The 57,671-nt window shown below is 72.9% G+C and carries 43 protein-coding genes and 3 pseudogenes (1 of these 46 running past the window's edge); 17 read left to right on the top strand and 29 right to left on the bottom strand.

Annotation, left to right across the window (positions count from 1 at the left end; all coding sequences use genetic code 11):
• Positions 1-1,600, top strand: partial view of a CocE/NonD family hydrolase gene (locus tag ACFVFS_RS14265; RefSeq protein ID WP_380623755.1) — the 3' portion only. It extends 305 nt beyond the left edge of the window; only the last 1,600 of its 1,905 coding nucleotides appear in the window; its start codon lies beyond the left edge, outside the window; its stop codon occupies positions 1,598-1,600.
• Positions 1,601-1,883: 283 nt separating this feature from the next.
• Here the strand turns inward: ACFVFS_RS14265 and ACFVFS_RS14260 are convergent, their stop codons facing one another.
• Positions 1,884-2,990 carry a hypothetical protein gene (locus ACFVFS_RS14260; RefSeq protein WP_380623753.1) on the bottom strand — a complete coding sequence of 369 codons (1,107 nt, stop codon included), beginning with the start codon at positions 2,988-2,990 and terminating at the stop codon, positions 1,884-1,886.
• Positions 2,991-3,276: 286 nt separating this feature from the next.
• Positions 3,277-3,888 (bottom strand): hypothetical protein, encoded by a 612-nt coding sequence (locus tag ACFVFS_RS14255; RefSeq protein ID WP_380623751.1) that lies wholly within the window; start codon positions 3,886-3,888, stop codon positions 3,277-3,279.
• Positions 3,889-4,412: 524 nt separating this feature from the next.
• Here ACFVFS_RS14255 and ACFVFS_RS14250 point away from each other — a divergent pair.
• On the top strand, positions 4,413-7,670 hold the full coding sequence (locus ACFVFS_RS14250) for a BTAD domain-containing putative transcriptional regulator (protein ID WP_380623749.1): 3,258 nt from the start codon (positions 4,413-4,415) through the stop codon (positions 7,668-7,670).
• 65 nt (positions 7,671-7,735) lie between these two features.
• On the opposite strand, the gene ACFVFS_RS14245 is transcribed toward ACFVFS_RS14250, so the two are convergent.
• Both ACFVFS_RS14245 and ACFVFS_RS14240 read right to left on the bottom strand, forming a co-directional pair.
• Positions 7,736-9,364, bottom strand: a complete 1,629-nt coding sequence (locus tag ACFVFS_RS14245; RefSeq protein WP_380623747.1) for an alpha/beta hydrolase — start codon at positions 9,362-9,364, stop codon at positions 7,736-7,738.
• A gap of 503 nt (positions 9,365-9,867) precedes the next feature.
• On the bottom strand, positions 9,868-10,353 hold the full coding sequence (locus ACFVFS_RS14240; RefSeq protein WP_380623745.1) for a hypothetical protein: 486 nt from the start codon (positions 10,351-10,353) through the stop codon (positions 9,868-9,870).
• An 894-nt stretch (positions 10,354-11,247) separates the two neighbouring features.
• On the opposite strand from ACFVFS_RS14240, the gene ACFVFS_RS14235 reads away from it, so the two are divergent.
• Positions 11,248-11,655 (top strand): hypothetical protein, encoded by a 408-nt coding sequence (locus ACFVFS_RS14235; protein WP_380623743.1) that lies wholly within the window; start codon positions 11,248-11,250, stop codon positions 11,653-11,655.
• Positions 11,656-12,298: 643 nt separating this feature from the next.
• On the top strand, positions 12,299-12,898 hold the full coding sequence (locus ACFVFS_RS14230) for a hypothetical protein (RefSeq protein WP_380623741.1): 600 nt from the start codon (positions 12,299-12,301) through the stop codon (positions 12,896-12,898).
• Between the two features lie 183 nt (positions 12,899-13,081).
• On the opposite strand, the gene ACFVFS_RS14225 is transcribed toward ACFVFS_RS14230, so the two are convergent.
• The 3 genes from ACFVFS_RS14225 to ACFVFS_RS14215 form a co-directional block, all read right to left on the bottom strand.
• Entirely contained in the window at positions 13,082-13,237 is a 156-nt protein-coding gene (locus ACFVFS_RS14225) for a hypothetical protein (RefSeq protein WP_380623739.1), read from the bottom strand.
• Between the two features lie 4 nt (positions 13,238-13,241).
• Positions 13,242-13,493, bottom strand: coding sequence for a hypothetical protein (locus ACFVFS_RS14220; RefSeq protein WP_380623737.1), 252 nt, complete (start codon positions 13,491-13,493; stop codon positions 13,242-13,244).
• A gap of 296 nt (positions 13,494-13,789) precedes the next feature.
• A complete protein-coding gene (locus ACFVFS_RS14215) occupies positions 13,790-16,771 on the bottom strand; it encodes a tetratricopeptide repeat protein (protein WP_380623735.1) in 2,982 nt (993 codons plus the stop codon).
• Between the two features lie 612 nt (positions 16,772-17,383).
• Between ACFVFS_RS14215 and ACFVFS_RS14210 the strand changes: the two genes are divergently transcribed.
• Positions 17,384-20,566 (top strand): tetratricopeptide repeat protein, encoded by a 3,183-nt coding sequence (locus ACFVFS_RS14210; RefSeq protein WP_380623733.1) that lies wholly within the window; start codon positions 17,384-17,386, stop codon positions 20,564-20,566.
• A gap of 172 nt (positions 20,567-20,738) precedes the next feature.
• Here the strand turns inward: ACFVFS_RS14210 and ACFVFS_RS14205 are convergent, their stop codons facing one another.
• The 6 genes from ACFVFS_RS14205 to ACFVFS_RS14180 all read right to left on the bottom strand — a co-directional run bounded on the left by ACFVFS_RS14205 (position 20,739) and on the right by ACFVFS_RS14180 (position 28,816).
• Positions 20,739-21,008: a transposase gene (locus ACFVFS_RS14205; protein WP_380623731.1), complete on the bottom strand. Its 270-nt coding sequence runs from the start codon at positions 21,006-21,008 to the stop codon at positions 20,739-20,741.
• A 338-nt stretch (positions 21,009-21,346) separates the two neighbouring features.
• The gene (locus ACFVFS_RS14200; protein WP_380623730.1) at positions 21,347-21,850 is read right to left on the bottom strand and encodes an N-acetyltransferase; all 504 of its coding nucleotides are present in this window, start codon (positions 21,848-21,850) and stop codon (positions 21,347-21,349) included.
• Positions 21,851-22,448: 598 nt separating this feature from the next.
• Positions 22,449-25,727, bottom strand: coding sequence for a lantibiotic dehydratase (locus ACFVFS_RS14195; protein ID WP_380623728.1), 3,279 nt, complete (start codon positions 25,725-25,727; stop codon positions 22,449-22,451).
• Positions 25,724-27,064: a lanthionine synthetase C family protein gene (locus tag ACFVFS_RS14190; protein ID WP_380623726.1), complete on the bottom strand. Its 1,341-nt coding sequence runs from the start codon at positions 27,062-27,064 to the stop codon at positions 25,724-25,726. The genes ACFVFS_RS14195 and ACFVFS_RS14190 overlap by 4 nt, the downstream gene beginning before the upstream one ends.
• Before the next feature lie 47 nt (positions 27,065-27,111).
• Positions 27,112-27,873: a hypothetical protein gene (locus ACFVFS_RS14185; protein WP_380623724.1), complete on the bottom strand. Its 762-nt coding sequence runs from the start codon at positions 27,871-27,873 to the stop codon at positions 27,112-27,114.
• A gap of 622 nt (positions 27,874-28,495) precedes the next feature.
• Positions 28,496-28,816, bottom strand: coding sequence for a hypothetical protein (locus ACFVFS_RS14180; protein ID WP_380623722.1), 321 nt, complete (start codon positions 28,814-28,816; stop codon positions 28,496-28,498).
• Here ACFVFS_RS14180 and ACFVFS_RS14175 point away from each other — a divergent pair.
• Positions 28,803-29,867 (top strand): hypothetical protein, encoded by a 1,065-nt coding sequence (locus tag ACFVFS_RS14175; protein WP_380623721.1) that lies wholly within the window; start codon positions 28,803-28,805, stop codon positions 29,865-29,867. The two genes, ACFVFS_RS14180 and ACFVFS_RS14175, sit on opposite strands and share 14 nt — an antisense overlap.
• Entirely contained in the window at positions 29,846-30,094 is a 249-nt protein-coding gene (locus ACFVFS_RS14170; RefSeq protein ID WP_380623719.1) for a hypothetical protein, read from the top strand. Before ACFVFS_RS14175 ends, ACFVFS_RS14170 begins: the two co-directional genes overlap by 22 nt.
• A 288-nt stretch (positions 30,095-30,382) precedes the next feature.
• Here the strand turns inward: ACFVFS_RS14170 and ACFVFS_RS14165 are convergent.
• The 4 genes and pseudogenes from ACFVFS_RS14165 to ACFVFS_RS14150 all read right to left on the bottom strand — a co-directional run.
• Positions 30,383-31,066: pseudogene (locus tag ACFVFS_RS14165) on the bottom strand (SDR family NAD(P)-dependent oxidoreductase); the annotation flags it as partial.
• Between the two features lie 29 nt (positions 31,067-31,095).
• Positions 31,096-32,240 (bottom strand): annotated as a pseudogene (locus tag ACFVFS_RS14160) (MFS transporter).
• Positions 32,241-32,344: 104 nt separating this feature from the next.
• Positions 32,345-32,857 carry a cyclophilin-like fold protein gene (locus ACFVFS_RS14155; RefSeq protein WP_380623717.1) on the bottom strand — a complete coding sequence of 171 codons (513 nt, stop codon included), beginning with the start codon at positions 32,855-32,857 and terminating at the stop codon, positions 32,345-32,347.
• 78 nt (positions 32,858-32,935) lie between these two features.
• Positions 32,936-33,952, bottom strand: a complete 1,017-nt coding sequence (locus tag ACFVFS_RS14150; RefSeq protein ID WP_380623715.1) for a zinc-dependent alcohol dehydrogenase family protein — start codon at positions 33,950-33,952, stop codon at positions 32,936-32,938.
• Between the two features lie 209 nt (positions 33,953-34,161).
• On the opposite strand from ACFVFS_RS14150, the gene ACFVFS_RS14145 reads away from it, so the two are divergent.
• Complete coding sequence (locus ACFVFS_RS14145; RefSeq protein ID WP_380623713.1) at positions 34,162-35,073, top strand: helix-turn-helix transcriptional regulator; 912 nt, start codon at positions 34,162-34,164, stop codon at positions 35,071-35,073.
• Between the two features lie 49 nt (positions 35,074-35,122).
• On the opposite strand, the gene ACFVFS_RS14140 is transcribed toward ACFVFS_RS14145, so the two are convergent.
• Positions 35,123-35,539: a hypothetical protein gene (locus ACFVFS_RS14140; RefSeq protein WP_380623711.1), complete on the bottom strand. Its 417-nt coding sequence runs from the start codon at positions 35,537-35,539 to the stop codon at positions 35,123-35,125.
• 386 nt (positions 35,540-35,925) lie between these two features.
• On the bottom strand, positions 35,926-36,498 hold the full coding sequence (locus ACFVFS_RS14135) for an IS3 family transposase (RefSeq protein WP_380623709.1): 573 nt from the start codon (positions 36,496-36,498) through the stop codon (positions 35,926-35,928).
• A 740-nt stretch (positions 36,499-37,238) separates the two neighbouring features.
• On the opposite strand from ACFVFS_RS14135, the gene ACFVFS_RS14130 reads away from it, so the two are divergent.
• From ACFVFS_RS14130 to ACFVFS_RS14120, 3 genes are all read left to right on the top strand, one after another.
• Positions 37,239-37,580, top strand: a complete 342-nt coding sequence (locus tag ACFVFS_RS14130) for a hypothetical protein (RefSeq protein WP_380623707.1) — start codon at positions 37,239-37,241, stop codon at positions 37,578-37,580.
• Between the two features lie 711 nt (positions 37,581-38,291).
• Positions 38,292-39,812, top strand: coding sequence for a hypothetical protein (locus ACFVFS_RS14125; RefSeq protein WP_380623705.1), 1,521 nt, complete (start codon positions 38,292-38,294; stop codon positions 39,810-39,812).
• A gap of 52 nt (positions 39,813-39,864) precedes the next feature.
• Positions 39,865-41,205, top strand: a complete 1,341-nt coding sequence (locus ACFVFS_RS14120) for a cytochrome P450 (RefSeq protein WP_380623703.1) — start codon at positions 39,865-39,867, stop codon at positions 41,203-41,205.
• A gap of 28 nt (positions 41,206-41,233) precedes the next feature.
• Here ACFVFS_RS14120 and ACFVFS_RS14115 read toward each other — a convergent pair whose 3' ends face one another.
• Complete coding sequence (locus ACFVFS_RS14115; protein WP_380623701.1) at positions 41,234-42,205, bottom strand: pentalenene synthase; 972 nt, start codon at positions 42,203-42,205, stop codon at positions 41,234-41,236.
• 417 nt (positions 42,206-42,622) lie between these two features.
• Between ACFVFS_RS14115 and ACFVFS_RS14110 the strand changes: the two genes are divergently transcribed.
• A complete protein-coding gene (locus tag ACFVFS_RS14110; protein WP_380623699.1) occupies positions 42,623-43,633 on the top strand; it encodes a hypothetical protein in 1,011 nt (336 codons plus the stop codon).
• A gap of 313 nt (positions 43,634-43,946) precedes the next feature.
• On the opposite strand, the pseudogene ACFVFS_RS14105 reads toward ACFVFS_RS14110, so the two are convergent.
• The 3 genes and pseudogenes from ACFVFS_RS14105 to mvaD form a co-directional block, all read right to left on the bottom strand.
• A pseudogene (locus ACFVFS_RS14105) lies at positions 43,947-44,402 on the bottom strand (hypothetical protein); the annotation flags it as partial.
• A 252-nt stretch (positions 44,403-44,654) separates the two neighbouring features.
• Complete coding sequence (locus tag ACFVFS_RS14100) at positions 44,655-45,275, bottom strand: hypothetical protein (protein ID WP_380623697.1); 621 nt, start codon at positions 45,273-45,275, stop codon at positions 44,655-44,657.
• Positions 45,276-45,515: 240 nt separating this feature from the next.
• Entirely contained in the window at positions 45,516-46,577 is a 1,062-nt protein-coding gene (gene mvaD, locus ACFVFS_RS14095) for a diphosphomevalonate decarboxylase (protein WP_380623695.1), read from the bottom strand.
• Positions 46,578-46,825: 248 nt separating this feature from the next.
• Here mvaD and ACFVFS_RS14090 point away from each other — a divergent pair, with 248 nt between their 5' ends.
• The 4 genes from ACFVFS_RS14090 to ACFVFS_RS14075 all read left to right on the top strand — a co-directional run bounded on the left by ACFVFS_RS14090 (position 46,826) and on the right by ACFVFS_RS14075 (position 49,825).
• Positions 46,826-48,016 (top strand): hydroxymethylglutaryl-CoA reductase, degradative, encoded by a 1,191-nt coding sequence (locus tag ACFVFS_RS14090; protein WP_380623693.1) that lies wholly within the window; start codon positions 46,826-46,828, stop codon positions 48,014-48,016.
• Positions 48,013-48,975 carry a mevalonate kinase gene (gene mvk / locus ACFVFS_RS14085; protein ID WP_380623691.1) on the top strand — a complete coding sequence of 321 codons (963 nt, stop codon included), beginning with the start codon at positions 48,013-48,015 and terminating at the stop codon, positions 48,973-48,975. Before ACFVFS_RS14090 ends, mvk begins: the two co-directional genes overlap by 4 nt.
• A gap of 296 nt (positions 48,976-49,271) precedes the next feature.
• On the top strand, positions 49,272-49,523 hold the full coding sequence (locus tag ACFVFS_RS14080; protein ID WP_380623689.1) for a hypothetical protein: 252 nt from the start codon (positions 49,272-49,274) through the stop codon (positions 49,521-49,523).
• Positions 49,523-49,825: a hypothetical protein gene (locus ACFVFS_RS14075; protein ID WP_380623687.1), complete on the top strand. Its 303-nt coding sequence runs from the start codon at positions 49,523-49,525 to the stop codon at positions 49,823-49,825. Before ACFVFS_RS14080 ends, ACFVFS_RS14075 begins: the two co-directional genes overlap by 1 nt.
• A 58-nt stretch (positions 49,826-49,883) precedes the next feature.
• On the opposite strand, the gene ACFVFS_RS14070 is transcribed toward ACFVFS_RS14075, so the two are convergent.
• From ACFVFS_RS14070 to ACFVFS_RS14045, 6 genes are all read right to left on the bottom strand, one after another.
• A complete protein-coding gene (locus ACFVFS_RS14070) occupies positions 49,884-50,936 on the bottom strand; it encodes a polyprenyl synthetase family protein (RefSeq protein WP_380623685.1) in 1,053 nt (350 codons plus the stop codon).
• A 419-nt stretch (positions 50,937-51,355) separates the two neighbouring features.
• Entirely contained in the window at positions 51,356-52,351 is a 996-nt protein-coding gene (locus ACFVFS_RS14065; protein ID WP_380623683.1) for a terpene synthase family protein, read from the bottom strand.
• A 1,297-nt stretch (positions 52,352-53,648) separates the two neighbouring features.
• Positions 53,649-54,956, bottom strand: a complete 1,308-nt coding sequence (locus ACFVFS_RS14060; RefSeq protein WP_380623681.1) for a cytochrome P450 — start codon at positions 54,954-54,956, stop codon at positions 53,649-53,651.
• A gap of 49 nt (positions 54,957-55,005) precedes the next feature.
• Positions 55,006-56,004: a pentalenene synthase gene (locus ACFVFS_RS14055; protein WP_380623679.1), complete on the bottom strand. Its 999-nt coding sequence runs from the start codon at positions 56,002-56,004 to the stop codon at positions 55,006-55,008.
• A gap of 23 nt (positions 56,005-56,027) precedes the next feature.
• On the bottom strand, positions 56,028-56,357 hold the full coding sequence (locus tag ACFVFS_RS14050) for a hypothetical protein (protein ID WP_380623677.1): 330 nt from the start codon (positions 56,355-56,357) through the stop codon (positions 56,028-56,030).
• Between the two features lie 214 nt (positions 56,358-56,571).
• Positions 56,572-56,856, bottom strand: coding sequence for a hypothetical protein (locus ACFVFS_RS14045; protein ID WP_380623675.1), 285 nt, complete (start codon positions 56,854-56,856; stop codon positions 56,572-56,574).
• 471 nt (positions 56,857-57,327) lie between these two features.
• On the opposite strand from ACFVFS_RS14045, the gene ACFVFS_RS14040 reads away from it, so the two are divergent.
• On the top strand, positions 57,328-57,579 hold the full coding sequence (locus ACFVFS_RS14040; RefSeq protein WP_380623673.1) for a hypothetical protein: 252 nt from the start codon (positions 57,328-57,330) through the stop codon (positions 57,577-57,579).
• Positions 57,580-57,671 lie beyond the last annotated feature (92 nt).

The following is a 57,671-nucleotide window of genomic DNA, read 5'->3' as shown; positions in this document are numbered from 1 at the left end:
CGGCGGCATCACCGAAGCCGCCCGCCGCTGGACCGCCCGCGGCTACGCCTACGTCACCGCCGACCTGCGCGGCACCGGTGCCTCCTTCGGCACCCTGACCTCCGAGCCCAGCGACGAGGCCGCCGCCGACGCGGGTCCGCTCAGCGACTGGATCGCCGCCCAGCCCTGGTCCAACGGCCGGGTCGGCACCACCGGCGATTCCTACGGCGGGGACACCGCCATGCTCGCGGCCTCCCTCGGCAACCACCACATCGCCGCCGTCGCGCCGATCTCCTACGACTTCGACGCCTACGAGGACCTGGCGCGCCCCGGTGGCGTGCTCATCGAACCCCGGCTCGCCCCGTACGCGATGCTGCTGCGCATCCTCGACGGCACCGGCGGCACCACCTGCGAGACCGACGAGGAGACCCGCAAGCTCTGCGACCTCGTAGGACTGCGCGGCGTCACCCCCCGTCCGGTGGACGGTGCGGACGGCCCCGCGCTGCTGGCCGCCGCCCGGGCCGAGCACGTCGACAACGTCAACCAGACCGAGATGGCGCGCGCCGGTACCCACCGCGACTACCGGGACGGGCCCAAGGCCTGGAAGGCCGGCAGCGTCGCCGAGCGCACCGAGGCCATCGAGGCGGGCGGCGTGCCGGTGTTCACCAGGGCGGGCTGGCTCGACGCGGGCACCGCCAACGGCGTGCTCTCCCAGTTCAGCGCCCTGTCCAACACCCAGGACGACTGGATCGGCCCCTGGAACCACAGCGCCACCTGGTTCGCCGACCCGTTCCGCCCGGCGCGCCCGGTCACCGCCGCCGAACGCGAGGAGAACGATCAGCGCGTCGTCGCCTTCTTCGACCACTACGTGCGCGACGGAGCCCGCCCGGACGGCCGCCGCCGGGTGCACTACTACACCTTCAACGAGGGCACCTGGCGCACCACCGACCGCTGGCCGGTGGCCGGCACCCGCACCCGCCGGCTGCACCTCGGCGAGGACCACACCCTCGACCGCCGCCGCCCGGAGCGCGCCGGAACTGACCGGCTGGTCCTCGACCCGACCGCCGGCACCGGGGAGTTCGACCGCTGGAACACCAACCTCAGCGGCGATCAGGTCAGCTACCCCGACCGCGCCGCCGTGGACGCCAAACTGCTCGGCTACACCACGGCCCCGCTGACCGAGGACACCCGGGTCACCGGCAGCGCCAAGGTCACCCTCGACGTCACCGGTCTGGCCGGCTCCGACCGGGGCGCGCTGCACGCCTACTTGGAGCACGTCGCCCCGGACGGCCGCGTCACCTACCTCACCGAAGGCCAACTCGCCCTCACCGAAAGGGCCGTGGCCGACCGGGACGACAACCCCGACTGGCGCCGGCTGCGCACGCCCCGGACCTACGCCGCCGCCGACTCCGCGCCCTTCCCGCAGGGCCGCGCCCAGCGCGTGGTGATCGACCTCCAGCCGGTCTCGGCGCTGTTCCGCGCGGGCGACCGGATCCGGCTCAGCATCGCCGCCGCCAACCCCGACTCCTTCGAGCTGCTCCCGGCCGACGGCCGGGCCGCCTACCTGATCGGCCACGGCGGCGGGCGGGCCTCGGCACTGGACCTGCCGGTGGTCGGCTGACCCCGGCCGGACGCCCGCCCCCGCCGGGCGACGCCGAGCGGGCGCCGCGGGAACCGACGGCGCTGCCCGGCTACCACCGCGACGTGCGCCGGTGGCGCCCGGGGACGTTCCCCGTCAAGTCAGCGTGTTGAACACGAGTCGTCCTCGTAGCAGGGTTCGGGCAGGCTCTGCTGGCCGAGGCGTTCACACAATGCCGGTCGGGTGGCTTTGTCACGAGAACGGACAGCAGATGTTCACCGCTTCGGGAGGCGCGAGAGTCTGGTGCTGTTCGATTGCCGGACGGCTAGAAGAGGCCAGCCGAGGTGCTCTGCGTGAGGTTCTCGAGGATCGTGCGCAGCCACGGGCTGCGCACGGCTGGTAGCCGGACCAAGGTGTGTTGGAACGTTCCCCAGTCGGCCCGGAACAGGTGGTTGGGCAGCAGCGGAAGCGGGTAGTCGCGGAGGACGTCCTGGGCTATGCGGCCCGACGCGGGAACCGGCAAGTTTGGTTCGGGAGAGACCAGCCACAGCCACACCCCCAGCGGCAGGGGCACCAGGTATGCCGGTGCGGTCGAGTCTGCAGGGGTCCAGGACCAGCCCGTCTTGGGATGGACGGGGACGAGGAGGATGTCGACGCCCGCGTCCGGGGAGGGCTGTCCCGGTCCGGCCAGGACGGCATGCCGCTCCCGGGTGCCTGCCGGAAGCAAGGCGTCGAGCGCGCGTTGGAACACGTCCGCGGTCAGGCCGTCCGGAACCTTCACCGGCTGCCCCTTGGAGGCAATCAGAAGGTGGGCGAGCGCTTGGCCGGCTGCCGCCTCCCACTGTGGACTCCACGACCAGTAGTGGTTGGGCCCCAGCCGTCCTCCCCACGTGGCGATCGGCTCGAACGGGGGTGTTCTCTCCCCCTTCTCTGCCAACTCCGCCCAGGACAGGGGTACGGCGTGGATATCGTCGACGGGGACGCGGTGCACGACGTCTGAGCCGAGTCTCACCATCTGCCAGAGCGAGCAATCGTCGACCCTGGTCGCCACGGGGAGGTCGCATGCCTCGCAGGCCATGTTGGGCCCGTCGGCTCCGTCGATGCCACAGCAGGCACCGCCACGCTTCTCGGGAATCAACCGGGTTCCACGGATATCACCGGGCGCAATGACACTGGCCCCGGGCGTGCCGTCGGACAGGGAATGGACTGGCGCGTAGATGCCGCGCGCCTCAGCCTCGCCCGGATCAATCTCGTCCCACAGCCGCCACGGTCCTCCCCAAGGGTCCGGGTCCACGGCAAACGTCCCGGATTCCATGAGCACCGGAAGCTGGGCCCCGTTCCCGTACTGCTGACGGGCGTGTACCGGCAGTGAGACCTGGGACAGCGGGACGGTCAGCTCGGCGCCGCATCCCGCACACACGAAAACGAACAAACTTCCTCCGCCTGGGAAACAGACGCATCGTCGCAGCTCACCGGCGGGTGGCCAACATGTTTTCTCATCTGCTGTGGGAACGGCACCGTCACCGTCGCGGAGTGTCAACGCAGCGCGAGCAGATGTCAGCCGCCGCCTCGGACTCCGGCAAGCGACTCACTCGGTGTTCGAATTCCCGGTGTGCTGAGGTGTCTCCCGAAGTGGTGAACATCTGCTGTCCGTTCTCGTGAACAAAGCCAATCGGGTCCACGCGATGGAGATCCTCGTCATTTTCAGGATCGAGCCTTCAGCCTGCTCGTACCCGGCGCTCGGGCCGACCGGTTTCCGGGTCGAGGGCTACCACGAACACCTGGCCGCCCTGGATGGCCAGCTTGATCCGGTCGGGTCCGTCCCATTCTGCCGAGGTCAGGGCGTTGTCGGGGGCGTCGCCGTTGAAGTAGCCGACCGGCCACCGTCGTGCGGTCAGGCCGGAGCCGGCGTCCACCGAGACCCACCAGAGCGGATCGATCATCGCGGCGCCCTCGTGGATCACCAGGCTGCGGTCGGAGCGGCCGGGAGCCGGCCGGTCCGCGGTCTTGTACGGCATGCTGCCGAAGACGAGCAGTGCGAGGGGCGAGGCCAGCAGTGCGCAGCCGAGGAGCGGGACCAGCAGCAGGGTCCTGGTCATCCGGGAGCGGATCCCGATCAGGAGGGCGAGGACAATCAGCACCAGGACCGCGGCGCCGTACGGCAGTGGGTGGTAGAAGACCTCGATGAGCACCACCAGTCCGCCGTACCAAGCGGCTTGAGCCGCGGCGTAGGTCAGTGCGGTGAGCAGCACCGCCGCCGTGAGCAGTCCGAGCGCGATCGTCCGTCGCTTGCGCCGCGACCAGCGGGGCCGGTCCGGGGGTGTGCGCACCTGCGGGGGCCGTGTGGGCCGTGGAGGGTGGGGTGGCGCCGTGGGTTGCGGGGGAGCGGGCGGCGGACCCGCCGCCCCCTGTGCCGCATTGCCCTCGGACACCGGTTCCCCGGAGACCGGGTCCTTCGTTGGTCGACCGCTCTCGTCCACAGCCCGGCCCCCGGTCATGACACCCCCGCCGAGTTGATCAACCTAGGGGGACAGGCTAAGGCTCGGACACGCCGATTCAACAGGGAAGCCGTCGGCCTGCCCGACCTCGGCCTCGCCGCGGTCGCCGGCTACGGCCTCGACCTGCGCCGCCTGGTCGTCGCCGACCATCCGGGCGAGCACGCCGCCGAGGTCGTCACCTGCGCCTGGAGGTCACCGCGTCCCGCTGGGTCCGGGCCGTTCTCCACGCCGCCTTGCGGCGCGCCCATGAGACCTCGCGTCGGATCCTGCCCTGCCGTCCGGGCCTGGTGGGACATCGGGATAATAATTTGGATTGATCTTGGATGCCGGCTGGTGCCGGGCGAGGGGCGGGCGGGGTGCGGATCAACGTTCTGGGGCCGCTTCAGGTTGTCCGGGGTGGGGACGGGGCGGCCTTCGAGGTCGGCGGGGCGCGGCTTCGGCTGCTGCTGGTCCGGCTGGCTCTCGACCCCGGGCGCGTGGTCACCCGTGAGCGTCTGGTGGACGACCTGTGGGCGGACACGCCGCCGAAGGAGCCCGCCGGCGCCCTGCAGTCCCTGGTTTCCCGGCTCCGCCGGGCGCTGGGGGGCGACCGGGCGGTGATCGGTTCGCACCCCGCCGGGTATCTGCTGGATCTGCCCCGGGCGAGTGTGGACGCCTGGGATTTCGAGCAGCGGGTGGCCACGGGGCGGGCGGCGCTGACGGCGGGCCGGCTCGCCGAGGCGGTCGCGCTGCTGGACGGGGCGCTGGAACTGTGGCGCGGGGCACCGTTCACGGACGCCGCGAGCGCCGGCTTCGGCTCCGCGCCGGCGGCCCGGCTGACGGAGCTGCGGCTGGCGGCGGTCGAGGACCGGGCAGACGCCCTGCTCGCCCTCGGCAGCACCGGAGCGCTGTCGCGGCTGGTCTCCGAGCTCACCGGACTCTGTGTCACCCACCCGCTGCGCGAACGGGCCGCCGTCAGGCTGATGCGCGCGCTCCACGCGGACGGGCAGCAGGCGGCGGCGCTGGAGGTGTTCGAACGTACCCGGCGGGCGCTGGCCGAGGACCTGGGTGCAGACCCGTCGGCCGAACTGCGGGACGCCCACCTGCAGGTGCTGTCCGGCGCGAAGCCGCCGGCGCCCAGGCCGGCCCCGGCTGCTGCCCGGTACCCGGTCGGGCGGGCGGCACTACCCCGCTGGCTCACCGCCCTGGTCGGTCGCGAGGAGGCGCTGGGAGCGGTTCGGGAGCGACTGCACCGCTCCCGCCTGGTGACGCTGACCGGGCCGGGCGGCGTCGGAAAGACCCGGCTGGCGATTGCGGCCGCGAGCGCCGCCCCGCCCGCGACGGACGTACGGCTCGCCGAACTCGCGGGCGTCAACGAGCCGGAAGCCGTGGTCGAGGCCGTGCTGATCGCGCTCTGCCGTCCGGCGGAGGCCGGTGTGCTGGCCGGCGGCCTGTCCGCAGGCGACCAGGCCGGGGATCCCGTCGACCGGATCGTCCGGGCCCTGGAGGGCCGTGAGGTCCTGCTCGTCCTGGACAACTGCGAGCATCTGATCGAGGACGTGGCCCGGTTGACCCAGGGCCTGCTGGCCGCCGCGCCCCGGCTCACCGTGCTGGCCACCAGCCGAGAACCGCTCGGCATCACCGGCGAGGCGCTCTGGCCGGTGACACCGCTCGCCGTGCCCGCGCCCGGATCCACCGCCCGGGAAGCGCTCGCGCACCCGGCCGTCGACCTGTTCACGGAACGGGCTGCCGCAGCCCGCCCCGGCTTCACGCTGGACCACGACACCGTCGAGCCGGTCGTCCGGATCTGCCGCGAGCTGGACGGCCTGCCGCTGGCCCTCGAACTGGCGGCGGCCCGGCTGCGGGCCCTGAGCCCCGGACAGGTCGCGGCGCGACTGCACGACCGGCTCCGGCTGCTGGACCGCGGCTCACGCACCGCTCCCGACCGGCACCGCACCCTGCGCGCCGTCATCGACTGGAGCTGGAACCTGCTCGACGAGGACGAGCGCGTTCTGCTGCGACGGCTCTCCGTCTTCGCCGGGGGAGCGACCCTCCCCGACGCGCACCTGGTCTGCGCCGACACCTGGCCGAGCGGGCCGGCGCCCGACCCGACGGATCTGGAGGACCTGCTGGCCTCCCTGGTCGACAAGTCCCTGGTCACGGCCGCCGGGCGGGAGACCGGCACGGTGCGCTACCGGCTGCTGGAGACGGTTCGCGCCTACGCTGCCGAACGGCTCGTCGAGGCCGGCGAGGACGGCCGAACCGGCGCCGCCCACCTGCGCTGCTTCGTCGAGCTCGCCGAGAACGCCGAACCCCGGCTGCGGACGGACGGCCAGATCGGTTGGCTGGCCCGGCTGGACGCGGAGCAGGGCAACCTGAACGCGGCACTGGGCCGGGCGGTCGCCGTCGGCCCGCCGGAGTACGCGCTGCGGTTGACCGCCGCCCGGGCCTGGCCCTGGCTGATGCGCGGCCAGGGCCGTGAGGCCGGTGAGCGGGCGGTGGCCGTTCTCGCCGCCCACGGCCGCACTCCGCCGCCCAGCCTGGAGCAGGCACACGCCCTGTGCGTGATCCTGGCCCAGCTCACCGCCCCGCTCCGGGAGAGCGGCGAGTCCGGGATCCCACCGGAGGCGATGAGTACAGCGCTGGTCACGGCACAGCGGGCCGACCACCCGGTCGCCCTGGCCGCCGCGCTGCTGCTCGCCCTGGCGGGGCCGCCGGAAGCCGTGGGCGCGACGGCGCAGCGGTACGCCGAGCACCCCGACCGGTGGACGCGGGCCGCCGCCCATCTGGTGCTCGGCCGGATCGAGTTGGGCGCGGGCCGGACCGGGCACGCCGAGCACTGCCTGCGGACCGCGGTGGACGGCTTCCGCGCCCTGGGCGACCGCTGGGGGCTGGCCATGGCACTGGTCACGCTCGCCGCGCTGCTGTCCGTTACCGGCGCGGCCGACGAAGCCCTCGCGGCGCTGACGGAGGCCGGGGAACGGGACGCCGAGATGGGCGGCTCCGGCGAGGCGCCGCTGTCCCTGCTGCTGTCGGGCCGGCTGAGGGCTCGCTGCGGCGAACCCGCCGCGGCCCGGGCCGACCTGGAGCGCGCGCTGGCCGCAGCCGAACGGGCCGGGGACCCGCACCTGCAGGCCGCCGCCCGCTACGCGCTCGGCGAACTCGCGCGGCGCGAGGGAGATTTGGAGGCGTCGCTGCACGGCCAGCAGGAGACGCTGCGGCGGCTCGAGCGGCTGCCGGCGACCGGCCCCGGCGCCCCCGCGCGCCTGCACCTGCTCGCCCTGCTGCACACCAGCCTGGCCCGCACCCGGCAGCGGTGCGGCGCGCCGGACGCGGCCGGGGCGCTGCACCGCCGAGCCCTGGAGCTGGCCGCCAGGAGCGGCGACCAGCCGGTGCGCGCGGACGTGCTGGAGGGGTTCGCGGAGTACTGCCTCGGCCTCGGGGAGGTGGCACGTGGCGCGGCGGCACTGGGCGCCGCGTACGGCCTGCGCGGGGCCCATGACGCGGGCGATCCGGAGCTGCGGGCCGTCCTGGACGGCTGCGCCGAGGCCCTCGGGGAGGCCGGCTTCCGGGCTGCCTGGGAGCACGGCCGGGCGCTGTCGCGACCGGAGTCGCTGGCCCTGGAGGCGGGCTGACCGGTCCCCCCGGTGGCACGCCGGCCGCGCCCCCGGGGTGGGTGCGCGGTCGGCCGGATGTGTGATCAGCCGCTGAACGGCGGCTTGGTGGGGGCGCAGACCGTACCGGGGGCGGGCAGGATGCCGTCGATCAGGTAGCGGGTCTCGTGCTCGGCGGCGCAGTCGCTGGGGTTGGACAGCACGGTGTGGCCGTAGCCGTCGACGGTCAGCAGCCGCGCGCGGGCGAGCGAGCGGGCCATCGCGCGGGACCCCTCGTACGGCAAGGCCGGGTCACCGGTGTTGGCGACGACCAGGACCGGTCGGGCGGTCGGGCGGTTCCACGGGCCGTCGTAGCGGTCGCGGTCCCGGGCCGGCCAGTCGGCGCAGCGCTCGTCGGCCCAGGCGAAGTACGGGCCGGCCTCGCCCGAGCGGGCCCGGGCGGACGCGGCGAGGGCGGGCCAGTCGGCCCGGGCGGGCGGGTTGGCGCTGTCCGAGCAGACCAGCGCGAGCGCCTGGTCCGGAGAGTGGCGGGGGACGGGCGGCAGCGGGGTGCCCGGCGCGGAGGGGGTCTCGGTGGCGGTCCAGAGCGCCTGGAGCGTGGTGCCGAGCCGGGTCCAGCCGGTGGGCAGGTTCGCGACGGGGTTGGTGGCGTACAGCGAGGTGATCGTCGCCTCCACGGCCGAGCCGGCGGTGACGGTCGCCCCGTCGAGCGCGACCGGCCGGGTGCGCAGCCGCTGGAGCAGCTCGCCGTACCTGGCCCTGGTCGCGGCGGCCGTCCCGGCGGAGAAGGCGCAGGTCCGGGGGCCGGCCTGGCCGCACTGGTCGAGGAAGGCGTCGAGGACGCGGGCGGCGGCCACGTCGCTGCCGTTGCGCAGCAGGGTGCCCGTGGTGGCGGCCTGGTCTCCGCGGCCGGTCGACCAGGCGACCGGGTCCGGGGCGCTGTCGAGGACCATCGCGCGGACCTTGCCGGGGAACAGGTTGGCGTAGGTGGCGCCGAGGTAGGCGCCGTACGAGGTGCCCAGGTAGCTGAGCCGGCGGTCGCCGACCGCCCGGCGGAGCAGGTCCATGTCCCGGGCCACGTTCGCGGTGGAGATGTGCGGCAGCAGGTCGGGGTTGCGGGCCGCGCACTGCCGGGCGAGGCGCCGGTAGGCGTCGGCCCAGGCCTTCTGCTGGTCCGCGCTCTCGGGGTAGCCGGCGGCTGTGCCCGCCAGCAGGGCCTGCTCGTCCGCCGGGTCGTCGAAGCACTGGACGGATGCGCTGCCACCGGTGCCGCGCGGGTCGAAGCTGACGATGTCGAAGCGCCGGCGCACCTCTTCGGGGAACTGGCCGAGCGTCGTGGGCAGGGCCACGGTGCCGGGCACGGCTGGGCCACCGGGGTTGTAGAACAGTGAGCCGATCCGGTGGGCTCGGTCCTGCGCCGGGTGCCGGATGATAGCGAGGTCGATCCCGGCGCCGCGCGGGTCGTGGTGATCGAGCGGGACGCGGGCGGTCGCGCATTCGAAGCCGTCCGCGCACGCCGCCCAAGCGAGTCGCGGCACCGGGGTGGTGTCCGGCGCGGCCACCGCGGTCGCCGGGCACACCGCGGCCAGCAGCACGGCCGCGGCGGCGCCGGCGACGAGCCGCCAGGAGACTGCCTCCCGCCGGTTCGAGGTGCGGGAGGCCCTGGGTCGGCGCGGTCCTGCGGCCGGGCCGGTGGGAGGGGAGGTGCGAGTCACGCGGGTGCCCTTTCGTCGACGGGCCGGGCAGTCGTAGGCGCTCCTCGGTCGCGGCGCATCCGCCCGGCACAGCGACAGTTGCGCACCACGCTGCCAGACCGCTGGCATCCCGCTGGCAGCGGCTCAGGCGCGGTCCGGCAGGGAGGGGGAGGCGCGCCAGTACGGCCCGCAGCCCGCCACCTCAGCTGCGGCCCTGGGAAGCAAAGGCTGGGTTGTCGAGGGCATTGCCGAGGGTGATCTCGGAACCGGGGAACCGGTCGGTGAGCATGGCCATCGTGCGGCGGAACATGTGAGGGCGGGCCCGGCCGGACGGGATCGGGGCGAGTCCGGGTCCATGCGGCGGTGCGGTTGACGTGGGCGATGGAGCTGTCGACGAGGGCGTCGGCGTGGGCCGCGTGCCGGGGCCGGGCCGTGTACGGGGTGTTCTTCCCGAAGTGGGGGCGGCCTCGGGGTCGGCCGGGTGCGCCGGTCGGGTCGTGTCGGGTGTGCGGCGTCGGCCTGGCCTACCCGAGCACGTGCACGATCCCGCCCAGGAGGTGTTCGAGGGCCGAGCGCAAGGGCAGGACAAGCGGTCCCGCGACCACGGCGACAATCAGGGCGGGGGCGAGGCGCGGGGTTTCCCGCCGGTGGGGGAGGATGCCGAGGAGGAGCACGAGCGAGGCGCTGACCAGGGGCGGCCCGAGCGCCACCGCCCATGCCGGCAGCGGGCCGAGGGTCACCGGGGAGCTCCGGGCACGGGACAGGCCCAGCCAGCCGACCGAGAGCAGCAGGCTGAGGTCGATCAGCCGGGGCACCGCCGGGGACACCCGGATCCGACCGTCGAGGTTGCGCCGGAACGAGAACACCATCATCAGCACCATGACGGACAGCACGGCCAGCTCGACGCGCAGGACACCCGGGAGGTCGGGCGGGGGGAAGTGCCCGGTGCTGAAGATCCAGGTGACGGCCGCGGCGGGCACCCCGAGCAGCACGGCCCAGAGCAGGCACAACCGCAGGACCAGGACCGTACTCGGGCGGGGATTCGTTCGGCACCGTGGCGGCGCCGATGACCGTGACCGATCTCATCCGTCCCCCTACGCTCGTGCCCGGACGGTCCCGTCCCACGGGCCCGGGGCCGGCGTTCCGCCTTCGTCCGGACGGGTCGTGAGGTCCGGTCGCCAGCCCAAGAATGGCGCTGCGAGGCGTAGTTGGGAACGGCGATCGGCCTCCGTTCACCGAGCGGGGACCGTCCTGTGACAGCGCGGCGGCACCGGGGGCGCGCCCGATGTGGGTGGTGCGGGACGCGCACGGGGGCGGGTACCGGTCCTTCGGCCTGGGCGGGTGGTTGTGGGGGGTCGGTGACCGAGTGACGGGTCGGCGGGCGGTGCGGTTGTGCCGGATCGCGCGGGTCGTTGCCGGGATCCGGTGCGTTCGGTGGTGCGGCCGCGGTGCTGTTCGTGGCTGAGTTGGCCTTTGGGGGAGTCGTTGACGGATTCGGCCCGCTCCTCGGTGGGCTGGTCCAGCCGTGGTCGGCGAGGTGCCCGTCGTCCGCGTCGGCAGGGAGGAGCGAGGAGGGCGCCGCTGCTTCGTCCGGGGCCGTCGCGCGGTGTTCGCGGTGCTCCAGACGCCGGTGCGGGCGCGCCAGGCGGCGCGCGGGGATGCTGATTGTCGGGATGGTGGGCGGGCGCTGGTGCGCACGCCCGAGTGTGCTTGGCCAGGTGTATGGGTGGTCCTGTCTGCGGGTTTCGGCGGCGTGTCCGCACCGCTTCGGGAGGCGCCTGGCCCGGGTGGCGGTGGCCGGTGTCCGCAGGAACGGGTGGCGTGTCGTTGCCCCCTTGGTGTGTGGGGGCCGGGGCGTCGAATTGGTCGTGCGCCGGTGTCGGCGGGCCCGGTAGGGTGGCCTGATGTTCGATCATGTGGAGATCGGGGTGCTGCCGTCGGGGCCTCGGTACGCCGCCCAGGTGTGGTTGCGGATCAACGGCGAGGACATGGTCGAACGGGCGGTTGGCGCGGGCGGCCGCGGACCTTACGCGGCTGATGTGCTGCCGGCGGGCCGTCCCAGCCCTCTTCGGGCGATCGAGGGCGCGCGCCGTCTGGAGCTGGGTGCACCGGAGTGCACCGGTGGCTGCTGCGGCTTCCTGACCGTGGTGGTCGAGCGGATCGGGGGGATCGTGCAGTGGTCGCGCTGGGAGCTGCCGCGGGTGTCTGCGCTCGGCCCCGATCCCTCCCCTCTACCGGAGTTCCACTTCGACGCGGGTCAGTACGACGCCGAACTGGCTCGTGCCGAGGCGGACCGTTCCTGGCAGGTGTGACCGCAGGCTGCGCACTGCGCTACCCCGCCCGGCCGCAGGGTCCGGTTCCGCCGCGGCTGAGACGGAGTTCACGGGCGATGGCACGCAGGCTGTCGCCGCGTTCGATGCGTTCGTGGATCTGCTGGTGATGCTCGCGAGTGCGGGCGACCCAGGGGACGCGGCTTGCCGTGGACATCCAGTTCGTTCGGGCCGGCAGCCGCGGAACGGGGCATGTCACCCTGATTTCCTCCGAGGGCAAGGAGGTTCGCGCAGGTCGGCGCGGTGGCGGCCGATGACGCGCTCGACGGCCTCGGCGAGGTTGTGCAGCAGGTGCCAGGCCTCGGCGACCTGTTGGGCCTGCGGCGCACCCGTTCGGGTACCGTCGCGGAGGGAGCCGTCGCGGTCGCGGCAGATCGTCCGATCAGGGCCTGGACGCAGCACGCGGCATCGGACGCTCCGCTGACCAGCGCGCCGGGGCGACGCGCGAGGCGGGCACGTGCGTGGCCTGGGCGGACGGCGTCATCCCGGCAACGATCCGGGCCGCGTCCTCGACACCGCGGGTCGGGCAGGAGCGCGGTGATCCGGTCGGCGGGATGCACCCACTGCGGCACCCGGTTCCTCGGCCTCGACACCAACTGGCATGGTCATCAGGTTGGATGAGCACGTGACTGTCCACAAGCACACCGTCCGCTCCTTCAGCCTCGCCGCCGCCCTCCTCGTCGTGGCCGGCTGTGCCTCGACCGGCACCGACGGGAACCCCGCGCCCACCGCCACTCCGGCCCCGACCTCCACGGCCGCGCTTGTGACGGTTGCCCAGACCTACCAGGACGCGGTCAACCGTGGCGACTGGCGGACCGCTTGCACCCTCAGCTCCGCCCTCCTGCGCGGCGGAACCGTCGCCGACTGCGTCACCACCAACACCACCCCGCCGCCCGCCACAACCCCGCCACCGAGCACCCCGACCCGCCCCGCCCCGGCTCAGCCGCCCACCGGCACCGACAGCACGACCCCCGAGGCGCCGCCCTCCCCGACACCGAGCGCCACCGGTCCGGCCACCGCCGGCAAAGTCATCAAGCTGCCTGCCGGCCTCGACGCCCACCCCGCCGGCTACGGGGTGTTCATCACCTTCGAGGTCAGCACAACGGGGAAGCACTACCACCGCGCGCTGCGCCTGGTGGAGGAGGGCGGCGCGTGGGTGGTCGACCAGTACGAGGAATTCATCACGAGTGAGGGCCGGCTCGAACGCGTGCTCCAAAGGAGGTGACCGATTATCCGCATGCTGTACCGGTCTCCACACCACCGACACCGGGATCGAGGAGGGTCTGCGCGGCACGCGGGTGTGGGCCACCACCCTGCTGCCCGCGGGCGCGCCGCGGCGGCGCGCCCGCCACCGCTTCCGGCGCCCGCGGCGCCGTCACGACCAGCGCCTTGTACACTGCGGCCGGTTCTACGCCCACTCGACGCCGTGTTCGGCGAGCTGCGCGAGCTGGCCCGGCGTCAGCTTCGCCCGTCTCGCCTTGGCGTTGTTCAAGAAGGAACCCGGCGCCACCTGGTGCACCACGACCTGGTCCTCGCCGTCAGGGCCGGCCTCCACGATCTCCAACGGCTCACGGTGAGGCCGGGGCACCCGGGCATTCCGCTCCCGCTCGACGAACCGGGCGGAGGGCGGCCAGGCCCTGGGCGAACCGGCCCCCACGGGACACCTTCGGCTTCGCCGAGGCGGCGGCCTTCACGGCCGCCAGCTCCTGGTCCTCCTCGATGCAGATCGCTGTCAGCAGGTCCCGCTGGTTCTCCTCCAGCCCCGGCCAGTCGGCCCGCTGCGCCTGCACCCGCCAGCCGAGCTGCTCGCCCTCGTACACCGTGTCCAGGGGCAGGGCAGCCCAGCCGACCAGCCCATCGGTGTCCAGCCACCCCCAACCGGGCCACCGCGTCGGTGTGTTGCCGGGTGACGGGCCAGGTCGGACTCGCCACGGGACGACCTCTCCAACACGGCCCGCTGCTCCGCAGCGAGCGCTCCCGGCTGGACGGCCGACACTGCCGCGGCGGCGGCCCGGAGCTCGGAGAGCCAGGTGCCGACCGCATAGCCGCCGACCGAGGCCCACGTCTGCCCGGCTGGTGACCTGTTGTGGGCGCGTGTACGGCCGGCCCCCAGGACTCAGCTGTGGTCCCCGGCGCGCTGGGACGCCGCCGCTCCCGCGGTGTAGAAGGCACGCAGGCGGTACTCGGCGGCGGCGTCGGACTGCCCGTCCGCGTCGAGGACATCGGCGGCGAGACGGTAGGCCCGGCCGAGGGCGGGGCCGTACATGCCGGGGTTGTCGGCGAAGTAGGGGCCGACGGCCTGGACCGCCTCAGCGGCGTCCCGCCACGCGCCCGCCGTGTCACCGGGCAGCAGAGAGCGACCCCGTCCGGTCAGCATCACTGCCAGCGCCACCCGCGAACCCGCCGTGCCCGGATGACCGGACCCCAGAACCCGCACCTGCCCCTCCACCACGGATCGCAGCAGGGCGACGGCGTCGCCGGTGCGCCCGTCTTGCTGGTAGGAGTGGGCGAGGTTGCCGCGGATGGTGAGGATGTCGGGGTGGTGCGCGCCGAGGATGCGTTCGCAGTCGGTGAGGACCTGTTCCTGGAGGGTGATCGCCTCGTGGGTGCGTCCGGCCAGCCGGTAGGAGGAAGCGAGGTTGCTGCGGGCGGTGAGGGTGCCGGGGTGGTGCGCGCCGAGGATGCGTTCGCAGTCGGTGAGGACCTGTTCCTGGAGGTGGATGGCCTCGTGGGTGCGTCCGGCCTGCCGGTAGGAGGAGGCGAGGTTGCTGCGGGCGGTGAGGGTTTGGGGGTGATGGGGGCCGACGACGCGTTCATAGTCGATGAGGACCTGTTCCTCGATGGTGATGGCTTCGCCGGTGCGTCCGGCCTGCCAGTAGGCATGGGCGAGGTTGCCGCGGGTGCTGAGGGTGTGGGGGTGGTGGAGTCCGAGGACGCGTTCGCGGTCAGCGAGGACCTGCCGCAGGAGGTCGATGGCTTCCTGGGTGCGTCCGGCCTGCCGGTAGGAGGAAGCGAGGTTGTTGCGGGCGGTGAGGGTGTGGGGGTGGCGGGGGCCGACGACGCGTTCGCGGTCGGTGAGGACCTGCTCGCCGAGGTCGATGGCTTCCTGGGTGCGTCCGGCCTGCCGGTAGGTGAGAGCGAGGTTGTTGCGGGCGGTGAGGGTGTGGAGGTGGTCGGGTCCGAGGGCGCGTTCGGCGGTGTCGGTGAGGTGCTGCCAATGGGCGGTGGCGGTGGCGTAGAGGCCTGCGTGCAGAAGGCTGTCACCGGCCTTGAAGAGGACGGGGTGGCCGTCGGGGTGCCAGAGGTGGTCGCCGGCGTGGGCGGCGAGGGTGGCGGTATTGGTCCGTAGAACGGCGGCGAGGTTCCGGTCGTGATGGTCCTCGGCGGGCCATGCCTGCCCGATGGCGTCGGCGGCCGCCCGCGCGAGGCGGGCGCGGCGTTCACGGGCGTGGGCGCTGTCGCGGACCGCGTGCTGGACGAGGCGGTGGACACGCACCGCCCCCCACCCGCCGCTGGGCGGGTCGCCGGCAGTGCTCGCTTCCTCCCCGCCGGTGCCCGTGCCGGTGGCGGCTGGTGCGGGGGTGTGGTCGAGGAGGTTGAGGCGGTGCAGGACGCGCAGGACGTCCTCGGCGTCCTCCTGGCCGACGGGCACGGGGAGGTGGATCTCGTTGTCTGTCCGGCCCGGGCCCGCTGTCACGGGGGCGTTGTCGCCGTTCTCCGCCGACGGTCCGATGGCTTCGCCGGTCGACGTATTCCGGGCCCGGGCGAGGTAGGTGCGGGCGGCTTCTGTGGTGAGGACGGTGTCGGGAACGGCGTCGGGGTCGAGGACGGAGGCGAGTTCGAGCAGGGGCCGGGCCAGGCCTTCGGGGCGGGTGCGGTCGGCCTGCTCGATGGAGATGTCCCACAGGGCGGCGACGGCCAGGTGCTGGTGGTCGGGCAGGGTGTGGTCGGGCAGGTTCTGCTGCAGGGTGCGGGCACGGTCGGCGAGCAGAGCGCGGTAGCGGTCGATGGTGCGGGCGGTGTCGGTGAGGTACGCGGCGGCTTGGGCGAGCGCGATGGGCAGGTGCCCGAGGTCGTCGGCCAACGCGGCGAGGTGCTCGTTGCTGTCGTGCAGGTGGGCGCGGTTGGGGTGGTCGAGGGCGGCCCGGAGGTGGGCGAGGGACTGGGCCGGGGTGTAGAGGTTGACCGGGAGCAGGGTGCGGGTCGTGGTGGTCCAGGCGCCGTGGCGGCTGCGGGTGGTGACCACCGTCCGCCCGTTCTCGGTGTCGGGTGGCTGCAGGACGGTCAGCGCCGCCGGGTCGGGGACGTTGTCAAGGACGATCAGCCACCGCCGACTGGAGGCCTGGAGCCAGGTGAGGAAGCCGAGGGCGGCTTCGTCGGCGTCCTGTCCGTCGTACTGGCCGGGGGTGACGGCGCGGGCCGCCTGGGCGTAGGCGGTGGTGATGGCGTTCGTCGTGGCCGCGTTCACCCACACCACCAGGTCCACCGGCGCCGGCCGCCGCACCGAAGCCTCCGGGGAGGTCCCGCCGGCCCCATCGCCGTCCGGGCCCGTATCCGCGTCGGTAGCGCCCGGCGTCGCTGGTCCGGGCACCGCCGCAGCAGCCGACCCGGCCGCGGCGGCGAGGGATGCCTGCAGGACCTGGTGAGCGTAGTGGGCGGCGAGTTGGGTCTTACCCACACCACCGATCCCGGTGACGACCTGGCCCAGCACCGCCGTCCTCCCGCAGCCTTCGAGCGCGGTTCGCAGCATCTCGCTCTCGGGGCGCTGCTGGAAGTACCCGGCGGGGTGGGGGATCAGGCCGACGAGCACCGGCCACCGGACCTCGGCAGCGGGCGTGGTGGTCCTGTTGTTGATGGTGAGGTCCCGGCCGGCTTGGAACACGTCCCCGTGGACGGTGCTGCGGTCGACCAGGTTCGAGACCCCGGAGAACTCGCCCCGCCCGGCCGTGCCAGTGTTATCGCTGCGTCCGCCGAGCGTGCTGCCCCCGGCTCCGCCGGCCCCGGTCCCCGGTGCGGGGGCACCTCTGGCCGTGTCGCCGTCGATCTCCTCCTCGATGGGTACCTCGTCCCCGGAACCGGGCCCGAGCGGCTGGGTCATGGCCGGCTCCCGCGCGCGCCTGATGCGAGGGGACCGCTTCCGACGGGTCCGGTCTCGCGGTGCGCGGCCCTCTTCACCACCAGCGCCGCTGCTGCTGTAGAACCCGTTCCTGCTCCCGTGTGCGGCCCGGCCGCCGCCCGCCGCGCTTCTTGATGCACCCGCGTCCGCCCCCACCTACGACGCCGCCTCCCGCAGAGGCTCTTCCCCAGGAGAAGGATTGTCCCACCCACCGTCCTGCCCGCGGGGGCGAACGCTGAACAGCCGCCGCCCCGCCGCGGCACCCCGCACACCGCGCCGAGGACGGAGGCCCTCAAGGGGCTCCGGGTGTGGGCCGGCCCTGATCACAGTGGTTCCCCGGGTGGTTGGTGGGTTCGGCCGCGCCGGTGCACGGGCCGGCAGTACGCTGCGGTCGGGACGGGTGGGCATTCGCCCGGGACGTCGTGGCGGGGGTGTGGTGGGTGCGGTGTTGATCATGGCGGCCGGGCCCGGTGCCGGGCTCGCGGTGGCGGGCGGTGGCGCCCGGTTCGATGCGCGGGGATCCGCCGCCGCCGGCCCCGGACCCAGCGCCGCCGACGGCGACATCCGCAGCACCGGTCTGGACAGGAGCCGGCCATGACCCCGCCCCGCTGGCTCTGGCGCGGCAGGCCCGGCGGGCCCGGTGAGCGGCACGAACCCGTCGAAGCCTCCCGGACCGGCAGCCCGCCGCAGGACGCCGACAGCGCCTGCCCGGCCGAGAGCACACCGGTCCCGGGAGCAGGAGCCGCCCCGGATGCTGCCCCACCGGCCAACCGCAGTACACCGGTGCCTGCCGCCGGCCCGGCGCCCGCGGAGCGGCTGGCCGGGGCAGGCACACCTTCCCAGACCCAGACCCAGACCCAGACCCGGGCGCCGGTCCGGGTACCGGTGCCGGGCGAAGGCACCACCGGCCCGGAGTACGACGTCTCCCACCGCGCCGCCGATGCGGGAAGCAGCGGTCCGCACCCGGGGGTGGACAACCGGGTCGAGGGCAGCACCGTCCACGGCGGCGTCTACCAGGCCTCCAGCCTGTCGGTCACCCACCACCACACCCACAACTACCCCGCGCCGTCAGCACCTGCACCGACCCACGGGCCGGTGCGGGTGGGCGCGGTGCCGCCGCTCGCCTCCGCGTTCCAGTTCCGCCCCGGCCTGCGGACCCAGATCGAGCGGGCACGGGAACGGCATACGACCGTCGTCCTCACCCAGGTGCTGTCCGGCGGCGGAGGCGTCGGCAAATCCCAACTCGCCGCCGCATACGCGCACGAGGCCCACGCACAGGGCGTGGACGTCCTGGTATGGGCGGACGCCGCCGAGGTCTCGCAGGTCGTCGCCACCTACGCGCAAGCCGCGGCGAAGGCCGGCGTGCCCGGGGCGGACGGGCAGGACGCCGAGTGTGATGCGGTTGCGTTCCTGGACTGGCTGGCCGTCACCGACCGTACGTGGCTGGTGGTCCTGGACGACCTCACCGACCTCGAAGGCGCCCAGCCGTGGTGGCCCCGCCCGCCCTCCGGCCCGGGCGCGAGCGGCAGGGTCCTCGCGACCACCCGGCGCCGCGACGCCCTGGTCTCCGGTGCCGGTCGGGCCATCGTCGGCATCGGCACCTACCACCCCGACGAGGCCCGCACCTACCTGCACGAGCGGCTCACCGCCGCCGGCTCAGCCCACCTCCTCGACCACCTCGCCGACGACCTGGCCGAGGCACTCGGATGGCTGCCGCTGGCCCTCGCCCACGCCGCCGCCTACATGATCAACGAGGACACCGACTGCACCACCTACCTCGCCCTGTTCACCGACCGGGCCTCCCGCCTGGAGGAACTGCTGCCGCTGGACGCGGACACCGACGGCTACGGCCGCCAGGTCACCACCTCCCTCCTCCTCGCCCTCGACGCCGCCGGCCGGCGCGAACCCGCCGGCCTCGCCGTCCCCGCGATCCGCCTCGCCGCGCACCTCGACCCCGCCGGCCACCCCCACGACCTCTGGACCACCGACGCGGTCACCGGCTACCTCACCGCCCACCGCACCCCACCTCCCACCGGTGCCACCGACCAGGCCCCGGTCACCCCTGCCCAAGCACGCGCCGCCCTGCGCCTGCTCCACCACTACGCCCTCCTCACCCACCACGCCCACGACAGCAGCCGGGCGGTGCGCCTGCACGCCCTCACCGCCCGTGCCGCCCGCGAAACCACCCCCCAGACCGACACCGCCGCTACCGTCCGCGCAGCTGCCGACGCCCTCCAGACCATCTGGCCCCGACAGGAGCACACCGCACGCAGCCTCGCCGCTGCCCTGCGCGCCAACACCGATACCCTCCAAGCCCACGCCGACGACCGCCTCTGGCAGCCCGTCGGCCACCCGGTCCTGTTCACGACGGGCACCAGCCTGACTGCGGCCGGCCTCTTCCACGCCGCCGCCACCCACTGGCAGCGCCTCGCCGCCGACGCCCAGCGACTGCTCGGTGATGACCACCCCGACACCCTGGTCACCCGTGGCAACCTGGCCGACTCCTACGGGCACACGGGGCGCACCGGCGAGGCGATCGGGCTCCTGGAGGGGGTGCTGGCCGACTGCGAGCGGACGCTCGGCCACGACCACCCCGACACCCTGGTCACCCGTGGCAACCTCGCCGACTTCCTCCACCAGGCGGGGCGCACCGGCGAGGCGATCGGCCTGCAGGAGCGGGTGCTGGCCGATCGTGAGCGGACGCTCGGCCACGACCACTCCCACACCCTGACCGCCCGCGGCAACCTCGCCCACTTCTACGGGCAGGCGGGGCGCACCGGCGAGGCGATCGGGCTCCTGGAGGGGGTGCTGGCCGACTGCGAGCGGACGCTCGGCCACGACCACCCCGACACCCTGGCCGTCCGTGGCAACCTGGCCGACTTCCTCCACCAGGCGGGGCGCACCGGCGAGGCGATCGGCCTGAAGGAGCGGGTGCTGACCGACTTCGAGCAGAACCTCGGCGGGGAGCACCCCCGCACCTTGGTCGCTCGCGCCAGCCTCGCCCACTCCTACCACCAGGTGGGGCGCGCCGGCGAGGCGATCGGGCTCCTGGAGGGGGTGCTGGCCGACTGCGAGCGGGTCCTCGGCCACGACCATCCGGACACCCTGGCTGTCCGTGGCAACCTGGCTGACTCCTACGGGCAGGCGGGGCGCACCGGCGAGGCGATCGGCCTGCTGAAGCGGGTGTTGACCGACTGCGAACGCGTCCTCGGTGGTGACCATCCCCACACCCTGGTCGCCCGCGCCAACCTGGCCGACGCCTACCACCAGGCTAGGCGCATCGGTGAGGCGATCGTGATCTGGCAGCGGGTGCTGGCCGATCGCGAGCGGCTGCTCGGCCACGACCATCGCGACACCCTGGTCGCGTGCGCCAACCTGGCCGACGCCTACCGGCGGACAGGGCGCACCGGCGAGGCGATCGGGCTGCTGGAGGGGGTGCTGGCCGACTTCGGGCGGGTCCTCGGCCACGACCATCGCGACACCCTGGTCGCGTGCGTCAACCTGGCCGTCTCCTACCGGCGGACAGGGCGCACCGGCGAGGCGATCGGCCTGCTGGAGGGGGTGTTGGCCGACTGCGAACGGGTCCTCGGCCGTGACTATCCCGACACCCTGGTCGCCCGGGGCAGCCTAGCCGTCTCCTATCAGGAGGTGGGCCGTACGGGCGAGGCGATCGGGCTGCTGGAGGGGGTGTTGGCCGACTTCGAGCGGGGGCTCGGCCCCAACCACCCCGCCACCCGAGCAGCCGCGGACAGGCTCCGGAGCTGGCGCACGCCCTGAACCCGCGACCGCAGCGACCCAACGGCCCAGTACGGGCCGGCCCCACACAGGGCCCCGTCCCGGGGCCCGCACGGGCCTGCCTACGCCGATTCCACACCCACACCCACACCCACGGCCGCGAGCTGCCGGCGCTGCTCGGCGGTGAGCTTTGCCCGACGGGCCGTCTGGTTGTTCAGCCGCACCCTGTCTTGTGGGTGTGTGCGAGGGGGAGGGGGAGTTCGGCGGTGGCCGGAGGCTCGGGCTGCTCGGCGACGTCCGTCGGTGGGTCTGCCCCCGGGCCGCCGGTGATCAGCCCGTGCCCGTGCGAGCGGCGGAAGCAGGCGTAGACCCGGACCCATGCGGGGAAGTCCGCGGGCATCGCCCGCCGCGGGATCCCGCCCGCGACCAGGTAGCGGATCGCGTCCAACAGCTGCCGGGGGGCAGTAGCCCTCGGGCCGTCCACCCCGCCCCTGGAACCGGGCCGGCACCGGCAGCAACGGCCGGACGGCCGCCCACTGCGCGTCCGCCATTGTCCGACGGATACCGGCGCACCCGGTCCGGATGGTCGGCCGCGATGCCATACAGGTGCGCGAGGCAAGCGCACGACACGGCGGGCGGGTTGAGGTCAACCTGCTCGGGCACGTACATCAAGGACAACAGGGCCTCCGGGAACCACTCGGAATGGGATCGCACCCCCGAGCTGCCTGGAGGCCCTGCTTTCACGCGCGGAAGCCGCCGCAGTCACCCGATCGTGACTCCCGTACGATCGACAGCCGTCGAGATCGGCACGGGCAGCACCACTTACGCGTCGGGGTGCTCCGGCAGGGCGAGCCAGTTCGACCAGGAGATCTCGCGGCCGAGGAAGCGTGGCTGCTCGAACGGCCAGTCGGCGGCGATCCACTGCGGCACCAGCGCGTCGAGGGCCTGCTCGACCTTGCTGCCCACCAGCTCGTCCACCACCCACCAGGAGATCTCGCCGTCCGCGCCGGCCCTCTCCGGTGGGTCGATGTAGACACAGCCGAGCAGCGCTGTCTCCGCCGCGTCGAACAGCGCGTAGTTGAAGGACTGGTGTGCGGCGATCTCCTTCTCGTGCCGCAACAGGTCGGCCTGGTCGCCCTCGTAGGTCATGGTGGCCGCGGGCCAGCCCCAGGCCGGGCCGAAGATGGTCCACAGCCGCTCGCGCGAACCCATCACAGCCGGATAGTCGAGCGGGGTGTCCGCCTCCCGGATCGGCCGCAGGTGGTGGCCGCCGCCCGGCAGCGGTACCAGGACGGGGTGGACGAAGTCATCGGGCAGCCAGCTCATGGCGACCGACCGTAGCAGCGTGCGGCCGGCCGGTCCCCTGGATTTTCCCCGTATACCGCCAGGCCCTGCTCTCATGCCGGGCTGACGAAGCCGCCTCCTCGACCACGCCGTACCGGCTGTGACGGATAGCGGCGGAGGCCGGCGGCCGGTTCATCGCGGACCCGGTGGTCTGTACGACCGGAACCGCGGCCGACCCGGGCGTCATCCTGTACGGCGACGGCCACCTCCGGAGAGTGCTGCGCACCGGCCGGGCGGAGAACCTCGGGGTGGTCGAGCGGTTGCCCCGGGGCACGCGCTGTGTTCCTGTCCCGGGCGGGGTCCTGGTCCACCCTCCCCGTTGAACTGAGCGCGGGTTTCTCCGGCACGCGAAGGCGCCGACCACCACCGTGGTCGGCGAGTCCGGTGCTGTCCCGGGCGCGCCTGGCGCCGTCCTCGGCGCTCGCCGAACAGCCGGCGTGGGAGGACGACCTCGCCCGCCTCGCCGCATCCTTGGTGGGGCGGGCTCTGCTACGGCGTCGGTTGGCCCGAGAGCCCGCTACGGTCCCGCCGCCCGGCGCGACACCTTCTCGGCGGCCAGGCTGTAGGCGGGCAGGGGGCGTCACGCGGGGCTTGGGGCGGGGGCGGGCGCCGGCTCGACGCTCAGGCCCTTGCGGGTGCGCTGGAGTAGCTGGACCAGCAGGCCCTCCGACGGGTGGCGCCCGGCCAGCAGCCGGTTGCAGTGGAGGTGGACGTAGCTGCCGAGCAGCCGGTCGCGGTCGGTGGCGAGGCGTCCGGCGGTCTCCAGGGCGGACAGCCGGTCGACGGCCTCGGCGAGCGCGTCGCGGCGCCGGCCCAGGATCTCCTGCACCGCGCCGCCCAGCAGGGCCGGACCCCCGGGCGTGCCGAGCAGGGCGCGCAGGCGCCGCTGGCGCACGCGGTAGTCCTCGCCGGCCTGGCGGCGGGCGGCGCCGTGGAACTGCCGGGCCTGCTCGGTGTACCAGCGCAGGCGCTCTTCGGGACCGAGGCCGAGCCCGGCGAGCAGGTCGTCGGTGCTCACGGCGGCCAGCTCGGTCAGGTCGGCGTCGACGGGGGAGTTCGGGCCGGTCTCGGCGAGCAGCCGCAGCACGGCCCGGCTGTCGGCGCAGAAGACCTGTTCGCTGACGTCGGTGCCCTCCGAGCCGCCGTAGCGCTCCAGTTCGCGGTCGTAGGTGTCGATGACCAGCCGGGAGAGCAGGCCCTCCTCGGTGAGCTGGGCGGCGAGCCGGGCGATCTCCGGGAGCAGGTGCCGGGTCAGGGCGTCGTGGTCGCCCTTCCAGCGCAAGCGCAGGTGCGGGTCGGGGTCGGTGTACCGGATGAAGAACCACTGCCGGGCGAGCCCGGAGACCTCGGCCATCTCGCACAGGCGCCCCAGGGGGCCGGCCAGCAGGGCGTCCTCCTGGTCGCGGTCGCCGTAGAACTTGGCGAACAGCCAGTCGCTGCCCGGCAGGCGCAGCCGGTCGCGGACCGGGACAGGGTGGCCGTTGGCGTGCGTGATCGCCGGTACGGGCGCGGCCTGCGGTTCGGTGCGCGGTTCGGGTGCCGTTTGTGGGGCCGGCCGCGGGCGCAGGACGAGCGGGGCCACGAGCTCGCTCATGAAGACGCCGTCCGCGCCGGGCACCCATGCGTCGGCGGTGTCGGGCAGTGCCTCCTGGAACACCAGCAGCCCGGCCTCGGCGCGCAGCTGTTCGACTTGGGCGGGGTCGTCGAGGTCGAGGAGCAACCGGTTGTCGGCCGTGGTCAGGTAGAGGCGCGCGGGGACCGACCACTGGGAGCGCCAGGCGGCCACGTGGGCGGCGAAGGCCCCGGCGTCGGCCGTCCGGTCCTCGCCGCCGTCATGGCCGTCGGCAGCGGCCGGGCGCAGCAGCCACCGGGCGGGGGCCAGCACGATCCGGCCGTACTGCACGCGGGGCAGGAACGGGAAGTCGGCCGCCGGGCCCCAGTCGAAGGCCGTGAACTCGGGCGCGCCGTCGCGGGCGACTTCGTCGAGGAAGCGGCAGACGGCGGGCGCCTGATGGGTGTTGAGCATGTGGCGCGCGGTGGGGCGCAGCACCGCGTCCAGACGGCGCGACCGGAGCCGGTAGCGGTCGTTGCGGACGCCGACCAGGATGTCGTCGAGCGACACGACCCGCTCGGAGGGCACCCCGGCGGGCACGTCGAGGACGATCTCGTACTCGTGGACGGCGGGGCGCACGACGACGTTCGCCATGCGGTGGTTCGCGGGCAGGTAGACGACCTCGACGGGCAGCGCGGCGTCGGGGCGGGCCCGGTACTCGGCCTCGCCCAGGCTGCGCAGGGCCGCCGGGCCCTGCGGCGCGAGGAGTCCGGCGAACCGGCCGAGCGAGCGGCCGGCGCTGCTGGCGCCCAGGTTCGGTCCGACGACCAGGAGGAAGTCCCCGCGGTCCACGGCTTCGCGGGAGGCGGCGGCGACGAACGCGGACAGTTCCAGGGACAGCGGTACGGGCGCGGTCGCGGGGTCACGGGTCTGGAGGGCGGCCAGCAGGGTGTCGGTCAGGTCGACGACGCGCCGGCCGTCGCGCAGGGCGCCGAGGGCGAGGTCGGTGAGCGTGCTCGCGCGCCGGGCGGCCGCCTCGGGCGCCGGCGCCGGACGGGCGCCGTGGGTGTGTCCGAGCGGGCCGATCCCGGTGTGCTCGTCCAGCAGCTCCAGCAGGGGCACCTCCCGGTCGTGGCCGTAGCGCCGGGTGAACGCGGCGCGGTGGGCGGACAGGTCGGCGCTGCCGAGCGGCTGCGGCGACAGGCGCAGGAGCAGCTCGGCCGCCCGGGCGCAGTCCTCGCCGACGCGGGCGCCGATCCGGTCGCCGTCCACGGGCCGGGCCATGTCGGTCTGGAACGCCGGTCCGTCGGCCGGGTGGATGTCCTGGGCGCGCTGGGCGATGCCGCGGGCCCGCCGCGGTGCCTGGTCGTCCGGGGCGCGGTCGAGGTCGGCCATCTCGGCGAGCAGGTCGGCGAGCTGAGCGGCCGTACGGGCGCAGGCGGGGCGCTCGGCGAGGCGTCGGCGCAGCTCCTCGGCCGGGTCGTCGGTGGTGAGCGCGGCGCGCAGGTCGGTGACCAGGAGGTGCTGGCGCCACAGCTCGGAGAGCAGCCGCTCGACCTGCTCGGGGCTGCCGCCGGTGTGTTCCAGCAGGTGCCGGCGCAGCACGGCGTACGGGACGGGGTGGCGGGTGGCGCGCAGTGCCTCGCGGACGGCGGGGGTCAGGCGGACCGAGCCGGTGCCCTGCGCGGGGCCGCCGTCGGCCAGGGCGAGCCGGCCGTGGCGCTCGATGGCGCGGGCGCTCGCCGTCCACCGGCTGTCGGCGCGGGCGGCGGGGTCGTCGTCCAGGGCGAGGCACAGGTCGGTCAGCCAGCCCATGTCGGGGCGGGTGCGGATGCGGTCGGCGTCGTTGCGCACGGCCAGGGTGGTGCGCTCGCCCCAGCCCGCGAGGGACACGGCGGCGAACGCGCCGTACGGGGTGGGGCGAGTGCTCATCCGGATCAGGTAGCGGGCCAGTTTCAGCTCGGCCCGGGCGGCGTCGCGCGCCCTCGCCCCGGTGCGCTGCAGGGCGTCGAGCAGGTCGGGGCTGGCGACGGCCAGGGCCCGCCGCACGCGTGGGTCGGCCAGGCTGTCACGGGGGTTCGCCGGGTTCACGGGGTTCGCCGGGTCCGCGGCGGTGGCGGCGGTGGCGGCGTTCGGTGCGCGGGCGGGCAGCAGGGGGGTGCGGACGATCAGCCACGGGGCCGGCTCGTAGAGCGGGGCGCGGCCACGGGCGGCGGCGGGCGTGCGCCGGGTACGGCCTCGCGCCGGGCCGGCGCCCCCGCCCGCTGCCGGGTCCGCTGCCGGGTTCGGGTTCGGGTTCGCGGTCATGACAGGGCCACGGCGCGGTCCCACACCGGCTCCCGGTCCGTCGCGGCCGCGAGCAGGACGAGGGCGACCCCGGCCGCCCCGTCGAGGAAGCCGGGCTGGTCGACGAGGTTGCCCGCCGGCTCCACCGTCGCGATCCCCATCGGCCGCGCCGGGTCGACGTGCGCCAGGATCTGCTCGGTGAGAGCGTCGGCGGCCTCGGTGAACACGGGCAGCCCGGTGTCGTCGGCGAAGCGCAGCGTCACCTGGAGGAGCCCGGCGACGCCGTGGCAGAACGTCGGGGAGTCGATGCGGCGCTCGGGCACGGGCCGGCGGTAGACGGCCTCCATCGCCCGCACCGCCACCGCGCACAGGCCCTCGTCGCCGAGCGCGCTGCCCGCCAGCCACAGCGCCCTGGCGACCCCCGGACTGCCGTAGCACCACGCGCTGCGGGTGGTGCGGTCCACCCGGCCCTCGCGCAGGCCGGGGCCGCCGTCGCCCAGCGGGACGACCGCGGGCCAGTTCGGCCCGGCCGCGTCGTCCAGCCGGTGGGCCAGCAGCCACCCGGCCAGCTCGCGCACGGACGGCCGCAGGCCCTCGGCCTCGACCCCGCTGCGCACGGCCAGGGCCAAGACCGCCAGCGGGCCCGGGATGCCGTGCGCCAGACCGCAGTTGAGGTTGCCGAACGGATAGGCGCGGGCCTGCTCCTCGTCGTGGAGCAGCGCCGCCGGGGTGTACCAGGCGGGCGGCCACTCACCGGGGCCGGCGAGGCCGGCGAGTGCGCGCACGACCGGCGCGAGCGCCGGGTGCGCGGGTCGGCCGGCACCGGCGGGCAGCAGGTGGGTGGCGACGCCGCTGAGGCCCGAGATGAGGTCGAAGGACGACACCGGCACCCCGCTGCGCCCACGCAGCGCCGCCGCCCCGGCCAGGCTCATCGCCGCGATCCGGGCGTCGAGCACCTGGCGCAGGCGCCGGTAGCCGCGGCCGTCGCCCAGCACCGCGGCGCAGAACGCGACGCCGCTCAGCCCGCTGGACACGCTCGGCGGGGCACCGCCGCGCTGCTCCAGCGCGGCCACCGCGCGCGTGAGGTGCGCGTGTCCGGTGCGGTCCCAGCCCTCGGCGGGGAAGCAGCGGTGCAGCTGGGCGCAGAACAGCGCCTGGCCGGTTTCACCCTGCGCCAGCGACACCGGGTCCCAGTGCACCGATCCGGGGAACGCGGTCTGCCGGGCGGCGAGTTCGATCGCCGCCCGCACCCGTGGGGGGCTGGTGGCCCGGTCGGCGATCAGCCGGGCGGCTTCGAGCGCGCGCCGGGCGGCCGCCGGCCCCAGCCGCGGCGCCCATCCGCCGTTGCCCGGTGCCACCGCCGACGCGGTCGGCGGCGTCGCGGCGGATGCCGTCCCAGGGGTCCTCATTGGCGGCACCGCGGGTTCGGTCCGCAGGTGAACACGTGCGGGTTGCAGGTGTCGCAGGTGCGGCAGGTGTGGCAGGTGGCGCAGGTGGCACCCGCGCAGGTGCGGCAGGTGGCCTCGCCGCACGTGGCGCAGGTGTTCTCGCCGCAGGTGGCGCAGGTCTGCTGGAAGCAGGTGTTCTCGCAGGTGGCGCCCGCGCAGGTGTCGCACGTCGCGTTCTCCGTGCAACGGCACGTGCGCGGCTTGCAGACGGTGATTCCGGTCGGACAGTCGACGTCGGTGGCACAGGCGAACTCGGTGACGCAGTCGCCGAACGTCGGCCCGGGGCACTCGGCCTCGAAGGTCTGCGGTTCGGAGGGCTGCGTGGTGGGCACCGTCCCAGTGCGGCGCGGCTGCGCCAGCCGCAGGTCGAGGTCGAACTCGTCCAGGGGAGCGGCCGACTCCACCCGGGTGAAGTGCACCGTCGCATCGCGACTCAGGGTGACCTTCGTCGCGTCGAGTCCGACGAACGGCGGCTGGTCGCTGCCGACGTCCTCCACCGCCAGCACGTCCGCGGAGGCGAACTCGGCGTAGTAGTCAAGCTGCTTGTTGAAGTACAGCCGCCGGTATCCGGGGCGGTCGCTGTCGCCCAGCAGACCACTGAGCGTCAGCGTCCTGGCCGGCCGCTGCGACGGATCGGCCAGGTTCCTCGCCACGAAGTCGTCCTGGGGGCGGTCGCCGATACCGTTCGGCCCGCCGGGTTCGGAGTTCTTGCCAGCCATGTCAACCTCGGGTGCTACTGGCGCGGTCGCGGTCGTGTCCGCTTCTGCGCCGGCGACGGCTGCGCAGCGTGCGCGTTCCCGGGGTGTGAGTGCCGCGCCGTCGGCCTGTCAGCGGTCCGGCGGCGTGCTGAAGCTCACGAGGACACAGGCCCCGGGACGGGAAACCGTGCCGGTTGTGTTAACTCTGCGTCACTTTCGGTTCTGTCTCTCCTTCCATTGTGGGCCCGCTCGTCCGTACCCGCACGGTTCGGGGACCCGCACGGTTCAGGGCGCGTGCCGGAGGCGGTCGTGCAGGCCGGATCGACCCTGGACGCAGCCCTCGACCGCGCCGGACTGACCATGCTGACCGACGTCGACCCCCACCAGGCCGTCCGCGGCCTCACCCGATGGCTCGATGCCGCCACGCTGCGCCAGGTCAGGTCCTGGCTGGAGCGCACCCGCACCGCCGTTGTCGCACTTAGCGGCGCCGACCCGGCCCGCCCGGCCCGTCGTGTGCCGCAGCCGCCTGTGACGGTCCGTTCCCTGGTGAAAGGTGTTGACCTTGCCGGCCGGCGGGCGTTGGATGGGCGATCCCGGGACGGGGTCCCACGAATCTTCCCATCACGGCCCTGTTCTCCCGAAGCTACGGCGAAGTGACAAGTAGCTCTCTGTAGCGGATCCGGGTGTGCTGGTCGGCGGTTTGGATCTTCTGGGTCCGCCGGGGGCCGTGCTCGGTGAGGTTGGTCCGGTCATGACGACCGGAGGGGGCTTCTCGCTGGACGACACCGAGGCGGACCTGCGCGAGAATGAGCCCGACACAGACCAGATCCGTGTTGACCTCACCGCCGTGACCGGCGTCGCGGCGCTCACCGACTTCGCCGATACGGTGCCGTATCGCCTGCTGTTCGCGTTGCCGCGGGGGGTCGCACGGGCGCACCGAGGGGATCAGTATGGCGACGGTCACGGTGGACGTGGCAGTTCCCGACGCGCTGCGGCCGGTCGTGGATGTGGCGGCGTTGCCGGCGCCCCTCGGTGACGCGGGGCCGGCGTGGCTGGTGCTGTCCGAGGATGGACGACTGGCGCGGTGGACGCCGACGACCGGCGAGGTGCAGGACGTGGCCCGGTATCGGGAGGAGAGGCTGGCGTCCGAATACGGTGGCGGCGTTCGACCGCGGCTCCATGTGTCTCGATGTGGCCGTTGGGCGGCGGTGGTTCAAGACCGCGGTCGGTACGGCACCGTCGTCGATCTCACCACCGGTTCGCCGGTGTTGACGTTGGACGGCGGGGACTACTGCTGTGAAACCGTCCCGTTCGCGTTGGCGTTCGCCGAACACGGCGGCCGGCCGGTTGTCGTCCATCGCACTGACTGGAACCGGTTGGATGTCACCGATCTCGCGTCCGGCGAGGTGCTTACGGCGCGGGACAGCCCGGACAGAGACGAGGAAGCTGCGGAGTACGACCTCGACTACTTCCACGGCGCGCTGTCGCTGAGTCCTGACGGGACTCGTGTCTACGACGGCGGTTGGGTGTGGCAGCCGTGGGGGATGCCGGCGGTGTGGAGCCTGACCGCCTGGCTGCACGACAACCCGTACGAGTCCGAGGACGGGCCCAGCCGTGCGGTGTATCCCGAGGTCTCGGAGTGGAACTGGCCGGTGGTGTGGATCGACGACGGGCGGATCGCGGTGTACGACCGGGACGATGCCGGCAGCGGCACCGTCCACGTCCTCGACCCCACCTCGATCGAACTGCGCTCGCCGGGCGTCCGATGGATCAAGGCGGTCGCCACGTTCCGCTGGCCGGTCGGCGATTTCGGCTTCTTCACCGACGGAGAGCATCTGCTGATCGCCGACGAGGCCGGTCTGCAGGGCGTCGACATCACCAGCGGACAGCAGGTGTTCGCGATCGACGGGTTCCGCCCGGCGCGTCAGGATCGGCATACCGGAACGCTGATCCAGGTCGGCAGCGCCCATGCCCGGTTGTGGACGCCGCCGGAGTGGACTGCGCGCGCCGGCTGAGCCGCCACTTCCCACAGGGTGCCGAGGGGGAGAGCATTCGCGAGTCCACACTGGAAGGGCTCGACACCGCCATCGATGTCCGCGACGACGCGCAGTTCGAGTTGCTGCTGGACCTGGTTCCCCACACGATCCATACCGAAGGTCGGCAGGCGGATCGGTTGGTGTTGAGCGCCGGTGATTCGGGCACATCCCTGTGCATCGCCGTGACACAGGACCAAGAGATGTAGCTCCTGTCCCGCGAGGCCGACACGGGCGTGGAGTGGACACCGGGTCCGGGCCTCGCGTCGGATCTGGGCCTGTAGAACCGCAAGAAGGCTCCAGCACGCTCATGGCGCCCGGCGGCTCGTCCGCGTCGATGGGACTGGACCGAGCCGCCGGGCGCCCCGCAGTGGACTGGTCGCATAGGTGTGCGGCGTGACTGACCTGCCCTGGGCCGTATCCAACCTCTCCACGCTGGTTGCGGAGGTAGTACCAGTCGACGGCGCTGATCCCGGGCTCGTCGCGTTCGGCGAACGCTCCTGGGCATTGGCTAGCTTCGCCGCGCTCACCGTCGTCCGCGCCATCCGCGCCGGAGAGGTGCCACTGCGCACCGCCCGTCCTGCGACCTGGACCATCGGGGTCTCGATGGTGCCGGGGCAGATCGCGTTGGTGCGGATCCCGCGGGGGGCGTACTCGAGGGAGGCGCTGCCGGTCAGGCCGATCACGCCGTGCTTGGAGGAGTGGTAGGAGGCGCGGCCGGGGATGCCGACCAGGCCGCCGAGGGAGGAGCAGTTGACGATCGCGCCGCTGCCCTGGGCGCGCATGTGGCGCAGCTCGTGCTTCATGCCCGCTCAGATGCCGCGCAGGTTGACGGCGTGGACGCGGTCGAAGACGGCGGCGTCCTCGTCGGCGGCGTCGGCGGGCGGGATCTGGATGTCGGCGTTGTTGTAGGCCGCATCGAGGCGGCCGAAGGTGGCGACGGTGCGGTCGACGGCGGCGGCGACCTGCTGCTCGTCGGTGACGTCGCAGGGCAGGGCCAGGACCTGGTGGCCTCGGTCGGCCAGTTCGCGGGTGGCGTCGTGCAGGGCGGGCCGGTCGAGGTCGGCGAGGGCGACGGCCGCGCCGCAGGCGGCGAAGGCGCGGGCGGTGGCCAGGCCCATCCCGGAGGAGTCGCCGGTGACGAAGGCGTCCTGGCCGGTGAAGTCGTAGACGGGGTTCATCGCGGTGTTCTCCCAACAGGTTCGGGGTTTCACCGGCCGACGGGGATCTGCGTGCCGGCGGCGTGCGGGGCGGCCGGGGGCGGCACGGAGCCGGTCCGTGGGGCGGGGCCCGGTGCGGGCCGGGCGGCTCCGCGAAGGGCGAGGGCGGCCAGCGGCAGGAGGGTGAGGGCAGCGAGGATGCCGCCGACGAGGGCGGGTCCGGTCAGGCCGAGGCCGGTGCCGAGGGCGTGGCCGGCGAGTGCGGAGCCGGCGGCGATGCCGGTGTTGTAGGCGGAGGTGGTCAGGGCGGAGGTGAGGGTGGGGGCGTCGCCGGCGAAGCGGACGGCCAGCGAGGTGACGACGGGGTTGACGGCGAAGCCGGTCAGGGCCATCAGGAAGACCAGGGCGACGGCCGTCGCAGGGTTGGTGGACAACGGGACGAGCAGCAGCAGGACGGCGGCGGTGGCCGCGGCGGCGGTGATCGTGGTGGCCATGGGGCGGCGGTCGCCGAGCCGCCCGCCGATGGTGTTGCCGCCGAGCGCGCCGGCGCCGAAGGCGACCAGCACCAGCGGCACGGCGTTCTCCGGGATGCCGGCGCGGCCGGTCAGCAGCGGCGTGATGTACGTGTAGGTGGCCAGGACGCCGCCCATGATCAGGACGGCGGCGGCCAGTGCCAACCACAGCCTGCCCTGCCGCAGCGCCCGGTGTCGGGGACGAGGCGGCCCACGATCGAGGCGGCGAGGACTGCCAGGGCCCAGAAGGGACCGCGCCAGCCGGTGGCCTGCCCGACGACGGACCCGAGGGGAACGCCGACGACGTTGGCCAGGGTCAGGCCGCCCATCATGGCGCCCACGGCGCGGGTGGAGCGGCCGGGGCCCGCCGCTTCGGTGGCGATGACGAAGCCGACGGCCCAGAACGCGCCGGTGGCCAGCGCGGTGACGAGGCGGGCGGCGAGAACGGCGGTGAAGTCGGTGCTGAGGGCGGCGACGACGTGGCCGAGCGCGAAGACGGCCAAGGCGAGGACCAGGGTCCGCCGCCGGGGCAGGCGCAGGGTGGCCAGGGCCATGGTCGGGCCGCCGGCGATCATGCCGACGGCGAAGGCGGTGATCAGCAGTCCGGCACGGGAGACACTGACGCCGAGGTCACCGGCGATCTCCGGGAGGAGCCCGGCGACGACGAACTCGGTGGTGCCCATCAGGAAGGTGCCGGCGGCGAGCACCCACACGACGAAGGGGAGCTTGCCGGTGGCGGGGCCGACGGGGCGGGGCATACGGGCTTCTTTCCGTGGGCGGGGGCGGGTCAGGGGGTGGCTTCGAGAGTGATCTTCCGGGCGTGGGCCAGTCGGCCGGGGTCGGCGTCGAGGTGGCCGAGGACCAGAAGGTCGGCGGAGGGGGCGGGGCCGTCCCGGTGGAAGAGGGCGAGATTTCCCCAGGGCGCGTAGTAGGCGAGGTCGCCGGCCTTGGCCGCGGCCGGTACCGGCGCGGCGGCGGTGGTGAGCCTACGCGGCGGGTAGCCGATCCGTTCGGTGCCGTGGAAGTCCTCCAGGTCCACGGTCAACGGCAGAAGGGCGGCCAGGTCGCGGGCGGCGGGGCTGTCGTTCAGCACCGCTTCGACGGGCGTGCCGTCGAAGGTGGCGCGGATGTTCATCGGGGTGCTCCTGTCGGCCGGTGCCGGGGTGTCCTGCCACCCCGCCCCTGGCGAGGCCGAGGTCGGCGGGGCGGTGTCCGGCGGGCTGCCGGTGCAGGCGGCCAGCGACAGCAGTGCGGCCGGCGGGGCGAGGCGGAGCAGGGCGTGGCGCAGCGGTGCGGGCATGGGGGTCGTCCTGGGGTGCTCGGGTGGCCGGTGCGGGCGGTGGCCCGCCGCCGGCCCCGGCCGGTTCGGCTGTCGCGGTCAGGGCTTGAGGAGGGCCTTGATGGCGCGGCGCTCGTCCATCGCGCGGTAGCCCTCGGCGACCTGCTCCAGCGGCAGGGTGAGGTCGAAGACCTTGCCGGGGTCGATGCTGCCGGCCAGGACGCGCTCGATCAGGTCGGGCAGGTAGCGGCGCACCGGGGCGGGGCCGCCGCGCAGGCCGACGTGGGAGAAGAACAGCTCCTGGCCGTCGACGGCGACCCCGTGCGGGACGCCGACGAAGCCGACGCTGCCGCCGGGACGGGCGGCATGCAGGGCCTGCTGCATGGACTGGGCGGTGCCGACGCACTCCAGGATGCTGTCGGCGCCGATGCCGCCGGTCAGTTCCTTGATCCGGGCCACGCCCTCGTCGCCGCGCTCGGCGACGATGTCGGTGGCGCCGAACTGCAGGGCGAGGTTCTGCCGGGAGGCGTGGCGGGACATGGCGATGATCCGCTCGGCGCCCATCTCCTTCGCGGCGATCACGGCGCACAGGCCGACCGCGCCGTCACCGACCACCACCGCGGTCGAGCCGGGCCGGACATCGGCGGCGTCGGCGGCCCACCAGCCGGTGCCCAGCACGTCCGAGACCGCCAGCAGACCCGGCCAGAACTCCTCGCCCGGGGTGCCGTCGGTGGCGACCAGGGTGCCCTGGGCGTTGGGGATACGGACGTACTCGGCCTGACAGGTGGACATGAACTCGCGGTGCACGCAGTTCGACTGGAAGCCGGCCAGGCAGTTCGGGCAGGTGTTGTCGGAGGTCGCGAACGACCCGACCACGAACTGGCCCGGCCGCAGCGAGGTGACGGCGGAGCCGACCTCCTCCACGAAGCCGACGTACTCGTGCCCCATCGGGTGCGGGTCGCCGACCGGCTCCGCCCCGCGGTAGGGCCACAGGTCCGAACCGCACACGCAGGTCACGGCCGTTCGGATGATCGCGTCGGTGGGGTGGAGGATCTTCGGGTCGTCCAGCGTCTCGAACCGGACGTCCCGGGGGGCGTGGATGACTGCGCCGCGCATCAGGGGTCTTCCTTCGTGTTCCGGGGCGGACAGCCGGGCGTGCCGGCCACTGCCGAATGCGTGTCGGGCGCGGGCCCGAGGCCGGCGGGGCTGGCCGGGGAGCGCCACGTCTCCAGGAAAGGCGCTTCCGGTGCGCGCAGCGAGTCACCATCAAGGGGTGTACCGGCGGTACACCCCACCCGGGCCCCGGGCGTCGTACCGTCGGAGGCGTGGACAACAGCCATGAGGTCCGCGAGTTCCTCACCTCGCGGCGCGCGAAGATCACCCCCGAGCGGGCGGGCATGCCCGCCGGCCCCCGCCGCCGCGTGCCCGGCCTGCGCCGCAGCGAGGTCGCCGCCCTCGCCGACCTGAGCGTCGAGTACTACGCGAAACTGGAGCGGGGCAACCTCGCCGGCGCCTCACCGGCCGTCCTGGAGGCCGTCGCCCGCGCCCTGCAGCTCGACGACGCCGAACGCGCCCACCTGCTGCACCTTGCCCAGGCCGCCGTCGGCACCGACGCCCTCGCCCGCCCCCGCCGGCGCACCACCCGCCAGTGGTCGCCCCACCCCGCCCTGCAGTGGATGCTCGACGCCGTCACCGGCGGCCCCGCGTTCGTCCGCAACGGCCGCATGGATCTGCTCGCCGCCAACCAGCTCGCCCGCGCCTTCTACACCGAGGTGTACGACGGCCCCGGCAACCAGGACAACCTGGCCCGGTTCCAGTTCCTCGACCCGGCCTCCCGCCGCTTCTACCCCGACTGGGAGCAGGCCGCCGACATCACGGTGGCCATCCTGCGCACCGAGGCCGGCCGCGACCCCCACGACAAGGACCTCCACGACCTCGTCGGCGAACTCTCCACCCGCAGCGACGAGTTCCGTACCCGCTGGGGCGCCCACAACGTCCGCCACCACGGCAGTGGCACCAAACGCTTTCACCACGCGGCAGTCGGCGATCTCACGCTCGCCTACGAGGGGCTGGAGATGACCGCAGCCCCCGGCCTCCACCTGACCGTCTACACCGCCGAACCCGGCTCCCCCAGCGACGAGGGCCTGCGCCTGCTCGCCTCGTGGGCTGCCACCCGCGAAACCGCGGCGGATCCTCGCCAGAGCGGCGGGCAGCCGGCGGCGCCGCGCCGCGAGTGACGCGATCCGGTCCCGGGGTGCCTGCCCGGGGCCGGATCGCGGCCCTCGTTCAGGGGCCGGGGTGGCCGCGGACCGGCAGTGTGCGGACGCGGTCACCGGATTCGGTGAGTGCGCCGCGCAGCCTGTGGTTCTCCAGGGTGAGCTGGTTGACGACCTGGACCAGGGCCTGCCGGTCCTCGCTCAGTTCCCGCAGTTTCCGTGTGTCGGCGGCGCGCAGTTCCTTGAGCTTGACGATCTGCTTGCGTAGGCGGGCTTCGCTGTCGGGGATCCGGCCGAGGGCGCGGACGCGGGCGTAGAAGTCCTCGCGCAGGTCGAGGTGGCGCTGGGTGAGGGCGTTGCGGGGGACGCCCGCTTCGATGGCGAGGGCGACGACGGTGAGTGCACCGTTGGAGTTCTCCGGGGTGCCGGCGAGGATGCGGTGGGCGGCGGCGCGGATGCGGTCCCGTTCGTCGGGGGCGGGGGGCACGGGGTCTCCGGGAGGGTGCGGCGTTCGGCGTGGTGGCGTTCGGCGAGGGCGGTGAGGCGTTGGGCGGTGGCGGTGAGGCGGTCGGCGAGCGGGCCGGGGAGGTGAGTGGCCTGCTGGAGCAGGGTGCGGGCGCGCTCGCGTAGTTGGTGGGCGTGGTGGTCGGTGCGGGCGATGTTGCCGCACATGGGGACGCAGTGGTCGAGGGCGGTGTCGGCGCAGGCGCGGACGGTCTCGATGTCCAGGAGGGTGTGGATGCCGTCGCGGGAGCGGGAGGCGTAGCCACGGCGAGGGCGGTGCGCGGGTGGCCGTACTGGACGGCGAGGGCGACGGTGCCGCCGGGGCGGCGGGCGATGTGAAGTTCCACCCTGCGGTTGGACACTCTCCGTCTACGCTGCGAGGACGTGACCTTGCCGGTGCCGCTGGCGAGTCTTGAGTGGGGTGAGGTAGCCCCACTCGGGGTGTTTGCGTAGGCGCCTGCGATTGTAGAAGGTCTCGACGAAGGCGAAGACCTCCGCGCGGGCAGTGGCACGGTCGGGCCAGACCCGGGTGCCGATCTCCTCCTTCAGGACGGCGAAGAAGCTCTCGGCGGCGTTATCGTAACAGGAGCCAACTCTTCCCATTGACTGCCGCATGTCCAACTCGTCTATTTCACTGCGGAATTCAGCTGACGTATATTCACTGCCGCGATCCGAATGGAAGATGCAGCCTCGCTCCAAGTCGCCTCGGCCGGCGGCCATCCGCAGCGCGGCCACCGGCAGTTCGGCGCGGTGGTGGTCGGCCATCGCGTAGCCGACCACCTCGCGGGTGGCCAGGTCGATGCAGGTCGCCAGGTAGAGCCGGCCCTCCTCGGTCGGCAGGAAGGTCATGTCGCCGACGAGCCGCATCCCCGGGCGAGGCGCGGTGAAGTCGCGCCCGACAAGGTCCGGGGCGAACAGTTGGTGAACTCGGGAACGATACACCGGTTGTACTCCCATGCATGTCCCAGAGTCTCGGCTTGCTGGTCTGGGCTCAGGGCGGAAGCCCGAAGGTCGTTATCGAGGTCGCCGGGGTAGAACCATTTTTCCTTCGGCATAAGGGTCTCCATCGGAGCGATTGCGTCGGTCGCAGCTTGCGCCCTCCGAGCGCCGTGCCGATCCCGCAACGTCATCGGTCATGGTGCGGTCGTCGTCCCGGTGGCGTCGCACGGCGTTCGCGGAATCCGTGGTTTCGGAGAGGACACGCGCGCGGCGTTCCGCTGCACGCGGCGTCACCGATCGACGGGTGTGGCGGGGAGCGGTTCGACGATCGCCCCGCCCGGCGTGGTCATCGATGTCTCTTCGTGGCTCCGGCACAGCCGCCGCTTCGGGAACTGGCCCGAGCGGCTCATCGGCCCGGGCCGACCGCAGCGGGTCGGTCACCGGGAAGAGGCTGCCGACGCGGTCGAGGGGTTCGGCGGTGGCGCGGTTGCGCTGGAAGGCCCGGCGCAGGGGTGGTCGCGGACTTGTGCTGCTCGGCTGGGCGCGGGTTGACGCGAAGTCCAGTAGATCCCAATAGCGATATTTATAATATTCTATGCTCATCAGAATGGTGTGGTAACTGGGCGGCCCGCAGTCACGTCTCACATCCAGACGTCCCTCAACCGCAGATGGATCCCGCGGCCCGCGGTGTGCGGCGGCCCAAATCGTACGAGAACGATCCAGCCCGCGAAGGCGGCAAGACGATGTCCAGGGTTGACGATGTGGAACGCGCCATCCTCGACGAGTACATGGTGGTAGCGCAGTGTTTCCCTGCCAGTGACCGAGGCTTGGACGCCTTCCGGAGGCTTTGGCTGGATTCGGTGGCCGACGAGCTTGCTCCCGCGATCGCAGGCTTCCGGGGGCGACGCATGGCTCCCCCGCCCCCGTTCGACAAGCTCATCGTGTCCTTCGTTGCCGAGGAGAATGCCGTGCCCGGATCGGAGACGGGCGCCCGGCCGGTCCGGTCGGCGGATCCAGTGGCAGGAACCGGCACGTGCCGGCATCAGGTGCTCCAAGAGTTTGTGCGGTGGATCGGATCGTTGTGAAATGGGTCTGAGTCCCAGGCGGCCTCGCTCTGCGCACCGAGGGGATCGGGGCCGGGCGGAGCACCGCGTCCGAGCACTCTGTTCGGTCTCCTCGAACTCGCCGAGGGCCGGGGTGCGCCGACGGCGCGCAGGTGGCCGCATCCGGCGGCGCGAGGGGTCCGCGCCTGAATTCGACCGCCGATCGGTCGGGTCAACCGGCCGAGGGGCAAGATCACCGCATTGGGCACCCTGGACGATCTCACCGGTGAGGCGGACGAAGCGGGCGCTACGGTCCGCCGGTAGGGGAGAGGCTCGCCCGCGGACGCGTCCGGACCTCCTGGGAGGAGGCACATCGTGACCGGGGACCAATCTGAGCCGGTCGACCCGCACGGGTACGACTCCGGCTCGTTCCTGCCAGACCGGGACGCGAAGGCGCCCACGTTCCGGGCAGTCGATTATGGAGTGGGCGAGCACGGTGTCCTTGAGCCCGTGGCCGAGCGTGTCCATGCCCGGTACCCGGCTGGGAAACGGGGCGCGTCGGTCGTCGGCGACAGGCCGGCGGAGGCCGGGCCCGGCGGCACAGAGCCCCTCGATGTGCTGTGGACCCGCAAGCACGCGGCCGGCACCCCTCTGGCGGCTCATGTCGACGCGGTGCGCCGTCGACTGGCTGAGGACCCGGAAGCGCCCCGGCCCGGCGGCTGGGTGTACGACCCGGAGGGGACCCTCGCGGCCATGAAGAGTGACCCGACCTCCTGGGGCCGGCGGTTCGCTCCCTGGATGACGGAGTGCGCCGAGATGGTGGAGCACGGGCGCGACCTGCTCGCGGAGATCCGTGAGGTCCGGTGCAGGGGTTCCGGCTTCGCCGCGTCGGGCCAGGTCGGGCTGGTCCCGCTCACCGCCGGTGCGGATCCGGTCGGGGCGCTGCTCGCCCGGGCCCGGCGGGGGGAGAATGCGGGCCGGTCCACCAAGTCGTTCCTTCCGACGTGCTGTTCCCCGGACTGGGCCGCGTTCATGGAGGAGTTCGGGTTCCGGGGCGTGGGGGCGTACCCGAACTTCGCCTCGGGGGCCTGGGGCGGCGGCATGATGCCAGCCGTCTACAACGACTGGCGCCAGGACTACGTCGCCATCCTGATCTACGGCTTCTACCTCGAGTACAACATCGACACCGCGTACGCGCGGGCGGGCAGAACGGGCCTGAAGGACGAGATCCTCTCGCTCTGGGACATGCCGGACCTCCCTGCGGACCTGGTGGCCCGGCGGGCGCACGTCGCGGCCGACCTCGCCTTCTTCGACGTCAAGCGGCACGACGAGGCCGACGCCCACGAGACGCGATCGAGCGGCCTGGCCACATGGGTCTACCGGGACCGCGATACCTGGCGCGACATGAAGGCGTCCGACAGTGGCTACTTCACCTACCACCTGTCGTTCCTGCCGAACCACGCCGGCCGGGACGACATGATGCTGACCGGCATGGTCGCCGACTGGGTCGACATCGGTCCGGATCTCCGCTTCCAGGAGTGCGGCCAGTCGGTCCTGGCCCTGACCTGCGGGTCGGTCGTCATGGCCGACCTGCTGAGCGCCTACGAGCGGACCGTGTGGATGGTCAACGCACACTGGACACAGACCGGCGGCATCCGCCCCGAACGCTATGCGGCGTGCACTGCGGTCCTGGCCGTACCCGTGTGGGTGCTCACCAACCACCGGCACGACGCCTGGCGCTACTACTCCCTCGCGGCGGAACTGTCCCACGTCGCGCAGCAGCGCGACCTGTACGCCTCCGGCCAGCTCGCGGACTGCTACACCGAGGATCTGACCCCCACCGTCCCGGTCGGCACTCCGCGCGTCGACGTCCCGAGACGGGACCTGCCGTTCGACGTCGAGATAGACGGCACCCGGCACACCGGGACCGTAGAGCTGCACTCCGTGATCTGCGAAGCCGTCGAGCACGGCGTCCTGCCCCTGAGCATCGTCGAGTACGAGTTCGTCGTCCCGTGGCTGCTGGGGGAGGGGAGGATCTCCCCCACCGCCTTCCTGTCCCACATGGACCGCGTCTACTGTCGGCACTTCGCCCGTTTCATGAGTGCCGGGCACGAGGCCGACTTCGAGCGCCGCTTCAGCGAACCGATGGCCGCGCTGGTGATGGAGCAGTGGTGGCACGGCATGTACTTCGCGATCGGCGCGGGCAGCCTGGTCGAGGCCCAGCCCGACGCGGTCGCCGGCGACCGGGCGCACAGCGGGTCTCCCGGGCCGTGACCGCTCGCGAATCCACAGGACTGCGGGCCCGGGAGGCGGGGAAGAGACAGGTATGGACGGTGTGGCGCATGTTCCACTGGCCTCCCGGTGTGTCCCCCTGCTGGGGCACGTGCCCGCTCTGATGCGCGACCCCCTGAGCTTCGTCGCGTCGCTACCCGCCCAGGGGGAACTGGTGAGGCTGCGCCTGGGGCCCCGGTCGGTGGTGATGGTGTGCGACCCCGACCTGCTGCGGTACGTACTCGTGCACGACGAGGTCTTCGACAAGGGCGGGCCGCTGTTCGAGCGACTGCGCGACGTCCTGGGCAACGGGCTCGGCACCTGCCCCTACAGCCTGCACCGGCGCCAGCGCAGGCTGTGCAGGCCGGCCTTCGACGGGGAGCGGTTTCCGGGCTACGCGGCCGTCATGGCGGACCTGACCGACGAGATCGTGGACTCGTGGCGGGACGGCTGGATCATCGACGTGCCCGCCGAGCTGACCACGCTGACCGCCCGGATCGCCCTCGCCACCATGTTCTCCGCCTCGCTGCCCGCATCCCTCACTCGGGAGATGCTGCGGGACCTCGACGACATCATGACCGGCCTCATCCGGCAGGTGATCACCCCGGTGCCGCTGGCGCGGGTGCCCACCCCGTCCGCCAGGCGCTACTGGCGGGCACGCGAGCACCTGCGCGGCTCGGTGGAGGCGATCATCGCGGCACGGCGGCACGACGGGAACGGCCACGACGACCTGCTCGGCTCCCTGATGGCCGCCCACGATCCCGGGACCTCCCTGCAGGACGGCCCGGTCCTGAGCGACGAGGAGCTCGCCGACCAAGCGGTCACGTTCTTCGTCACCGGCGCCGACCCCGTCTCCAGCACGATCTCCTTCGCTCTGGCGCTCCTCGCCCACGCTCCCGATGTCGAGCGGCGCCTGCACGAGGAGGTGGACCGCGTGAGGGCCGAGGGCCCGCTCACCTTGGAGCGCCTGCCCTCACTCGAACTCGCGGGACGGGTGATCGCCGAGACCCTGCGCCTGTATCCGCCCGGCTGGCTGTTCACCCGGGCCCTGACCGTCGACAGCGAGATCGGCGCGGTACGACTGCCGGCCGGGACCATGATCGCCTACAGCCCGTACCTCATCCACCGACGGCCCGACCTCTTCGAGGCCCCTGACGCCTTCCGCCCCGACCGCTGGCGCAACCCCCACCTCCCGCGCAACGCCTACCTCCCCTTCGGCGCCGGGGCCCGCAGGTGCATCGGCGAGTACTTCGCGCGCACCGAGGCCGCCCTGACGCTCGCGGGAATCACCGCCCGATGGCGGCTGGTCCCCGTCACGGACCGGCCGGTCCGGTGCAGGCTGTCCACCACGCTGCGCCCCGCAGGCCTGCGGATGCGCCTGGTCGAACGGTCCTGACAGCCGGGGCGCCCGGGGTCCACCGGGCCTACTCAGCGGGCGGGGTCCGGTAGCGGCCGGACATCCGCTCCCACGCATAGTCGCCGCGCATCAGGTCGTGCAGGCCCGTCACCAGACGCCGCACGCCGACGGCGTCGTCCTCGGACAGCCAGCAGCCGAGATCGGCCACCCGCTCCTCCATCGCGGCGAACCGCGTGACACGACGCCCGATCGCGCTGACCACCTCCTCGGCCGCTTGTGTCCTGCCGATTCCGCGGTCCCGCTCCAGGATGAGGAGCAGGTTGTTCCCCACGTCCCCCGCGGCTTCCTCCTTCTCCGCCGAGCACAGGTCGTTGGACATCCCGATGACCTCCGCCGTGAGACTCCGCAGCTCGGCGAGTACCGGGGTGTGCCAGGCCAGGGCCGGGACCTCGAATCCGCTCACCCGCTCGATCAGGTCGATCACGACGAAGGACGACGTGGCGAGCCGCCTCCTGCTGACGCACTCGTCCGCGTCCATCACCCGGCCCTGGCGGCGGTCCACCGTCTCCGCGAGGTGTGCGGCCAGGTAGGCGAGCCAGTCGTTCGCGGCGCGCGCCCGCCACGCCCCGCTCATGCCACGGCAGCTGCGCTGCCAGATGTCGGCCAGCGCGCGGGTCGTCGACAGCGGTGTGCCCGCCCCCGGCACATCGCCCGGCGCCATGACGGCGGCGAGCTCCGCGCAGACGGCGGCCGCCTGTAGCGGGTTCCGCCCCAGCGAGCCGTCGAAGCGGTCGTCGAACGGGGCGAAGTACCAGCCCATCAGATCACCGGCCAGTTCCAGCCCCTCACCCGTCGCGTCGGGGAAGAAGTAGGCGGCGAGTTCGGCCAGCCGCCAATCGGTGAATTCGGCGGGAGTGAAGGTCTGCTCGCCCAGCAGGCCGAACTCCTCCAGCCAGGCCAGGGAATGTTCCCGGGCCCGCGGCAGGTGCGGACTGCTCCGCAGCGGCCAGGGAAGCCCGAACTCGACGTCCTGCGGCACGGCTGCCTCCTACCCGGAGCACGTCGGCACGCCCTCGACCCGCCTGGCGCCCGCCGGTGTTCGACCAGCTCCGATCGACGACGCCCCGATTCGATCGTCGCACAGAGAACGGCTCCGGTCGCCGGGGCCCGGCCCAGACCGCGGAATCCGCCTCTTCCCTGCCGTTCGTGCCGTGGAAACGGTCGATGCTGACCGGGGTGGTGCAGCTCGGGACCCGGCCCGGTGCCAGGGACGGCGCGCGGGCCGAACATGATCCGGTACGGGTCGCAGAACGGGCGGACGGCCGCCGGGCGGAAATTCGGGCACTCTTGAGAATGGAAGCTGCGGCCGGGACGCCGGTCGCCGAGTCGTGTGTCCTCGCCGTTGCTGCCGCAGCGGTCCAGTGCCGCGCATTTCGCGCCTGCGCCAATGAGGTGCATGATGCCACTGACTCCACCCTTCGACTTCCCCGTCCGCGTCAACGACGGCCTGGACGAAGCCCGGGCGCGAGCACGAGCGTGGGGCCACGATCTCGGATTGGACCGGAACGCCCGGACGTGGCGGCGATTCAACGGCGCGGACTCCGCGAAGCTGATCGCCTACGCCTACCCTGACGCGCACGGCTCGGACCTGGACCTCGCTGTCGACATGATGTGCGTGTTCTTCATCGTGGACGAGATCTTCGACGGCCCGCTGCGCGACGATCCGAAGAGCGCCACTATGGTCGTCGACGAACTGGTCGGCACGCTCACCCCCGGCACCGTCGCCGCGCGAAGCTCGCTCAGTCCGCTCGCCACCGTCTTCGCCGGCATGTGGGCACGAACCACCCACGGGATGGCCGCCCCGTGGCAGGAGCGTGCCGCCCACCACTGGATCCGGTACCTCTGGGGAAACGTGTGCGAAGACGTCGACCGTGCGCTCCAGCCTCCCCGGACGCTGGACGACTACCTGGCACTGCGGCGCCACGTCGTCGGCTACCGCCCCTGCCAGGACATGATCGAACGGGTGTCGGGCTATGAGATCCCGCCGTTTCTGTGGCATCAGAGCGCGTTGCAGGCCCTGGGTGATCTGTGTACCGACCTGATCGTCCTGTCCAACGACATCTACTCCCTGGAAAAGGAGCAGGACCGCGGAGAGAGCATGAACGCCATCCTCCTCCTCGCCCGCACGGCCGGGTCGTCGCCCCGAGTGGCGCTCCAGCAGGTCGACGGCCTCGCCTCGCGGCTCGCCGCCGGCTTTCCCGCGGCCGCGGCGCGGGTGCGCGATCTGGCCGACCACCTGCACCTCGCCGCCGGCCGACGGAACCTTCTCGACAGGTGGATCGATGCGAACCGCAACTGGCTCGGCGCCCACAACCGCTGGGCCTGCGAAATCCCGCGATACGGCGCCGGATCCGATCCCGTCCAGCCCGACAACGAGTTTCTGCGCACGTTGCTGTTCGGCCGGTGAACGGCTTGTGACGCGCTACTGCCCTCTACCGGTCGCCGCGCTCACCGGGGTGGCCCCGTAAGAGGAGCAGACGGAACTGGGCGGCACCCATGCCTGTTCGTTCACCTGGACGTTGAGCAGGCGTGGGGAGGGCAGCGCCGCAGTTGGTGTCGGACGACCCTGCGGGGTCGGATCGAGCCGCTGCTGCCGGTAAGGCAGCAGCGGCTTCGCAGGATCGGCCGCCCGCCGATCGACGACCGTACGCCCGCACCCGCTGACTCTTGACGGCTGTCCTGGAGCGCGCGGATGAGAGCGCCGGGCTTCTCTGACGCGATCAGTCTCCCGCTGCCGGCGTGGGCCCCGGTCCGGGACGAGCCACCGCCCGAGGACGTGCCGGTCTCTGCGTCCGGGAGGGCCCGAGGTCGAGCAACCCCGTGCGGTCGGCGAACAGCGCCCAGGTGCTCCTCTGGGTTGGTGGGCAGTAAAAGCCGTGGCCGTGGTAGCGGACGGTGCTGTACTGCCAGGTGTTCGATCCGGCCAGCATGGTGTCCAGCGTATCCAGGTAGGCGCTGACGGGCGGGCGCGTGCCGCAGGGATCGTCCCGGGCCGTGGCGACCAGCGAAGAGTCGTCGCGCTGCGCCTGCGCGGCCCAGCCGCACACCAGGGAGACGGCCTCCTGGGGAGTGGCCCCCGACGCGAGGCACACACAGACCAGGTTCTGGTGTTCGCCGTGGAAGTGCTCCTTGCGGAAGGAGCACACGTCGTTGACGAACCAGGTCTGGTGCGCGAGGGCGGTGGCCCAGCTCCTGCAGAAGGGGCCACTGGGCGCGCATGTGGGTCATGTCGCACGCGTTGATGTGCTCGGGATTGGTCATGTACCAGGGGATGCCGATGGCCCGTTCGCGCACCGGCATGGCCTGGGCGAGGGTCAACGGACGGGCGGTGCTCGCCCGATCCCAGAGCGCCGACTGCTCGGCGAACCCGTTGAGCATCACGGCCATCCCCGCGCGGGTGCGCGCCGCAAGGCCTGGCGGATCACCGCTCATGGTGCGCAGGAAAGTGTCCAGCGCCAGGCGTTCCAATCCGGTGACGGATCGTTGGGCGCCGGAAAGGACGCCGGCGAGGGCGGCCAGCATCCGAGGGTCCGGCCCCCGGCCGGGGAGGGCGCTGAGATCGTCCAGGAGGAACATGATCTGGTAAAGGTCGTAGAACGGGCGGACGACCGCCGGGTCGGCGTCCGGGAGACGAAGCGGCCGGCGTCGGTGCCGCCGCCCATACGCTGGAACGTGTCGATGCTGGTCGCGGTGTCGCAGGCGAGTCCGCTCCAGGCCACTGCCAGACGCAGGCCGGGCGGAGCGGAGGCGGGCTCGGCGTGCGGGGTGCCGCGCAGCATACGGTAGTCGACCCATCCGCCGTGGACGCTGGCCGCCACGTCGGCGCCGCTGCCGCGGCCGTGCTGGTGCGCGCGGTGGAGGTCGGCGGCGGTCGGCAGCAGGGCCCGGCGCAGGGACGGGGAGGACACGTCGTGGCCCGCGGCGGCGGCAAGGGCGCCGAGGACGGCGGCGGTGCTCGCCGCGCTGCCGCCGAGCCCGGTCTTGTGTCCTGCCCGCCAGCCGCGTCCCCGGACCGTCAGCCGCAGCGGTTCCGCCCCCGGCGAACGCACGCCGGCCGGCGCGGACGGCGTCGACGAGCAGGCGGGCGCCCGAATCGGGAGGCACGCCCTCCAGCGGGGCGTCAACGCCGAGGTCGGGCGCGCTGAGCCACCATCCGTCCTCACCGGCCGCACAACGGCACTCGATGCCCGAATCGACGGCGACGACCAGGGCCCGCCCGCCGGGGAGCACGGCGTACTCCCCGATCACGAACAGGCTTCCCGGTGCGAGCACCGCCACCTCCGGCATGCTCAGGCCCTCCCGTGGCCGGCGGCCGGTGGGGGACAGGACGCGAAGGCCCACTCCGGGGGCTCCCGGAGAACTCGTGGGGCACCGCCCGGCCGTGACCGCAGGACGTGCGAGATCCCCGGTACACCGGCCAGGGCCTGCCCGACGCGCTGGGAGTCCCCGGGTTCGCACAGCACCTTCACCTGCGGTCCGGCGTCGATGGTGAAGTACGCCGGCACGCCGTCCTCTCTCAGGCGCCACACCTCGCGCACCACGGCGACGGTCGCCGCCTCCCAGTACAACAGGGGCGGGTCGGCACCCAGCGCGGTCGCGTGCATGCGCAGGGCATTGCGCTCGGCCGCCGTGCCCAGCGCCCGGAGGTCTCGCGAGCCTACTGCTTCCCGTACGGCGGCGAGGTCCGCCGCGTTCGTCGCGAGCCAGGCGTCGAAGAAGGGCGAGGTCTCCTGGGCGCGGCGCATACCCTCGCGGGACGGGACCCGCTTGGGGCCGCTGCCGCTGATCGCGATGAGGACGGCCAGGGGCCAGCGCTCCGGGGCGGCGAGCTGGGTGACGGCCCGGGCGTCCTCCCCGGGCCGCCACTGGACGAATCCACCGAACATCGAGCGGCACGCGGAGCCCGAGCCGTGCCGGGCGAGCGCCGCGAGCCGCTCGACGGACGGGGGGTCGACCGCGAGCGCCGCCAGCGCGGTGGTCAGCGCGGCATAGGCCGAGGCCGAGGACGCCAGGCCGGCGGCGACCGGGAAGTTCGACGTGACCAGGACGTCGAGCGGGCGCGCGATGCCCAGCTGCGTTCGAGCGTGTTCGACGAACCGCCTCAGATCCGCGACGGGCCCAGGAGGCGCCCAGGCGACACGGTCCGGGCGGTTCGCCGGCCGTTCCTCGACCCGGGCAGCGGAGGTGAGGCCGTCGAGGGTCAGCGACACGCTGGTGGTGGCCGGCTGGTGCCCGGGCCCGGGCGCCTTTCCCCAATACTTCACCAGTGCGACATTCGCATGGGCGACGGCCCAGACCGCGGGCCGGCCCCGCCCGGCGGCCGAAGGAACCCGGCACACGAATCCCGCCATAGGTCGATGATGCGTCCAGACGCCCGGCAGCGCCCTGCGGGAGGGCCGGGAAGGGGCGGCCGCCCGGGCGTCCGGAAAACCCGTCCACGGCAGCCGAAGGGACAATTCGGCGATAATATAAAAAAGCTCTCGTCCTCATTGCAGAGCTACCCGCCCCTCGGGCCATCGCACTCCATTGTTGACGGACGGTCTGCAGTCACCTGCGGCTTCGAGCGAACTGGCTGTAGCGCTCCGGGCAAGGAAGAACCATGAGCTCCCGTCTGCCGGGGTTCTACCGGCTGTCCCTCCAGGAGCGTCAGAACGTCCTCGCGGAAACCATTGGGCTTTCAACCTCCGACCGCGCCGCACTCGCGAGCGAGGCACCGCTGGATCCCGCCAAGGCCGACCTCATGATCGAAAACGCCGTCGGGATATTCGCCTTACCGTTCGGCGTGGCCGTGAACTTCCTCGTCAACGGGCGTGACCACCTCGTCCCGATGGTGACGGAAGAGCCCTCGATCGTGGCTGCGGCCTCCTACGCCGCGCGCCTCATCCGCGACAGCGGCGGCATCCGGGCCGAGGCGGACCCCTCCCTCATGACCGGGCAGATCCACGTGATCGACGTGGCCGACGCCGAAGCGGCCGCCATCCGCGTCCAGCAGGCCGCGCCGCGGCTGGTCGAGACGGCTCGCGCACTCCAGCCGCGCATGACGGCCCGCGGATGCGGCGCCCGCGAGATCACCGCCGCCGCACTGCCCGACCACACGCTGCTCGTCCACCTCGTGGTCGACGTCGGCGACGCCATGGGCGCCAACGTCGTCAACACCCTCGTGGAAGCGATGGCCCCGCACATCGTCGATGTGACCGGCGGCTGCGCGAACATCCGCATCGTCTCCAACCTTGCCGACCGGCGCCTCGCCCGGGCCTGCTCCACGATCCCCCCAGCACTGTTGTGCACCCGCGAGCGCACCGGCGACGACGTGGCCCGCCGCATCGTCCAGGCCTGCGCCCTCGCCACCTACAGCCCCCACCGGGCGGCCACCCACAACAAGGGCATCATGAACGGCATCGACTCCGTGGCCCTCGCGACCGGCCAGGACTGGAGAGCCATCGAGGCCGGAGCCCACGCCCACGCCGCTCGCACCGGCAGCTACCAACCGCTCACCACATGGCGCTGTACCGACGGGCACCTCGAGGGACGCATCGAGATTCCCCTCGCCGTCGGCACGGTCGGCGCCCGCATCACCGGCAATCCCCGGGCCGCCCTGTCCCTGCGCCTGCTCGGTGTCACAAGCGCCCGCGAGCTGGCCGCTGTCATGGCGGCTGTGGGCCTGGCCCAGAACCTCGCGGCCCTGCGGGCCCTGGCCGACGAAGGCATCCAACACGGCCACATGGCACTCCACCGACGCGCCGACCACCCCCCGCACCCGGTCCGCTCCACGCACTCGGCGGCCCCGTGATTCCCTCCTCCAGCACCCGTGGCGCACCGGGCAAGGTCATCCTCTTCGGCGAGCACTCCGTCGCCTACCGGCAGCCGGCCATCGCCACGCCGATCGACCGCACGCTCACCCTCACCGTCACCCTGGGCGGGAACCGACCCACCGGCCCGGCCGTCGACCCATCCCTCAGGGCCGCCATCGACACCGCGGCGCAGTTCTTCTCCCTCGCCCCCGATCGGATCACCACCAGCATCGAGTCCCGGATCCCCGCCGGATACGGCCTCGGCAGCTCCGCAGCCCTCAGCGTCGCCTTGGCCCGCACCTTGGCAGACCTCTCCGGCACCGAACTCGGCCGAGTCGACCTTCTGGCACAGGCCACGGCGATCGAGTCCGCCTTCCACGGCGCCTCCTCCGGACTCGACGTCGCGGCCGTCGCCCTTGGCACAACCACCTGGTTCCACCGTGTGCCCAGCCCCCACGCGACCCTGCTCCCGATCGGAACCGCCTTCGACCTGGTGGTGGCGGTCACGCGGCACCAGCGCTCCACCGCCGAGCAGATCCAGCGGGTCCGCCGCCGGGCGCAGTCCCGACCCGACGCCCTCAGCCGGGAGTTCGCCCGTCTCGGCGCCCTCACCCGGGCAGGACGTCATGCGCTGTTCACGGGCGACCTCTGCGCCCTCGGTCGGTTCATGGACGAGGCGCACACGCTGCTCGCAGGAATCGGCGTGTCCACCCCGGCCCTCGAACTCGCCGTCACCACCGCTCGTACCGCCGGCGCCCTCGGGGCCAAGCTCACCGGAGCGGGCGGCGGCGGCGCCATCATCGCCCTTGCTCCCGGCAACGCACCGGCCGTTGCCGCCGCCCTGCGGGCCGCCGGCTGCGAGCCGTTCATCAGCCGCGTCGCGGCTGCTCGGCCGAGCGGGGCGAAGCAGGGAGCCGGCCAAGCCGACCGGGTGTATTCCGTCCACCTCGAGGAGTAGGCCCCGAGTTCCGCTCCGCGGCCGGAAACACGGACCCGGCCGCGTTCCCAAGGACGGCGTGACACGTGACTCCCACCACAGTCGGGACCCGCGATCAGGCCCTGTCGCCAGCCTCGGTAAGACACCGTTCTTCTGCCCGTTGCCGCACCCGGAGCCCGCGCCGGGCGCCGACGCCATCGACGCGCGCCATCGAATGGATGCAGACCTCAGGCCTTGGCAGGCCCGGCACGGAGGTGACGCGCATCGACGCCGGAGCCTTCCTCACCCTGTGCCTTCCGAACGCGCGATCACGGTCCGTGCTTGAGCTCGCAACCGAGTTGAACCACCTCGGCTTCGCCTTCGACGACGCGCACGTCGACGATCCCCGGCCGAGGAGCTGCGCCGGCCTGGCACCGGTCGTCGGCGCGCTCGTGGCCGTGCTCGATGCTCCCGAGATGCCCGTCGAGGACCGCTACGAGCGGGCGCTTCATGACGTGTTCCTGCGGCTCGGCGCGGCGACCACGCCCGGGAGCGCCCTCCAGATCGCCGAAGGACTGCGCAAATCCTGATGCGTGACCGGGACACGGGCGTCCAGCACGCCGTCAGGGAGGCCATCACCCTGCGCAACCGCACCGTGGTGCCCCACACCCGGCTGCGTGACCGCGTCATCGCCTCCGGGGACCCGGCCACCAGCCGCTACGCACGCGACCTCGGACACATCGCGCGCGGGAACCTCCTGTGGAGTGACCGCACCGCCCGGTACCGCGCGGACGGCCGGCGGGGGACCCTGGCCGTCACCAGTCGGCCGGACGGCATCGACACTTCGCCGATCACCCTTCCTGCGACCGAGTGGTGGTGGAGACAGCTGTGAGTCGCGACGGTCTCGTCCCGGGGGAGGCGACGGGGAGCGCATCGCGCGCGGGCCTGCGTCACGAGTTCCTCCACACCACCTTGTCAGCCAGGGAGCGCAGCTGTCGGCGTACCGCCGCCGGAACGGCGAGCACGTCCAGAGCGGTCAGGGCCTGTTGGAAGCGGTCGGTGATCAGGCGCTCTACGGCTTGGTCCGCGCCGGTCTCCCGCAGGAGGGCACGCACGGTTTCGGCGCCTGCTGCGTCCAGGCGGGGATCGCCGTACAGTGCCCGCAGCCGGCATCCCTGGGCGGAGGTGGCGGCCGCCAGGGCAATGCTGACGAGCACGGTGTGCTTCCCTCCACGCAGGTCGTCCAGATCGGATTTGCCGGTCTCCTGAGGATCGCCGAAGGCGCCGAGCAGATCGTCGCGCAGCTGGAACGCCTCTCCCAGAGGCAGGGCGAAGGCGCTCAGCTGCCGCATGAGGGGTTCAGCGGCTCCGGCGAGCGCGGCGCCTATCTGCAGGGGCCGCTCGCAGGTGTACTTGGCGGTCTTGTAGCGGATGACCGCCAGGGCCGGTGTCGCGTCCGCGGTCGGGCGCCCGGTGGACAGGAGATCGAGGCACTGGCCGTACATCGCCTCTTCCCGCATCAGGTTCATCAGCGGTCGCAGGCGCGCGGACTCGGCCGCTCCCAGACCGTGGTCGGGATCATGAAGAAGCTCGTCGGACCACAGCAGTGCGAGGTCCCCGGCGAGGATCGCGGTGCTGGTGCCGACCGCGTCGGCCAGCTCCCGGGACCGGCCTTCGCGGAAGCGGGCGGCCAGGGCACGGTGCACGGTGGGCCGGCCGCGGCGGGTGTCGGAGTCGTCCATGACGTCGTCGTGGACGAGGCAGAAGGCATGGAACATCTCCAGTGCCGCGCCGACCTGGACCGCCTGCGCCAGACCCCGTTCGCCTTCACCGCCGGCGGCCTGCCAGCCCATGACGCACAGCCGCGGGCGGATCCGCTTGCCGCCCGCCGCAAGGAACCCGGCGAGGGCCCTGGGTACGTCCTCGGGTAGACCCGTCCGTCGGGCCGTGGCGTACTTGCCGTCGACGAACGCGCGGAGGACCGCGTCGACACGGTGTCGCACCGGCTCGGAATCGGACCGCGGACGCTGTGCCCGCGGCGTCGATCTGGCCGGAGGAGGGTCTGTGATGTTCGGTGACCGGTCGGAGGACATGGCGATGGCTGTTCCAGTGGGCGGCCCGCAGCCCTGCGGACCATGCTGCCAGGAGGCTCGGAAGCCGTCTTTCTCCTACCCGCATTCCCGGTCCGGAACCAGGTGACGGGATACCCGCCGCCCCCCGGCCGGCCGAGCCGGCGGGCCGCCTACATCCTCGCCCGGCGCGTCCTCCACAGCGTCCAGGACCGCTGCAGCCTGCGCCTGCCCGGCGTCCCGGGACCTGACCACCGCTCTCGAGGAGGTCGTCACCGGTTCCAGGGAAGCCGGCGCGGTGTCACGATGCACGAGCACCGCGCCAGCGCCGTGACGACGCCGGTCGACTTTGCTCAGGCCCACGTTGTCGCGCGTAGTTGGTGCTCGTTGTAGCGGCTCGATGTCGACGACCAGGCGACATGCCCGTAGGTATAGTCGCGCAGTGCTTGGGTGTAGCGGCCGACCTCGGTGATGGTGTCGGTGCCATAGCCCAGTGCGCGTAGGGTTTCGAGCAGTAGTCGTTCCAGAGTGAGGAATTGCTGGAGTCGTTCCTGGATCATGTCCAGCACGCGCGCGAGGGCTGTGTCGTGATCGATGCCCTCGTGGTCGGCGAGGACGAGGGCGAGATTGTGTTGCTCACCTGAACGGACTTCACGTTCTAAGCTGTAGTAGTCGTTGAACCAACTGTTGGCGTCGACGAAGCAGTTGCGCAGTTCTCTCAGCTGCCAGGTGGCGAAGAGCGGTTCGGGCACCTGGATGGCATGTATGGCTTCGAGGACGTCTGTGTTGAAGTCCAGGCCGACGCTGTCCCTGCGTAGCCGTTGGTATTCGTCGGGGGCGAGATGGAGGTGCAGCTCTCGGTTGTGGCGTTGTTCGACGTACTGGCGGAGGTAGAGCGCGAGGTCGACGCGTGCCCGCTGGCACCATTGCGGGCTTTGGACTGCTGCGGTGCGGTGCCAGAGGTCGTGAATGGAGACGGCGGCCGGGCCGCCGCCGGTAACAGGGGCCGCAGTCTTGATGGCGCGTTGGATCGCGTTGCACAGACGGATGGCTTCACGGGGTCCGCCTTGGTCAGTGGCGTCGGCGACATCGTCGGTGATGGTCAGCCAGTAGTGCCACTGAGTGAGGAGGTCGAGCTGGGCTTGCGGCAGGGTGGGATAGCACCAGCCGGTGAACACGCCGAAGGCGAAGGAGCGCAGCTTCTTCACGTCTTGCTCGCACCGGGTGATGCCCGTGCGGTGCGCGAAGGCCACGAAGGCGTCGTCTGCCTGTACGGCACCGGGATGGATGTCGGGGGTGCTGTCCCGGAGGAATTCCTTGGGCAGCATGGTGATGTCGGCGGGAGGCAAGGCCGATGTCCTTTCCCGCATACGGTGGGTGATGTTCAGTGGTGCAGGTGCCGGCCGTACATCACCTCGCTGCACATCAGATCGATCAGCGGTAGCAGCCGGGGCAGTCGGATGGGATCGAGTCCAGCGGTGTGGACAAGCTCATCCGCCCGGACCGGAGCGAACGTATTCCTCGTCGGCAAGACCTCTGCCGATGCCGATCGTCACCCGGTCCGCCAGAGGCACCGCACACTCGCCGTCTCCAGTGCCGCGTCGATCATGCGGTCCCCATGCAACCTGGTCGAGGGGGAGTTTCAGAATGGAAAAGGGCACTCATGTGGACCTCTATGGACATGGCCAGTTTACACCTCGAGGGTGTTCGATAGGGGAATCCCCCTAGCTGTCCGGCTTTCACTGGCGCGTCACGGACTCGGTTCCAGGATCCCGTAGCGGCCGGGTTGACGACTTCCTGCCGAGCGCCGCGATCATCGACGCCAAGTCGGTGAAGGCCTCGCCGAACGCCGCCGCCGACAGCCAGGGCTACGACGGCGGGAAGGGTCAAGGGACGCAAGCGCCAGATCGCCACCGACACCCTCGGCCTGCTCCTGGTCCGGCTGTCCGTCCCAAGCGCTGCTGGACCACTTTGTCGGCGACCGTGACGAAACACGCCTCCACCCTTGCCGCATCCACGAAACCCCACCCCTCGCCGCCGGAGCCCACTGCGTCCAGGCCGGCCGCGCCCACCTCGCCGTCCGATGCAGGCAGCGTCTACCGCATCTTCGCGTTCCCGTACGGCACCCTGCCCCCCCAGGTGTTCGTCCGCGCGCTACTTGGCGTTGAACTGGGCGACCGGGTCATGCTGCGCTACACGCACCTCGCCGACAGCGTCCTGCCGTCCCTCAACGCGCCCCAGCGACGCTGCGTCACCGACCTTGGCCGGCTGATCGCGGCGAACATCGACCTGTCGGCCGGGAGCTTGCGGTACATCAATCCCCGCAACGGCCCCCGGACAAGACCCCTGGGCCGGCTTCCACCCCGTGCGCACGGACACCCCCTCCACCACCGATCCCCGCCCGCTGCCCTATCCCGACCTCGCCGCGTGGTGGCAGCCCGTGCCGGACGGGGCGTCGGCCGTCGGCCGTAGTCGGCGGAGTGCTCGCCGCCGACGATCGCGTTGCCCGATGCGCCGCACCCCGCGCTCGGCAGACGGCCGTATCTCGGAGCAGCAGGGGGGAACATGGCCCGCACAGCCTGTTGAAGATCTTTGGAACGTCGTCGCCGTGGCCTCACCCGGCCGCCCGGCGCCTTCGCCGTTCGTTCACGTGCATGCGCGCACGCGCAGCCGTAGGCCGCGGGGCGCGAGGGTGGCTCCCAGACGGGGCCGCGGCGGCCTGGCACCGAGGGGCTGGAGTTCCCAGGCCGCGACGACGGCGCGCAGCGCGGCGGTGAGTTCGAGCATGGCGAACCGGTGGCCCACGCAGGAGCGCGGGCCACCGCCGAAGGTGAGGAAGGTACCCGGTTGGGGCGTCCTGTCGGTCCACCGGTCCGGGCGGAAGGCGTGCGGATCGGGGAAGTACGCGGCGTTGCGGTGCAGGGGGTAGGCGCTGTACGCGACGGTGGCGCCCTCCTCCAGCGGGATACCGTTCAGGATGGCGTGTTCGGTGACGGTGCGGGTGAGCAGCCAGGCCGGCGCGTGCAGCCGCAGGGCTTCGAGGACGACCCGATGACAGAGTGAGCCGTCGTCGTGGCCGGGCCGGTCCGCCGCATGGTCCTCCCGCCCGGCGAGTTCCGTCCTCAGGTCCCGTTGTACCTGTGGGTGGAGTGCGAGCAGGTGGAACATCCAGGCCAGGGCGGTCGCGCTGGTTTCCGTGCCTGCGGCCAGGAACGTCGCGGCGTGATCGATGAGCTCGGTGTCGCTCAGGCGCCCACTGCGGTCCTCGGAGTCCTGCGTGACGATCATGCTCGAGAGCAGGTCCGGCTCCCGCGTGTCGAGGGGGTGACGCCGCCGTTCCTCGACGGCGCTCGCGATGGTGGCGCGCAGGCCCGCGATGGCATCCCGGTAGTGCCGGTTGGCGGGCAGCGGAAGGCGGCCGGCCCCGGGCGGCAGCAGCATCTGCAGGGGCACGCCGGCGACCCAGGTCTCGATGTCCGCCACCGCGGCGGTGAGCCGCTCTTCGGTGAGGGAGACCGAGAACAGGGTGCGTAGCGCGAGGCGGGTGGTGTAGGTCATTGTCGCGGCCATGACGTCGATGTGCTGTCCGTCGCTCCAGCCGTCCGCCAGGCGTTCGGCCTCCGCGCGCATCACCGGCCGGTAGCGGCGCAGCTGCTCGTCGCGGAAGGCCGGCTGCACCAGTCGCCGCAGGCGCCGGTGCTTGCTGTGCGGGCAGGTGGCGACGGCCTCACCGAGGAGGTCGCGCATCCGGTCGAAGAAGGGGCCGCCCTTGTCGAAGGTGCGGTCGTCCCTGAGCACCTGCTGGGCCAGATCGGGGGTGCAGACCACGATCACGGGCATCGGGCCCAACCGCAGCCGGGCAAGGTCGCCGTGGCGGGGCAGGCCGGTCAGGAAGCCGATCGGGTCGTGCAGCAGGAACAAGGCGTCGCCGACTACCGGGAGGGTCCCGGGCATCTTCGCCTCCGAAGGGGTCGTGACACGGTGATCGGGTGCCGTCGGGCGGCTACCCGAGATCGTCGAGGTAGCCGGGGCGTTCGGCCGGGATGATGTGTGCGGCGGTGTAGCGGCCGGCCTGCTGGGCCCAGTCGTGGACTCCCCGGATCAGTGAGCGCAGGGCGTCGTGTCGGTACCGGTCGAGGAGGTCCCGTTCCACCGCCGTGAGCCCCAGACGGTCGCACTCCTGCGGAAGCTGTTCCTCCAGGACGGTGAACCGTTCGACGCAGTCGGCGCGCATCCTGCCGACCTCCTCGATGGCCGCGCCGCGGGAGAGTCCGCGTTCGCGTCGCAGGACGAGCACGAGGTTGTGCGGGTCTCCGCGCGCCTCCTCCTTCTCAAGGGAGACCAGGTCGTTGTCCAGGATGACGAAATCGGCGACGAGTTGCCGCATGGCCGCCATCGGAGCGCTGGTGAACGCCCGGTGCGGGACCTCGTAGTGCCCGGCCCGCTCCGCCATGTCGAGGGTCGGCCGCACCCCGATCGAGCGGCGGCGCTCCGGCAGGTAGTCCGCCTCGCTCGGGGCTTCGCCGCGGCTTCGATGGCGGGCCTCCGCCACGTAGCTCTCGAAGTACTGGTGCCAGTGCTGCTCGGCCCGGCTGCGCCAGCGATCGGACATGCCGCCGAGCGAACGTGTCCACAAATCGGCAAAGGCCGCCGCGATCGGGGCCCGCGGCCGCCCGTCCGGCCGCCGCAGAACTTCCTGCACCGTGCCGACCAAGGCCTGTGCCTGGACCGGGTCGTCGCCTCGCGGACCGTCGAACTGGTCGTCGAACAGGAAGAACCAGCTCTGCTGCTCGATGGCGAGGGCCAGGCCCTCGCCTGTGGCGGCCGGATGGAATCGGACTCCCAGCTCCGTGTAGCCGCCGTTGCGATGGCGCCGCACCGCCTCGGGGGAGCGCAGCAGGCCGAAGTCGAGCAGCCACTGCATCTCCTCCTCGGCGACCCTGGCGGCGTCGGGGTTGATCCGCGCCGGGAACGGTATGTGCATGGAGATGTCCTGCGGCATGGCAGCTCCTCCCGCGGGCCGCGTCACCTCGCGGATGAGGGCGCGCGGTGCGCGGCAGGCGATGACCTTCGCACACCATCCAGCCAAGCATCACGGGCCGATTCCCGCGCGGCCAGCAGCCGCTCGGGGGTGGTGCCGAAGGCTGGCGCGGCCCAGTCGTCCCAGGCGATCCCCTCGTCCCGCGCGCGGTCGTGGTGGGCGCGGGTGCCGCGGCGCCCGGTGGGCTCCAGCTGCCGGTAGGTCTCCTCGGCGATGCCGAGCGCCTTGGCCATCTCGGCGCGGCTGCGGCCGGTGAACACACGCAGGTGGACCAGGGGCTCCTGTTCGACGGTGCACAGGTCCGCCGGGGTCACGCCGAGCGCCCTGGCCAGCCGGGGCAGCAGCTCCGGGCGGGGAACGCGGCTACCGGGCGAGGTAGAGGCTCACCGCCCGCTCGGTCACGCCGACCTCGCGGGCGATCCGTGCGACCGAGGCGCCGGCGGCGGTGCGGGCGCGGCCCGCAGCTTCGCCGGGCGCCGCCGGTCGCGCGATGACCGCTGCCGGTCACATGGCGTCGGTCGGGGGGCCTCAGAACGACAGAAGGATGTCCTTGAGCAGGCGCAGGGTTTTGCGCCAGCGGGGAGCGGTGGCGCGCCAGTGCTTCTCCGCTTCGACGCTGGCGCGGGTGATGGCCAGGTCTTTGCCCGTGGTGCGGACCATGTCGAGCCGGTGGGTGTTGTGCGTCAGAGCATTGAGATGGACTGGGCCGATGCCCAGGTAGGACGCGGCTTCTTCCCGGGTCATCCATTCTCCGCCCTCGGGAAGGTTGTGATAGGAGAACGGTATCTGCGGGAGTTTGTCGGTCCAGGTCACGCAGGCATTGTCGCCGATGCTGAACACGGGGCTGGCGTCGGGTCCGGTACAACCCCGCGCCGGCCGCGGCCGCGCGGCAACGGTCCGGCGGCGCCGTGCCCCGCCCGAGACATCGCCGCGTGGGCGGCGGCCGGGGCTGTCGCGTCTTCGGCGGAGGCGTACGGCGCGGTGGCGGCGACCGTGTCCCAGGCGATGGTGGGGACGGCGGCGTAGGAAGTGGCGCGCTTGGAGGACGTCTTCCAGCAGGAGCACCTGGCGAGTGCCGGTGCCGGAAGCCGGCCCGGTGGCCAGGCGATGGTGTCGTCCTGGCTTCATCTGCCGACCAGCGGCGGAACCCAAGCGTGGTAGGCAGTTGTCCGGGTCAGTGCACACACTTGATGCTCCGTGCGAATGATCACACGTGGGGGGCGTCCGGCAGCCTGTGGGGCGGTCTGCCGGGTGAGGGTCCCGAGGAGGTGGAGAGGGGAGATCATGACGGTTGTCCTGACAAGTGGTCAGGCGGCGTACGTCGCCGGGCCCACGCTGCTGGCGGGTGAGCCGCCGGCCCCGGGGGAGAACCCCGGCGGGGAGGGGTTGGTGGGACTGATCGCCGCGGCCCTGGAGTGGGTGGGCTGGACCGCCGGCACGGCAGTGCTGGGAGTGTTGGCCTTCCTCGCCGGTGGCGCGTGGATGTGGGGCCGGGCGCCGAAGGCCACCGGTCGGGAGAGGCGCCGGGTGCGTTAGGGCGCGTATTTGGTCGTGATCAAGCGGCTCTGGTGAGGTCCTTGATCCAGATCATCGCGCCACGAAGGTGGAGGCCTGCGAGGTAGCTCTCC

This window comes from Kitasatospora sp. NPDC057692 (genome assembly GCF_042799475.1).
Lineage (GTDB): Bacteria > Actinomycetota > Actinomycetes > Streptomycetales > Streptomycetaceae > Kitasatospora.
This window is presented reverse-complemented; position numbering and strand designations above follow the sequence as displayed.

What these genes read in the sequence shown, in the direction of transcription:
- ACFVFS_RS14235 (WP_380623743.1), top strand. Translation starts at nt 11,248, where the DNA reads ATGTTCGATCATGTGGAGATCGGGGTGCTGCCGTCGGGGCCTCGGTAC.
- ACFVFS_RS14215 (WP_380623735.1), bottom strand. Translation starts at nt 16,771, where the DNA reads ATGACCCAGCCGCTCGGGCCCGGTTCCGGGGACGAGGTACCCATCGAG.
- ACFVFS_RS14210 (WP_380623733.1), top strand. Translation starts at nt 17,384, where the DNA reads ATGACCCCGCCCCGCTGGCTCTGGCGCGGCAGGCCCGGCGGGCCCGGT.
- ACFVFS_RS14200 (WP_380623730.1), bottom strand. Translation starts at nt 21,850, where the DNA reads ATGAGCTGGCTGCCCGATGACTTCGTCCACCCCGTCCTGGTACCGCTG.
- ACFVFS_RS14195 (WP_380623728.1), bottom strand. Translation starts at nt 25,727, where the DNA reads ATGACCGCGAACCCGAACCCGAACCCGGCAGCGGACCCGGCAGCGGGC.
- ACFVFS_RS14185 (WP_380623724.1), bottom strand. Translation starts at nt 27,873, where the DNA reads ATGGCTGGCAAGAACTCCGAACCCGGCGGGCCGAACGGTATCGGCGAC.
- ACFVFS_RS14175 (WP_380623721.1), top strand. Translation starts at nt 28,803, where the DNA reads ATGGCGACGGTCACGGTGGACGTGGCAGTTCCCGACGCGCTGCGGCCG.
- ACFVFS_RS14155 (WP_380623717.1), bottom strand. Translation starts at nt 32,857, where the DNA reads ATGCCCGCACCGCTGCGCCACGCCCTGCTCCGCCTCGCCCCGCCGGCC.
- ACFVFS_RS14150 (WP_380623715.1), bottom strand. Translation starts at nt 33,952, where the DNA reads ATGCGCGGCGCAGTCATCCACGCCCCCCGGGACGTCCGGTTCGAGACG.
- ACFVFS_RS14130 (WP_380623707.1), top strand. Translation starts at nt 37,239, where the DNA reads ATGTCCAGGGTTGACGATGTGGAACGCGCCATCCTCGACGAGTACATG.
- ACFVFS_RS14125 (WP_380623705.1), top strand. Translation starts at nt 38,292, where the DNA reads ATGAAGAGTGACCCGACCTCCTGGGGCCGGCGGTTCGCTCCCTGGATG.
- ACFVFS_RS14120 (WP_380623703.1), top strand. Translation starts at nt 39,865, where the DNA reads ATGGACGGTGTGGCGCATGTTCCACTGGCCTCCCGGTGTGTCCCCCTG.
- ACFVFS_RS14110 (WP_380623699.1), top strand. Translation starts at nt 42,623, where the DNA reads ATGATGCCACTGACTCCACCCTTCGACTTCCCCGTCCGCGTCAACGAC.
- mvaD (WP_380623695.1), bottom strand. Translation starts at nt 46,577, where the DNA reads ATGGCGGGATTCGTGTGCCGGGTTCCTTCGGCCGCCGGGCGGGGCCGG.
- ACFVFS_RS14090 (WP_380623693.1), top strand. Translation starts at nt 46,826, where the DNA reads ATGAGCTCCCGTCTGCCGGGGTTCTACCGGCTGTCCCTCCAGGAGCGT.
- ACFVFS_RS14075 (WP_380623687.1), top strand. Translation starts at nt 49,523, where the DNA reads ATGCGTGACCGGGACACGGGCGTCCAGCACGCCGTCAGGGAGGCCATC.
- ACFVFS_RS14060 (WP_380623681.1), bottom strand. Translation starts at nt 54,956, where the DNA reads ATGCCCGGGACCCTCCCGGTAGTCGGCGACGCCTTGTTCCTGCTGCAC.
- ACFVFS_RS14055 (WP_380623679.1), bottom strand. Translation starts at nt 56,004, where the DNA reads ATGCCGCAGGACATCTCCATGCACATACCGTTCCCGGCGCGGATCAAC.
- ACFVFS_RS14040 (WP_380623673.1), top strand. Translation starts at nt 57,328, where the DNA reads ATGACGGTTGTCCTGACAAGTGGTCAGGCGGCGTACGTCGCCGGGCCC.